The sequence below is a fragment of the Halorubrum sp. LN27 genome (genome assembly GCF_016635065.1).
In the GTDB taxonomy this organism is placed as follows: Archaea; Halobacteriota; Halobacteria; order Halobacteriales; family Haloferacaceae; genus Halorubrum; species Halorubrum salipaludis.
In genome coordinates this window covers 1,224,456-1,279,444 of the sequence record NZ_JAEPET010000001.1, presented here as the reverse complement: position 1 = coordinate 1,279,444, position 54,989 = coordinate 1,224,456, and the positions used below count along the sequence as shown (strand labels likewise).

The following is a 54,989-nucleotide window of genomic DNA, read 5'->3' as shown; positions in this document are numbered from 1 at the left end:
TTCGGGGTCGATCTCCATCGCGTCGAGGCCATCGATCCCGTCGACCGGAGCCGGTTCGTCGCCGAACTGCTGGTCGAAGACGTCCGACACCGAGTGCGCGGGGTCCGTCGAGACGACCAGCGTCCGCACCCCGTCGTTCGCGCAGCGGGACGCGTACGCGCAGGAGACGGTGGTCTTGCCGACCCCGCCCTTCCCGCCGAAGAAGACGAATCGCTCCATCACCGGCCCCCGGAGGTCGGTCCCGTCATCAGAAGTGGTACTGCTGTCCCTTCCGCTCGATCAGGGTCTCGCGGTCCCACAGCCGCCGCTCCCACGCCTCGAACTCGTCTTCGAGGTACGGGAGGAGCTCCGCGGTGTAGTACGAGATCGGCGAGGGGATCCCGAAGGCGTCGGGGAAACACGCGAGCATGAACTCGTCTTCCGCGTCCTCCGCCTCCTTCTCGATCTTCTCGTAGGCCGGGTGCGTGATCATCCCGTGGTACAGCCCACGGAGCCACTCGTCGAGCGCGGCCCGAAAGGCGGCGATCCGGTCTGCGATCGTCATGATCCATCGTGATACCCCGGCGCGGTAAAAGCTGTCGCGGGCGGTCGAGACGGCTGGGACGGATGAAAAAGCGAGAGCGGGCGAGACGAATGAGGCGGACGGGAAAGCGAGAGCGGGCGAGACGAATGAGGCGGACGGGAAAGCGAGAGCGGGCGAGACGGTCAGGCCGAGTTGCCGTCGGCGGCGAGTTCGCCCTGCGGCTCGTCGGCGTCGTCGCCCTCGCCGAGCTCCGGCTTGTCGTTGTCGCCGGGACTGGGGGAATGGACGCTGTTACCGATCGCGCCCCAGACGAGGTACAGCATCGCGACGACCATGAGCAGCGTCATGACCGTCGCAGCGATCCCCACCGCGGACACGTACTGGAACATGGTGCGCGGTCCGCGGGCGCGACGTATCAACGTATCGGCTTTCGACGGCGGGACGGCGCTCGCCGTCTCGGGAGACGCCTCCCCGCGGAGTTGAAGGGAGTCGCCGACCGAGGGGCCCCATGGACGACCGGATCCCGGTGACCGTGCTCTCGGGGAGCCTCGGCGCGGGCAAGACGACGCTGCTGAACCACCTCTTGCGGAACGCCGGCGACCGCGACGTCGCGGTGCTCGTCAACGACATGGGCGACGTGAACGTCGACGCCGAGCTGATCGCCGAGGAGTCGGAGGTCGGCGTCGAGGGCGTCACCGAGCTCTCGAACGGCTGCATCTGCTGCGAGCTGCAGGACGACCTGGAGACGGCCGTGGTGCGGCTCGCCAACGAGCGCTCCTTCGACGCCCTGGTCGTCGAGTCCTCGGGGATCTCGGAGCCCGCGCCGGTCGCTCGGCTGTTCACGACCGAGTCGCGCGCGGCGGCCCGGTATCGGGTCGACGCGCTGGTGACCGTGATCGACACGCGGCAGTTCCTCGACGCGTTCGCGGGCGACGAGGTCCCGGAGCGGCGGGTCAACCCGGACGCGGAGGGGGAAAGCGGGAGCGTCGAAGGCGGCGACGGAGGGGGAGACAGCGACAGAGGCGGCGACGGCGACGAGGGCGACGCCGAGCGCCCCCTCTCGGACCTCCTCGTCGAACAGATCGAGGTGTCGAACCTCGTCGTCTGTAACAAGGCCGACCTCTGTACCGACGCGGAGATCGACGAGGCGGTCGAGCTCGTGGGCGCGCTCCAGCCCGACGCGGAGACGGTCGTCACGGAGTTCTCCGCGGTCGATCCGGACCGGATCCTCGGCGTCGGCCTGTTCGACGAGCGCGCGGTCGGCGACCTGCCGGGGTGGAAGCGGGCGCTGGCCGAGGGGGAGGGAAGTCACGGCAACGGGAGTGACGGGGACGACCACGACCACCGCCACCCCGACGAGGTGTACGGCGTCACCTCCTTCACCTATCGCCGCCGCCGGCCGTTCCACCCCGACCGGATCGCCGCCGTCCTCCGCGACCTCCCGGACGACGTGGTCCGCTCGAAGGGGACGCTGTGGGTCGCGGGCACCGACCAGCGGCAGCAGGTCGGGCAGGCGGCACGGTCGGTCCGCGTCACCGCGCTCGGCCCGTGGATCGCGGGCCTCCCGTCGGTCGAGCGCGACATGCTGCGCTCGAACCGCCCGGACCTCGACTGGGACGACGAGCGCGGCGACCGCCGGACCGAGTTCGTCGTCATCGGGACCGGCGTCGACGAGGCCGCGCTGGTCGACCGGCTCGACGACGCCCTCCTCACGGACGCGGAGCTGGCCGACCTCGGCGGCGGCGCGATCGGCGACGACCCCGCCGCCGTCGACCCCGCGCCGTTCCCGACAGAACAGGGCGCCGAGGTCGCGCTCCGCGAGCCCTGAGCGCGGGGCGTCGCTCCGGGCACAGCTCGTCGCTCCGGGCGCAGCTCGTCAGTCGGGATCCGGCCCGCTGACGCGAGTCGCGTTCAGCAGGCGCAGCCGGACCCGCTCGCGCGCTCGAAGCGCATCGAGTCGCCGCAGTCGGGACACCGGGGGACCCCGTCGTCGTCGCGGTCGATCCCCCGGTCGTCGACCTCGACGTCGCGGACGCGGACGGTGCAGTCGTCGCACCAGTACGAGCCCTCGGAGCCGTCGCCGCCGGTGTCTCCGGGCGCGCGCTGGGTCGAGGCCGCCAGCGCGTCGGTGACTGTGTCAATTAGACCCATGAATGAAGTTCGCACGCCGATCCACCTCAGCGTCCCGCTGGCGTGCGATCCGATCGCACGACCGTTTTCGCCCCACGCGTCCGGCTCGCGGCGAACTCCCAGCGGGTCGACCGCGGCCCCCCGCGGGAACTCAAAGCAGCGGCACCGTGAGTCCGATCAGGAGGCCGCCGAGCGCGAGCGCGGCGTACACCAGGCGTTCGAACCGCGGCCCCGCCGGCAGGGGCCCGGCGTCGACCGCGGGCGCCTGCCGGACGAGCTGCCGGTACGCGACCCATCCCGCCCCGGCGAACGCGGCCGCGGCGGCCGCCAGCGACGCGCCGAGCGACAGCCCGTAGGCCGTCCCGAAGATCGGCCCGAACGAGAAGGCGAACATGAACGCCAGCCCCGCGGCCACCAGGAAGGGTACGGGGTCGACGGGGTCGCCGCGGCGGTTGCGGAGGCGTGGCGGCCGGACCATGGCCGCGGTACGGCGCCGACGGACAAGAGCTAAGTGGCGCACACGCGCCAGTCGGCGTATGAGCGAGGAAGACGGAGCGCCGGGCGACGACGAGGGGATCCGAGCCGGCGTCGAGGAGTCGACGGGCGACCCGCGGGTGGTGCTCGCGATGAACGCCGTGCTCTCGGCGTGGTTCGCGTGGGTCGTCGTCTGGGGGCTCGACTTCCTCGGGTTCATCACGCTCACCCTCCAGAACGTCGCGACGCTGGCGCTGATCCTCTTCGCGCTGACGTACGTGGCGGTGTTGCGGTAGCCGCCCCGGCGGCCCGCAGTCGGGGCCTCTCGCGGAACACGGCGGGGAACCGCGTCCGGAGACCGCGTTTGCGAGCCGACGAACCGGCGAGTTTCGCCATCCTTTAACTCGAACGGGGCTCTGTTCCCGACAATGACGATCGAAGATCGCGACGACGCGCACCTCATCACGCACGCGCTGGCGAAGGACACCCTCTCGCGGCTCCGCGACGTCGAGACCGAGCAGGTCGCCTTCCGGAAGGGGCTCGTGAAGCTCGGCCGGATCTGCGGCTACGAGATCATCGACGGCGCGATGGAGACCGAGTACGTCCCGGTGGAGACCCCCCTGGAGGAGACGACCGGCGAGCGCGTGAAAGGGCTCGACGACGTGGTCATCATCAACGTGCTCCGGGCCGCGACGCCGTTCGTCGAGGGGCTCCTCAAGGCGTTCCCGCGCGCGAAGCAGGGCGTCATCTCGGCCGGCCGCGACGAGGAGGCCGGGATGACCGACGACGGCGAGTTCCCGATCACCATCGACTACGTGAAGCTCCCCGAGATCCGACCCCAGGACACCGTGATCGTCGCGGACCCGATGCTCGCCACGGGCTCGACGATGTGCGCCGTCCTCGACCACGTCCTCAACGAGGCCGACGACTTCGAGGACCTGTTCGTCCTCTCGGCGGTCTCCGCGCCCGACGGGCTCGTCCGCGTGAGCGAGTCGGTACCCGAGGCCGACCTGCTGACGGTCGCCATCGACGACCGCCTCGACGACGACGGGTTCATCCTCCCCGGGCTCGGCGACGCCGGGGACCGGGCGTTCCGGACCGTCTGAGGCGACCGTTCGCGCGATTCTCGCGTATCACCGAGAGTTCCGTAATGATGTTCATTAGCGGGTGGTTCTGGACGTTCATTCTGCTATTTCCCGTTTAGTTTTGACATCGCCAACGTCTTTATATATTCCCGCGGAGATAGCCGGAGCCGATGACGACCACGTACGGAGCGCTGTCGCTGGCGCCGCCGCTCGTCGCGATCGCGTTGGCGATGTACACCCGCCGGACGCTCGTCTCGCTTTTCGCCGGGGTCTGGATCGGGGCGCTGCTCGTCGCCGACTGGAATCCGATCGCCGCGACCGCGCTGGCGAACGACTGGCTCGTCGAGGTGGTGTTGAGCCCGTTCAACGCGAAGTTCCTCCTGTTGATCCTCTTTATGGGCGCCGGCGCGGCGTTCATCTACCGGTCCGGCGGCGTGCTCGCGCTCGAGCGGTGGGTCGCCGACCACGTGAACACGGCGCGCGACTCCCAGCTCCTGACCTGGGCGCTCGGCGTGTTCCTCTTTTTCGACTCCTACACGAGCACGATCGTGACCGGGAACGCGACCCGCGACCTCGCGCGGCGCAACGAGACGTCGACGGAGATGCACTCGTACGTGCTCGACTCGACGACGTCCCCGGTGACGACGTTCGGACCGATATCGAACTGGATCGGCTTTCAGGTGTCGATGATCGTCGTCGGCTTCGAGGCGATCGACGCGACCGCCGGAGACTACGGGGTCACGCCGTTCGAGCTGTTCATCCGGTCGATCCCGTGGAACGTCTACTGTTTCATGGCGTTTTTCATGGTCGGGCTGATCGCGTTCACGCAGCGGTTCTACGGGCCGATGCTGAACGCCGAGTGGCGCTCGCGCGCCGAGGGCAAGCCGCTCCGGGACGACGCGACGCCGCTTTCTGACGTGAGTTCCGACGTGGGCGAGCCCAGCGAGGCGAATCCGCGCCTCGCGAACTTCTTCCTCCCGCTCGTGGCGCTGATCGTCGTCGGAATCGTCTCGCTGTGGTGGCTCGGCGGCGGCGCGGACCCCGGCGTGAGCCTCGCCGAGTCCTTCGAGGAGACCGACGTCGCGCTCGGGCTGTTGTACGGCGCCTTCGCGTTCATGGTGACCGGCTTCGCCGGCGCCGTCGGCTTCCGGACGATGGACGTCGAGGAGGCCAGCGAGACGATGGTCGACGGCTTCGAGACGATGGTGATCGCCGCGGCGATCATCGTCCTCGCGTGGGGGATCGGTCACGCCGCGGAGCAGGTCGGCACCGCCGACTACGTCGTCGACCTGCTCGTCAGCGGCGGGGTGCCGGCGGGCGTCCTCCCGATTCTGATCTTCCTCGCGGCGATGCTGGTCTCGTTCACGACCGGAACGTCGTGGGGGACGATGTCGATCCTCACGCCACTCGCCATTCCCCTCGGACTCGAGCTCGGCGGGATCGAACTCCTCCCGGTCCTGCTCGGCGTGCTGTTCGGCGGGGCGATCTGGGGCGACCACTGCTCGCCGATCAGCGACACGACGGTGATGTCGTCGATCTTCGCCGGGGCGGATCACATCGATCACGTGAACACGCAGGTGCCGTTCGCGCTCACCGCCGCCGGAGTCACCCTCGGCGTCCTCGGGCTGTACGCGGCGGGCGTCCGGCAGATAGCCCTGCTCTTCCCCCTCGCGGTCGCGCTCACCGTCGTCGCCGTCTTCGCGCTGAACCGGATTGACGCCCGCCGGAAGGGACTCCCCGAGGTGATGCCGACGGCGGCGGAGATCGACGCCGCCGACGCCGTGGGTGACGGGACGGAGACGAAAGGCGGCGCGGGCGTCGAGGGGAGCTACGCCCTCGTGTCGCCGGTGGCCGCCGGCGCGCTCGTCGTCGTCGTCGCGTACCTGATCTTCCTGGCCGGCTTCTTCGCGCTCGGCGGCGGCGCCTGACCCCGCCGACGTACTTTTAAGAGCCGCCCGCGCGACCGATCCGTATGAGCGACGCGCCGACGACCGAGCCCTGCGACGGCTGCGGCGAGCCCACCACGGACGCGCTCGCGCGCACCGTCCGGCTGAGCGTCGACCGGGCGAACATCGACACCCAGCGGCTCTGTCCCGACTGCTTCGCCGACTGGATCCAGCGGTATCAGGACCGGCTCGGCTCCGGCCGCGACGACGGCGACAGCGACAGCTCCGAGATCATCGTCGACTGACGGGACCGCGGCGTCGGCGCCCGGTGCCGATCCGTCGCCGACACGCCCGGCAACGTCCGTTCCGACCGCCCGTCTTAAGCCGCGGCGGCACTGACGGCGACGTAATGGACCTCGCCATCGACGCCCCGGCCCCGGCGGCGCCCGACTGCGCCGACGACGGGACGTGGCTCGCCTGCATCGCGTGCGACGAGACGTTCGCCCCCTTCGAGGACATCCGATACACCTGCGACGAGTGCGACGGGCTCCTGGAGGTGCGCTACGCCGACCCGCCGACGTTCGCGGAGTTCGGCGCGGGGGCCCCCTCCGAGGGCCCCGACCGCGGCGTCTGGCGCTACCGCGAGGCGCTCCCCTTCGACCTGGGCGTGACGCTCCCCGAGGGCGACACCCCGCTCCACCGCGTGCCCCGCATCGAGGAGTCCGTGGGGGTGGAGGCGCTCCGGATCAAACACGAGGGGATGAACCCCACCGGCTCGTTCAAGGACCGGGGGATGACGGTCGGGGTCCGGGTCGCCGAGGAGCTCGGCGTCGGCGCGCTCGCGTGCGCCTCGACCGGCAACACCTCCGCCGCGCTCGCGGCCTACGGCGGCCGCGGCGGGATGGAGACGCTCGTCCTCCTCCCGGAGGGGAAGGTCGCCGCCGGGAAGATCGCGCAGGCGAGCCTCCACGGCGCCCGCATCCTCGAAGTGGACGGCAACTTCGACGCCTGCCTCGACATCGTCCAGGAGCTGGCCGCCCGCGGCGAGGCGTACCTGCTCAACTCCCTGAACCCGTTCCGCCTGGAGGGCCAGAAGACGATCGGCTTCGAGATCTTAGAGGAGTTCCGCGACGATTACGGGACGTTCCCGGACCGGATCGTCCTCCCCGTCGGCAACGCGGGCAACACCTCTGCGCTTTATAAAGCGTTCCGCGAGCTGGTCCAGTCGGGCGCGCTCGAAGTCGACGAGGTCCCCAAGCTGACCGGCGTGCAGGCCGAAGGCGCCGCGCCGATGGTCGAGGCGGTCGAAGAGGGGAACGACGAGATTCGACGCTGGGAGGAGGTCGAGACGCGCGCGACCGCGATCCGCATCGGCAACCCGGTCAACGCGCCGAAGGCGCTCCCCGGCATCCGCAACACCGGCGGCACGGCGGTCGCCGTGAGCGACTCGGAGATCACCGACGCGCAGCGCGACCTCGCCGAGGAGGGCGTCGGCGTCGAGCCCGCCTCCGCCGCGAGTCTCGCCGGGCTCCGGAAGCTCCGCCGCGAGGGCGTCGTCGACGACGACGAGCGGGTCGTCTGCCTGACGACGGGGCACCTCTTAAAGGACCCCGACGCCGCCTACGAGGCCGGGGGCGACCCCGAGCCGGTTCCGAACGACGTGGACGCGGTCGTCGAACACCTGCGCGACTGAGTCGGGCGTCCGAACACCTGCGCGACTGCGTCGGATGCCGACGCGGGTTCTCAGACGCGACACACTCGCAGTTTGTATTAAATATCAGAGCCGAATAGGGGAACCAACTTGATCGACATCCCGCTGACGGCGACCCTCTCGGCGGCGGCCGCGGTCGTCGCCGCGGTCGCCGCCGCCGTCGCGTTCGAGTTCCGGGACGAACCGGGGGGTCGCGCGGCGATCGCCTTCATGGCGGCGACCGCGTGGTGGTCGGCGGGGCTGTTCGGCGAGACGCTCGCGGCGACGGAGGCGGGGAAGCTGTTCTGGCTCAACGTCCAATACCCGGCGACCGCCGTCGTTCCGGTCGCGTCCGTCGCGTTCGTCGCGTCGTACCTCGGCTACGACGCGTGGCTCACCCGGCGGCGGATCCTCGCGCTCGCGGCCCCGCTCGTCGCCCTGACGCTCCTGAGCTGGACCAACGACGTTCACGGACTGGTCCGGACGGGGACGGAGCTGGTCGCGTACGGCGAGGGGACGGTGCTCTCTCGAGAGCTCGGGCCGGCGTGGTGGGCCGGCTGGCTCTACTCGCAGGTCCTGCTCGTCGGCGCGGTCGGGGCCCTCGCGTACGGCGTGTACGACTCGGCGCCCGCGTTCCGGGGGTTCGCCGCGCTGCTGTGTCTCGGCGGCGGGGCGCCGTGGGTGGCGCAGTTCGTCGTGATCGGCGGCGGCCCCGCGTTCCGGCCCGAGCTCCTGTTCGTCCTCACGGGCCTCTCCTTCGTGGTCGCCGTCCGCCGAGGACGGAGCCTCGGGGTCGCGCCCGTCGCCCGACGGCTGACCCTGGAGGCGATCCCCGATCCGATCCTCGTCCTCGACGCCGGCGGCCGGGTGGCGGACGCGAACCCGGCGGCGCGGGCGTGGCTCGGCGACGACGCGGTCGTCGGCGCCGCGGTCGCGGACGCGCTGGCCGACTTCCCGGCGATCCGCGGCGCGTATCGCCGGGGAGCGGCCCCCGACGAGCCGCTGCGGATCGCGGTCGGCGGCGAGACGCGCTTCGTCTCCCTCTCGGTCGTTCGCCTGCCGGCGCTCGGCAGGCGTTCGCAGGGGACGGTGCTCCTGTTGCGAGACGTCACGGACTCGGAGCGGAACCGACGCGACCTCGAGGTGGCGAACGACCGGCTCCAGACGCTGACGCACGCGTTGGCACACGACATCAAGAACCCGCTCGCGGTCGCGGAAGGGTTCACGGAACTGGCGGGCGCGGGCGACGAGGCGGCGATCGACCGCGTGGAGACGGCCCACGACCGGATGTTCGAAATCGTCGACGAGACGCTCGCCGCGGTCGATCACCCCGACGCGGGGGGCGCAACCGGTGACGGCGCGTCGTTCTCGTTTGCGGCCGTCGCCGAGGCGGCGTGGCGAACCGCGGAGACCGACGACGCGACGCTGCGGATCGAGGGCGACGAGACGTACGACGCGGACGAGACCGCGGTCCGCAGCGTCTTGGAGAACCTCTTCCGGAACGCCGCGGTCCACGCCGGGGCGGAGCCGAACGTGACCGCGGTCGCGCTCGACGGGGGCTTCGCCGTCACCGACGACGGCCCGGGGATCCCGCCGGCGGAGCGGGAGCGCGTGTTCGACCGGGGCTACACGACCGCGGACGGCGGAACGGGGATCGGCCTGGCGTCGGTCGCGACGCTCGCCGCCGCCCGCGGCTGGACCGTCGGGATCGGCGCCGCCGGGACCGGTGACGACGACCGGGGGGACGAGGGGGTCGGCGGCGCCGCCGTCGTCGTCTCGTTCGGTGACCGTCCCTTGGAGTCGATGGCCGACCCCGTCGTCGCCGACCCCGACGCGGTCGTGGCGGCGTCGCGCGACGGTCGGTCGGGGTCGGCGTGAGGTCGCTCCCGGGGACGACGTAGGCAGCGGGGGGAGGCGGGACGTCGAAGGCGGGTGTCGCGCCAGACTGCACTCGCCGGTCCGCTACTCCCAGTTGTACAGCGCGTTTTGGAACACCTCCTCGACGTCCTCTTTCGTCACGGGTCGCGGATTACACCGGAGGAGTCGCTGTTGGCTCTTGACGGTGCTCTCGGCGAGCGCGCCGGTGTCGTCGACGGTGATCCCCGCCAGCTCGTTGAGCCCGCTCGGGAGCACGTTGAGGTCCTGCTGGAGCCGCACGAACTCCTCGCGGGCCTCGTCGGCGGCCTCGCGGGTGCTCATCCCGGAGGTGTCGGCGCCGAGCATCTCGGCGACCTTCGCGAACCGCGGCGGGTCGCTGGCGACGTTGTAGCCGAGGGTGCTCGCGGGCGTGAGCGCCGCGATCGTCTCCCCGTGGTAGGTGTGATAATTGTTGCCGACGGGATACGCCATCGCGTGCGCGAGGCTCGCGCCCGCGGTGAGCCCGGCGATCGCGCCGAACAGCGCGCCCTTCAGCATCGCGCCGCGGGCCTCGATGTCGTCGCCGTTGTTGACGACGCGGCGCACGTTCGACGAGAGGAGGTCGATCGCCTTCTCGCTGAACATCTCCGTGAAGCCGGTTCGTCCGGCGTACACCGGGCGGTCCGCGGGGTCCTCCGGTCGAAGGAGGTCGTCGTACCGGTGGGTGGTGTACCCCTCGATCGCGTGGCCGAGCGCGTCCATGGCGGTCTTCGCCGTGAGCTCCGGCGGCAGCGTCGTGGTGAGGGTCGGATCGAGCACCGCGGCGTCCGCCCGGACGTGCGTGCTGGAGATCCCCTCCTTGATCCCCTTTTCGGGCACCGAGAGGATCGCCACGGGCGAGATCTCGGAGCCCGTTCCAGCGGTCGTCGGCAACAGGATCAGCGGCGGACCGGACTCGGTGAGGTCCTCGCCCGCACCGGTCGGCGCGGCCACGTAGTCGAGTACGTCGCCGCCGTTGGCGACGATCGCCCGCGTCGCCTTCGCGGTGTCCATGCAGCTGCCGCCGCCGAGTCCCAAGTAGAAGTCGTACCCGTCGTCGCCCATCTCCTCGCGGACGAACGCGATACACTCCTCGACCGCCTCGATGCTGGGCTCGCGTTCGACGCCGTCGTACACGTCGACGTCGAACCCGTCGGGCTCCAGCTCGTCGGCGACGCGGCCGACGTGGCCCAGCGAGGCGAGGTCGGAGTCGGTGACGATCAGCCCGCGACCCTCGCCGGAGAGCCCGATCTGGCCGAGCTGGTAGCCGAGTTCGTCGGCCGCGCCCGCTCCCACGCGGATCGCGGGCATCCGCACCTCCCAGACGGTCTCCGGCGAGAGCTCGTGCGGGTCGGCGGAGACGGAGCGCTCGTAGCTCACATTCCCCACCCCGGCTGGATGGCCTCGAACTGCTCCGGGTCGTGGCCGAACACGACCTCGGCGTCGTGCCGCCGCTCCAGCTCGCGGATGCGATTCATGCTCTCGGCCCACTCCGTCTTCCCCCACACGAGGGGACCGCCGAGGGGCGTCCCCTCCTCGTAGTTCTCGTCCATGTACACCTGATCGCCGGTGAACACCACGGTGCCGTCGGAGTCGAGGTGGATCACCGAGCCGGTGAGCCCGGGCGTGTGCCCGGGGAACCGGACGAACTCCAGGTCGGTGAAGTGCTCCTCTCGGTCGCGGTGAAGGACTCGCCAGTTCAGGTCGTGGTCGAAGTCGTCGAGGACGTACGCGCCGCTCCCCTCGTCCGTCTTCGCGCTGTAGTAGGCGAACTTCAGCTCCTCCTCGTGGACGTAGACCGGGGTGTCCGTGCCCGCGAAGAACTCCAGCCCGCCGGCGTGATCGAGGTGGAGGTGGCTCTGGAACACCGCGTCGATGTCGTCGAGCGAGTAGCCCGCCGCCTCCAGGTCGTCGTCGAGCCGGTGCTCGCTCGCGTCGTGCGGGTAGAAGGCCTGGACGAGCCCCTCCGGCCAGTGACCCTCGGCCGCGTCGTGGTGCGAGCCCGTGTCCCAGAGGATCGTCGCCTCGGGGTGGTCGATGACGAGGTTCCACACCGGGATCTCGTCGTACTCGGCGTCGGGGTTCGGCTCGTCGCGGCTCCCGATCGTGTTCGCCTCCATCATGTAGTTCATGTCGCAGTACAGCCCGCCGCGGTCGATGACGTGGACCTCCGCGTCTACCATACGGTTAGACATCTATCATAAATATTCATAAACATGATCCCGGCGGAGTTCCGGTTCCTCGGCACGCCGATCGACGCGGGATCGCGGCGCCACGGCTCGTCGTTTCCGCCGAATATTGGGTCGAGAACGGTCAGAACGTAGTTCGGGGTTCGGGGTTCGCTACTCCGCCGGCCGCTCGTCGGCGTCGTCCAGCGTGATCTCGGTGACCTCGACGATCCGGCCGTCGTCGAGCAGGGCCTCGATCGCCTCGTCGGGCACGTCCTGATCGAGGTTGTAAACGGTGAGCGCCTCGCCGCCCTGCGTCTCGCGGGCGTTGTACATCCCGGCGATGTTCACGTCGTAGTCGCCGAGCACGGTGCCGATGAGCCCGATGACGCCCGGCTCGTCGGTGTTGCGCGCGACCAGCATGTGACCGTACGGGACCGCGTCGACGCGGAACCCGTCGATCCGGACGATGCGCGGGTCCTCGCCCGCGAACAGCGTCCCCTCGACCGCGATCGAGTCCTCGCCGTTGTGGACGGTGACCCGGACGAGGCTCTGGAAGTCCTCCGTCTGGCGGGTCTTCGACTCGGTCACCTCGATTCCGCGCTCCTCGGCGAGCCGGGGCGCGTTCACCGCGTTCACCTGCCACTCCAGCGGCTCGAAGACGCCCTTCAGCGCGCTCGCGGTGACGAGCTCGACGTCCTCCGCGGCGATGTCGCCCTCGTAGGTCGCCTCGACCTCCGTGATCCGGCCGTCGAGCAGCTGCGCGGCGACCTTGCCGGCGGTCTCCGCCACGGCGATGTACGGCTTGATCCGGGGGAACGCCGTCTCGTCGACGGAGGGCGCGTTGAGCGCCGTGAGGACGGGCTCGTCGGCGAAGGCCGAGAGCACCGCCTCCGCGGTGTCGACGGCGACGTTCTCCTGTGCCGCCTCCGTCGAGGCGCCGAGGTGCGGCGTCACGACGACCTCCTCGACGTCGAGCAGCGGCGAGTCCTCCGAGAGCGGCTCCTCGGCGAAGGAGTCGAGCGCGGCGCCCGCGAGGACGCCGTCGTCGACCGCCTCGGCGAGCGCGTCCTCGTCGACGATGCCGCCGCGGGCGCAGTTGATCAGGTAGCCGCCCTCCAGCTGGGCCAGCTCGTCCTCGCCGATCATCCCCTCGGTCTCGGGGAGCAGCGGGGTGTGGATCGTCGCGAAATCGCCGCGCGCGAGCGCCTCGTGGAGGTCCTCGACGAGCTCGGCGCCGAGCCGGTCGGCGCGCTCCTCGGAGATGTACGGGTCGTAGACGACGAGATCCATCCCGAGCGAGTCGAGGCGCTTGGCGACCTCCTGGCCGACGCGGCCAAGGCCGACGATGGTGAGCGTCTTGTTGTTCACTTCGGTGCCGAGGAACTCGCCTTTCGCCCACTCGCCGTCGACGAGGCGGCCGTGCGCCTGCGGGATCGAGCGCGCGACGGCGAACGTCATCGCGACCGTGTGCTCGGCGGCGGCCCGGACGTTCCCGTCGGGCGCGTTGGCGACGATGACCCCGTGGTCGGTGGCGGCCTCGATGTCGATGTTGTCGACGCCGATGCCGGCGCGCCCGACGATGACGAGGTCGGAGGCGGCCTCGAAGACCGCCTCGTTCACGTCGGTCCCGGAGCGGACGATCAGCGCGTTCGCGTCGCTCACGGCGTCGAGCAGGTCGTCGCCCTCGATCTCGTAGTCCGTCACGACCTCGTGGCCGGCGTCTCGGAGTCGGTCCAACCCCGCGTCCGCGATGGGGTCGGTCACGAGTACCTTCATGGGCGTTTCCACCGGCGGCGGGAGGTTAACCCTTTCCTCATCGCTCCGTTTTGCCGGCCAAACGGATCCGCGTCCGTGGGCATCTACCCCTCCGTTTCGACTGGAGAATACGTATTCATGTATAGACCTCGGTTCGGGTTCGGTTCACATCCCCCAGCTCCGTCGTCGCTCGCTCACGACCGAACCCGAAACCTGCACGATCGCGGGCGCTCGCGAGCGCTCACCGCGACGCGCCGATGCCGCTTTTGGACGCTCCGGTACTGCCTTTTATATCCGCCCGCATGGGCCGACATGGACATCACGATCGCCTTTGCGGGCGTGGCGGCCATCCTCGTGTTGACGGGGATAAGCGCCTTCTTCTCCAGCTCGGAGCTCGCCGTCTTCTCGGTCCCGACCCACCGCGTCGACTCCCTGCTCGCCGCCGACGTGCCCGGCGCGCGGGCGCTGTCGGCGCTCAGAGAGGACTCGCACCGCTTCCTCGTCACTGCCCTGGTGAGCAACAACGTCGCCAACATCGCGGCCGCGTCGGTCGCGACCGCGGTGTTCGTCCGGTTCGGCTTCTCCGGGGGACAGGCCGCGACCGGGTCGACGCTGGTCACCTCGGTGTTCGTCATCGTCTTCGGCGAGATCGCGCCGAAGTCCTACGCGGTGGCGAACGCCGAGAAACACGCCTTGCGGGTGTCCAGACCGGTGGTGGCGATCCAGCGGGTCATCCGCCCGGTGCTGTACGTGTTCGAGGCGCTCTCCGGGATCGTCAACCGGTTCACCGGCGGGGAATCCGCCATCGAGTCGTACCTCACGCGCGAGGAGATCGAGACGCTCGTCCTCTCGGGCGAGGCGGCCGGCGCGCTCGATCCGGACGAGGGCGCGATGATCCGCGGCGTCCTCGACCTGGAGTCGGTCCGCGTGTCGGCGGTGATGGTCCCCCGGACCGACATGGTCGCGCTGCCGGACACCGCCACGCCCGCCGAGGCGGTCTCGACCGCCGCCGCCGAAGGCGTCACGCGCATGCCGGTGTACGGCGAGAACCGGGACGACGTGGTCGGCGTCGTCGACCTGCGCGACGCGGTCGGCGCCGACGAGCGCGGGGAGCCGCTCGCGAGCGCGCTTCGCGAGCCGACCTTCGTCCCGGAGACCCAGCCGGTCGACGAGCTGTTCGCGACGATGCGGGCGAGCGACCTCCGGATGGCGATCGTCGTCGACGAGTTCGGCGCGGTGGTGGGGATCGTAACCTTAGAGGACGTGGTCGAGGAGGTCGTCGGCGAGCTGGTCGGGCGGTGGGAGACCGACCACGTCGACGTGGTCGCGCCCGACGCCGCGGTCGCGCGGGGGTGGACGACCGTCGCCCACCTCAACGAGACGCTCGGGCTGGGCCTCCCGATCGACGGGGGCGCCGAGACCGTCGCGGGGCTGATCACGCAGCACCTCGGGCGGGTCCCGGCCGAGGGCGACCGCGTCGAGATCGGCGACGTGACGCTCTCCGTCACGGGCGCGACCGCGACGAGAGTGACCCGAGTGCGGGTCGAGCACCCGGGGATCGGACCCGGGAGCGACCGCAGCGAATCGGACAGCGTCGAGACAGCCGACGCGAGGGCCGACGAAACCGAATGACCCGGTCACGTCGACGATCTCTCGTAACACAACATACATATTCGTCCGAGGGAATCTGACGGTATACGTTCTCGATCATGATGGCTCGATGGGGGTGTGACCGATGCGGGTTCGCCGCGTGGACGACGGACCGGTCGTCGATGCGCGAGGTCACCGGCACGCACCTGCTGGCGCACCACTCCGAGGCCGTCAGCCGGTCCGACTTCCGGACGACGTGGGACTGTCCGTACTGCGCGACGACGAAGACGGCGTACGACGCGGACGGCGCGGTCGAGGAGTTCAAGGCGCACCTCCACGAGCACGTCGCCGACCGGATCGAGGAGGGGGTCCACGTCGCCGACCGCGTCTCGTGGAACGGGACGGTCCAGGTCGCCGCGCCCGTCGACAGCGCGGACGCCGACGCGCTCCGCGCGCACTTCCACGCGGGCGGCGATCTGGTGATCGCGGTCACCGCGAACCCGGAGCGCACCGTCCGGCTGCTCCACGAGGAGCTGGACGCGTGGCCGCGCCGAACCGTCGTCGTCAGCACGGAGGCGTACCCCTTCGAGGAGGCGCCCGACCTCGACTTCTCCGAGATTCCCATCGAGGTCGTCGAGCTGGACCCGCGGCTCGGACCGGACGAACTCGGGGAGACGGTGTCGCGGATCATCGACGCCAACCGGGTCGCGGGCGACGCGATCTCGCTGGAGGTGAGCGTGTTCCACGAGGTCGTGCGCTCCTTCGACCTCCGGACCGCCTGCGACTTCGTCCGGATGCTCTCGGCCCGGCTGGACGACGACGGCGGCGTCCTGCAGCTGTACGTCGACGCCGACGCGGACCCGAACGTCTCGACGGTGCTGAACTTCCTCGACGACGAGATCGACCTGACGGTCGCGGGCGAGGACGGCCGGTTCGTGCGCCGGGGGTAGCGACCCCGCGACGCCGTGGCGCCGCGGCCTCGACTGTCGGGCGACCGACTACTCGGCGTGCTTCTCCGTGTAGTCTACGGGCCGCCGGACGTAGACGTACTCGATAGACCGGTCCGCGGCCGACGCTGCCGTCCGTCGCTTGAGCCGGCGGAGCACCGACTGCGCGCGCTCCCTCGCGTCCGGATCGGCCTCGGCGTCGCCGGCGAGCCGGCGGACCTCCCGTTCGAGCGCCGGGGCATCGAACCGAGAGAGGTACGCGGCGGCGATGTCGGCGACGTACCGGTCGTCGCTCCCGAGCGCGTCGAGGAGCCGCGAGACGGCGGTTTCGCTCGGTCCCGCGCCGTCGCGCTCGACGAGCTCGCAGCACAGCCACATCGCGTGTCGCCTGGCCGCCGGGGTGACCCGCTCCGGCTTCCCGTCCGACGCGACCTCGGAGAGCAGCCGCGCGACCGCGCCGTCGCCGTCGCTCCGAAACGGTCGGTCGGTCGCGAGCCGGTCGCGCACGTCTCGTCCCCGCACCGCGTCGCCATCCGCGACGAGCCGCGCCAGCGACGCCGCCGCGGCGCGCCGCACCGACGGTGAGGGGTCCCGCATCGCGTCGATCAGGATCGCCGCCGATTCGGGGTGGTCCAAGCCGTGGAGCCGCTCGACGACGGTCTTCCGGAGGCGGTCGCTGCCGTCGTCGGCCGCGGCCGCCAGCAGGTCCGTCGCCTCGGTCGTCCCGATCGACACCAGCGCGTCGACGGCCGCGCGCCGAACGAGCGCGTTGGGCGCGCGCAACAGCGGGCGAACCGAGGCGACCGCCTCGCCGCCGCGGGCGGCGTACGAGCGCACCGCCCGCGCCCGCACCCGGGCGTCGTCGTCGTCGAACGCCGCGCGGAGGCGGTCCGTCGCGTCCGGAGACTTCCCCGCGTCCGGCGACCGCGTCGCGTCCGCGGCGCCGCGCATCTCCGAGGGACCCGCCGCACCCAGCCCGGTCGCGCCGACCATCCGGTAGGCCGCGTGGTCGCTCGTCAGCCACCGAGCGAACACCATCTCGGGGTCGGCGTCGCCGTCTCGACGCCGGACCGCGGCCGCGACGCGCGAGACGAGTTCATCGATGTACCGATCCCCGTGGAAGTACAGCGCGTCGATCGCCTCCGCGCGGACCGTCGCGTCGTCGTCGGTGAGCACGACTCGCAGCAGTCGATCGGCGATCCGGCGCTCGCTGCCCACCATCGAACTCGACGGGTTCCCGAGCGCCTCGACGGCCTCGAGGCGCGTCGCCGCGTCGTTCTCCTCGTCGAGCAGCGCGAACGCTCGCGGGCGCTCGTCGCCGGTCCGGTCCGATCGCGAGTCGTCCTTCATCTGTTGACATGTCAGCCATCGCCGCGATTAAACGTGCCCCCGAGAGAATCATCTGTGAGAATTTCGTCGGGACACCTTCGCGTTCCGGGACTCGTCGTTCTCGCGGGCGTCACGGTCGGGACGGTCGAGGCGATCGACGGTCGGGACGATCGGCGCAATGTTTGGGATCGGCGACACCGACCGCTACAGCCCGAACGACGCGACGGTCTCGTACTCCGGCCCGTCGCTCGTCAGCGCCGATTTCACCAGCCGAACGTCGTCGACCGCGAACCGCCCGATGTCGGGGTCGCGCTCGCGGACGGTCTCGCGTACCAGCTCCTTCCCGCGGGCGTCGTTCATCCGGGCGAGCGTGACGTGCGGGGTGAAGTCGTGCTCCTCTGAATCGACGCCGAGCTGGGTCGTTTCCGCTTCGAGGGCCTCGTGGAGCGCGGTCAGCTCCGCGCTCCCCGCGTCGACGCCGGCCCAGACGACGGAAATGTAGTCGAGGCTCGGGAAGACGCCGAACCCCCGGACGGCACACTCGAAGGGGCCGACGTCGGCCGTCTCGACCGCGCGCTCGCCGGCCGCGATCACGTCGTCGAGGGTGGGTTCGGTGGACGCCTCAGTCTGGTCCTCGCCGATTTCCCCGAGAAACTTCAGCGTCACGTGCGCCTGCTCGGGATCGACGAACCGCAGGCCGTCGGCGCCCTCGAACGCGGCCTGTGCGTCCGCGACGGAATCCGCGAGGTCCGCGGGCAGGTCGGCGGCGAAGAACGCGCGCATGGACGGCCGGGAGTTGGGCGAGATCGGGTATAAGCGTACGGTGAAGGCGGGGTCTGCGGCTCGACGGCGCGGCGATCGGACGACGCCAGTCGGCTCCGGCTCAGAGGCCCCCGTTGAACGCCCAGAAGGCGACGGCGGGCGACAGCGCGAGGAGGGCTCCGAGGGCGACCGTCCCGAGGACGGTTCGCGCGGCGAGTTCGCCCGGGGACGTCTCGTACCGCCACAGCTGGAGGGAAACGAAGATCACGGCGACGAGCGCGCCGCCGAGGTGCAGGAAGGAGGGCCCGAAGACCGCCGGGGTCCCCCCGGGATCGCTCGGTAGACCGATCTGGACGCCCATCCCGACGGCGCCGACCGCGGCGGACGCCAAGACGTACGCGAGACCGGCGGCGGCGTGCCGGAGGGCGGCGGCGGCCGAGAAGGGATGAGGCTCGTCGGACTCCGGCCGCGGGGCCGCGAAGCTCGCGATCCCGGCGTAGGAGAGCGGAAGCGTTCCCAGCGCGACGATCGCCGCGTACGGGAACGCGGAACCGACGGCGAGGATGAGGATCGCGGCGGTGATGGCGTAGGTCCGCGTCGTCGCCTCGCCGAGCACGATCGGGGGCGCGACGAGCACGGCGATCGCCACCGCGAGAAACACGGCCAACGGGACCGAGTGGCGCCTGAGCGACCGGGAGGGAGAGGGCGGAGACATGCCGTGGAGTTCCCGAGTCACCCGTAAGTAGCTTCGGTGGGGGTGAGGCGGTCTCGCACGCGTCGGGAGAGTTCGGTGCCTTACAACCGCTCACGGAGCGTCTCGGCGGTCGCGTCGCCGACCCCCTCGACGTCGGTGAGGTCGTCGGCGGAGGCCTCGCGCACGCTCTCGACCGACCCGAACCGGCGCAGGAGCCGGCGGCGCGTCTGGGGGCCGACACCGGGCACGTCGTCAAGGACCGTCTTGACCTCGTCGCGGACGGTCTGGTGGTAGGAGACGGCGAAGCGGTGCGCCTCGTCGCGGACCCGCTGGAGCAGGTGCAGTTCGGGGGCGTCGTCGTCCCACCGACGGGTCCCGGTGGGGGTCACAACCAGCTCCTCGGCCTTCGCCAGGGCGACGACGGGCACGTCCCAGCCGGTCTCCGCGAGCGCGTCGCGCGCGGCGCCGAGCTGGCCCTCGCCCCCGTCGATCAGGAGGAGGTCCGGGTCGGGGCGGTCGTCTTCGCCGGCGAGCGCGCGCTCGGCGCGCCACCGGACCAGCTCGCGCATGTTCGCGTAGTCGTCGTTGCGGTCGGTGAGCTTCTTCCGGCGGTAGTCGCTCGTCTCCGCGCTCCCGTCGACGAAGCACACGTCGGAGCCGACCACCGCGGTCCCCTGCGCGTGGCTCACGTCGAACCCCTCGATCCGGTCGGGGCGATCGATGCCGAGCCGTTCGCCGAGCGCGCCGACCGGATCCTCGCGGCCGCCGCGCTTGCGGGCGTTCTTCAGGGCGAGCTCGACGAGCTTCGCCTCGCGGCCCGCGCCGGGGACACGGACGGAGACCCCCTCCGCCTCCAGCCAGTCGACCACGTCCGAGTCCGAGGGACGCTCGGCGAGGAGGACCGCGTCCGGGAACTCCCGCTCGGCGTAGTACTGCGCGAGGAACGCCGAGAGGACGGCGGCGGGGGTGTTGGCGTCGGGGTCGGCGGCGTTTTCGCTCGCGTCGCCGCCCTCACCCACCGCCGCCGCGTCCAGCCGGTGCCGGCTGCGGTCGACCAGCTGGCCGCGCTCGCTGTGCAGCCGGGCGACGCGGGCGGTGTCGCCCTCGACCGCGGCCGCGAGCACGTCGACGGTGCGGTCGTCGGTGCGGTCGCTGACGGCCTCGCCGCCCTCGCCGTGGAACGCCTCGACCGCCTCCAGCCGGTCGCGGAGGTTCGCGGCGCGCTCGAACTCCGCGCTCTCGGCGGCGGCCTCCATCCGCCGACGCAGGGGGTCGGCGAGGACGCCAGTCTCGCCCTCGAAGAACCGGCGGGCGGCCGCCACGTCCTCGGCGTAGCCCTCGGGGTCGATCTCGCCGGTGCAGGGGGCCGAGCAGATCCCCATCTCGTAGTCGAGGCAGGGGCGGTCGCGGTTCGCGTACTTGTGGTCGGAGCAGCCGCGGAGGCGGTACTCGTCGCGGATCGCCTTCACCACCGTCTCCACGCGGCCCACGTCCGTGAACGGCCCGTAGGCGACCGCGCCGGCCTCGGGGTCGCGAGTCACCTCGATCCGGGGGACGGGGTGGTCGGAGAAGGCGACCAGCGGGTACGACTTGTCGTCTTTCAGCCGGACGTTGTACCGCGGCCGGAGCCGCTTTATCAGGTTCGCCTCCAGGAGGAGCGCCTGCGTCTCGGTGTCGGTCACCGCGAACTCGATCCGGTCGGCGCGCCCGACCATCCCGCGGATCCGCCCCGAGCGCGGGTCGGCGTACGACCTGACGCGGTCGCGGAGATCGACCGCCTTGCCGACGTACAGCGTCGTCTCCCCGGCCCGGAACTGGTACACGCCGGGCTCGGTCGGGAGGTCCGCGGCCCGCTCGCGCACGGCGTCGGCGTCCATCGAATCTGCGTAGCCGCCGCGCGCGTTTGAACGCTACGGGCGGATATCGGCGCCGCAGGAGGATACCGAGGCCGGGGACGGACATCGAGTCCGTCTCGCCGTCTGACGGGGCGGGAAATTATCAAACGTGAGTAACGGGGGGAACGGTTTATCCGGGTGCTTGGGAGAGTCCCGCGTAGATATGACGGGACTTCGAGGGCTGCTCCGACGGGCGTTCGGTCGGGATCGGGACTCGCGGTCGGTCCCGGACGGCGGCGTCGTCGTGGACGATTCCGACGCCGGGGGGCCGTCGGGCGAGGCGTTCGGGACGGACGCGAGCGAAGGCGAGTCGTACAGCATCGCGGAGGCCGACGGGGCCAACCGGGCCGAGACGCTCGCCGCCGCCGGCTTCGAGCAGGTGTTCAACGCCACCGGCGTCCCGACGTTCATCCTGGACTGCGAGGGGAACGTCGCCGAGTGGAACGAGTCGATCGCGTCGCTCACGGGGAACGATCGCGAGGACGCGATCGGCCACGCGCACGTCTCGGAGCTGTTCTACCCCGACGGGCGACGGGCCGACACCCTCGCCGACAAGGTGCTCGACGCGCCGGAGACCGCCGACGAGAAGTACGGGGTCGAGCGCTGCGGCTCGGCGCAGACCCGCTACCGCGACACCAGCACGATGGTCGACCGCCACGGCGACGAGAAGCACATCGAGTTCACGGCGACCCCGCTCTACGACGGGGACGAGCTCGTCGGCGTCACCGAGGTCGTCATCGACCGGACGGAGAACATCAACCAGCGGGACGCGACGAAGAAGCTGGTCTCCGAGATCCGCGACACGGCCGAGGCGATCGGCGACGGGAACCTCGACGCCCGCGCCGTCTGCCACGAGGAGTGCGAGAGCCTCGACGAGGAGCTGCTGGGCGTCATCGGCGTCGTCAACCAGATGGCGGAGAACCTCCAGGACCTCTCCGAGAGCGTCCACGAGCAGGCCCGCCAGATCGACCAGACGGTCCAGAAGGCCAGCACCGCGGCCGCGGACATCGCCGAGAACGTCGACGAGCAGAACGAGCTGTTAGAGGAGAGCGTCTCCGAGATGCAGTCCTTCTCCGCGGGGATGGAGGAGGTCGCCGCGACGGCCGACCAGGTCGACTCCGCCGCGGTCGCGGCCAGCGAGGCCGCGGACGAGGGGCTCGACGCCAGCGAGGACGCCCGCGAGGCGACCGAGGACGTGGTCGAGATCGGCGACGAGCTCGTCGAGAGCGTCGGCGCGCTCTCGGAGCGCATGGACGACATCGAGGAGGTCATCGAAGTCATCTCCGACGTGGCCGAGCAGACGAACCTGCTCGCGCTGAACGCCAACATCGAGGCGGCCCGCGCCGGGGAGGGCGGGGACGGCTTCGCGGTCGTCGCCGAGGAGGTGAAGAAGCTCGCCGACGAGACCCGCGGCTACACCGAGGAGATCACGGAGAGCCTCGCCGAGCTGCAGGCGCAGTCCGACGAGACGAGCACCGCCGTCGAGCGCTCGCACGACCGCATCGAGGACGCGGGCACCGAGATCGAGACGGTGCTCGACTCGCTCGAGGACATCGCGGACGCGGTCGACGAGGCCGCCGCCGGCGTCGCCGAAGTCGCGCGGACCACCGACGACCAGGCCGCGACCGTCGAGGAGCTCACGTCGTCGCTGGAGGCGGTCCGCGAGCGCTCCGACCGCACCGAGGAGGCGACCGACCGCATCGTCGACGCCACCGACGACCAGGAGCTCGCCGTCGACGAGCTGATCACCCGCGTCGAGCGGCTGGACGCCCGTCAGTAGCGAATCGGCCGGCGCCTCACGCCTCCGCGTTCTCTCTGCCGCCGAACGTTTAACCCCGCCGAGACCCTGCTTCTCGTATGTCCGCCACGCCGCCCGGACCCATCGGCGACCCCCTCGTCGGCAACGGTCGCCAGTACGCCGACGACCCGTTCTCGTTCATGCGCGCCTGCGCCGACAGCTACGGGGACGTCATTCGGTTCGACCTCGGCCCGCGCGAGACGTACCTCCTGACGAACCCCGCCGACATCGAGCGCGTGCTCGTCGCCGACGCCGAGCGGTACCGCAAGCCGCAGTTCGGCGACGGCGCGATGGACCGACTGCTCGGCGACGGCCTCCTGATGAGTGAGGGGGAGACGTGGCAGCGCCAGCGGCGACTCGCGAACCCCTCGTTCCACAGCCGCCGGATCGGCGCGCTTGCGGGGACGATGGTCGATCACACCGAGTCGCAGCTCGCCGACTGGAGCGACGGGGAGGTCGTCGATATTCAGTTGGAGGTCGCTCGCCTCACGGTCAAGATCATCGTCTCGGCGATGTTCGGCGCCGACATCACCGACGAGGAGGTGAAGACGGTCCAGGAGAAGCTGGAGCCGCTCGGCGCCCGGTTCGAGCCGGACCCGCGGCGCTTCCTGATCCCGGACTGGGCCCCGACCCGCGAGAACCGCGAGTTCGCGGCCGCGGTCGACACCCTCGAGTCCGTGATCGACGGCATCGTCGAGCGCCGGCGCGGGACCGAACGCGACCCCGCCGTCGACCCGGCCGGGCCGGAGGGCGTCGCGGTGCGCGGCCCCGCGGGGGACGGCGAGGGCGGGGGCGGGAGCGGGAGCGATGACGGCAGTGGCGACCTCCCGATGGACCTACTCTCGGTCCTGCTGCGCGCCCGCGACCGCGGCGAGCAGACCGACGAGAACCTCCGCGACGAGCTGGTGACGATGTTACTGGCCGGCCACGACACCACCGCGCTCGCGCTCACGTACACCTTCTACCTGCTCTCGAACCACCCCGAGGCCCGGAAGCGCGTGGCGAGCGAGGCCCAAGCGGCAACGGGGGACGGTGCCCCCACCGCCGCCGACGTCCGCGAGATGGAGTTCACGGAGCGCGTGCTCAACGAGTCGATGCGGCTGTACCCGCCCGTTTACACCCTGTTCCGCGAGCCGAAGCTCGACGTGAAACTGGGGGGATACCGGATCCCGGAGGGGTCGGCGCTGATGTGCTCGCAGTGGGTAGTTCACCGCTCGTCGCGCTGGTACGACGACCCGGACTCGTTCGACCCGAGCCGGTGGAAGCCCGAGCGCCGGAGTCAACGTCCGCGGTTCGCCTTCTTCCCGTTCGGCGGCGGCCCGCGCCACTGCATCGGGAAGTCGTTCTCGCTGTTGGAGGCCAAGCTGATCCTCGCGAAAGTCTGCTCGCAGTACGAGTTGGAGTACGAGGGCCCCGACCTCTCGCTGCGCGGCTCGCTGACGATGCATCCCGACCACCCGGTGCCGATGCGGATCCGCGAGCGCTGAGTCGTGGCGAGCGACGGGGCGTCCTACTGCCGTCGCTGCGGCGAGCGCCTCTTCCGGGGCGCCGTCGCGAGTCGGCAGCGCGCCTGCTGTCTCAACGCGACGCCGATCGCCGGTGTCTGCCCGACGCACGGGCCGCTCGGGCCGCATCACGCGGTCGACGATCCGGGAGAGTGCGACGGCGCGGAGAAGGGCGACGGGAAGCGGGACGACATTTGAGAACGACCGCCGACGGCGACGTGGCACTTAAACGGATGGCGGTGGCGCGCGCCTCCGAGTGGCCGCCCTTGGCGGCCACGAGGAGCGCGTGCGAGGGAGTCGGTGGTCCAGAGCGAAGCGAAGGACCACCGACGAGGCTGGGGAGGCGTGAGGTGCGGGGCGGTTGCGGAGGGGCGGGACCCAAAGGGGCAGTCGCGAGGCGGGCGCAGGTGACGCAAGGACCGCAGGGAACGAGCGAAGCGAGTGACCGAGGACCGCAGCGAACGTGCGCCCGCCTCGCGACTGGGGCTTTGGCGGCGTTCGTGTCGATCGACTACTTATAAGTGTCAGCGTACAGCCGAGCGACTGGGGCTTTGGCGGCGTTCGTGTCGATCGACTACTTATAAGTGTCAGCGTACAGCCGAGCGACTGGGGCTTTGGCGGCGTTCGTGTCGATCGACTACTTATAAGTGTCAGCGTACAGCCGAGCGACTGGGGCTTTGGCGGCGTTCGTGTCGATCGACTACTTATAAGTGTCAGCGTACAGCCGAGCGACTGGGGCTTTGGCGGCGTTTACCGCCGATCCGACAACAACCGTTTATAAGCGGGCGGCCGAGGCGCTGAAGCGAACCGCGACCGATCCGAACGCGGCCGCTTACAGCTCGATCGTCGCGGCGACCTCGCGGAACTCGGGGTCGTACAGGTCGAGCGCGTGGACGCGCCACCGGATCGGCTCGAACTCGGCGTCGACCAGCCCCGCGACGACGCCCGGCTCGGGGTTCCCGCCGCGGGCCATGGTAACGTGGGGCGTGTAGTCGTCGCCCTCGATCCCCTCGACCGCGCCGTAGGCGGCGCAGAGCCGGCGGTGAACCCGGATGAGCGGGTCGCTCTCGACGGCCAGATACAACACCGGTCCCGACCCCGACGCGGGCGCGTCGAAGACGTCGATCCCGGTCACGGCGACCGGGAAGGGGTCGGTCCCCGCGAGCAGCGGGTGGAGATCCTGACGCAGGGCGTCGAGCGCGTCGGGTTTGGGCGGCGACGGTCCGGCGGCGGGAGAACCGGGTGACGCGTCCGGTCCGGTCCCGCCGCTTCCGTCGCGGTGGTCGCTCGCGACGCGATCGGGCACGTCCGCGACGCCGAACCGCTTGCAGACGAGCGTGTGGCGATCGCGCACCCGCTCGAACCCTGATAATTTCGACTGGAGGTCCGCCGCGAGCCGATCGACGGCGGGCGCGATCGGGACGTTCAGGCTGAACACGCCTCAGATCCGGTCGGCGAGCCGTAAGGCGATCAGCACGACGATGACGACGACGATCAGCCGCGGGATGGCGTCGACGAGCGCGAACGTCAGATCGAGCACCGTGTCAACGATCTCCAAGAGAAGCCACGCGATCGCGAGCACGAGGATGACCTTCAGGAGGTCGTCGACGTCGACGTCGGCGCGGTTCGCGTCAGTTCGGTCCATACCGAGGGCGACGACCGCGACGGGGAAAAAGCCCACCGGGGACGCGGAACCCTTGCGCGATCAGGTGCTTCAAAACCCCTCCACGCCGAACGGGACCCATGAGTCTCATCGCGTTCGACTTCGACGGCACGCTCTCCGACTCCGAGATGACGGTCCTGCTGGCGGAGCGCGCGGGCGTCGCCGACGAGGTCGCCGAGATCACAGAGCGGGCGATGAACGACGAGCTCAGCTACGCCGAGAGCCTCTACGAGCGCGCGGAGCTGCTCGGCGGGCTCGACGAGGACGAGGTCGCGGGCGCGTTCGACGAGGTGGCGCTCCGGCCGGGCGCCGGCGAGCTGATCGAGCGCCTGCAGGCCGAGGGCCACCACGTCGCCGTGCTCACGGGCGGGTTCGAGCGCGGGGTGGAGCGCGCGCTCGCGAAGCAGGGCGTGGAGGCCGACACGGTCGTCGCCAACCGCCTCCCGATGGCCGGCGGGAAGCTCACGGGCGAGGCCGAGGGGCCGCTCATTGAGGGGACGAAAGACGACGCACTGGAGGCGCTCGCCGACGACCTGGGGATTCCGATGGCCGAGACGGTCGCGGTCGGCGACGGCGCGAACGACCTTCCGATGCTGGAGGTGGCCGGGGTCGCGATCGGGTTCGTCCCCAAGGACGCGGTCCGGCCGGTGTGCGACGCCGTCGTCGCCTCGATGTTCCGGCTCGGGAAGGTGCTGGAGGGGTACGACGTGCTCCCCGCGGAGTAGTCGGCGATCGCCGGGGGGTCCGGGAACTCCCCCGCCCGGACCACACTGTGTGGATGAGTCCTTAATAAGCGGCGGAGCGAACGGAACGGTATGAACGGCGCCGCCGAGGTGAGCAGATGCTGCCGACGCTGACGTATCTCCAGTTCCACCTCGTCTTCAGCCTCCCCGTGGTCGCGGTCCTGTGGTACGTCGCGCCGCGGTACGACCCCGTTCGCCGGCGGCGGGCGACGGCCGGGATCGCGATCCTCGTCGCCATCGCCTACGCGTACACGACCCCGTGGATCAGCTACATGATCCGGCGGGGCGCGTGGTGGTACGCGGACGGCGCGGTGCTCGTTCGGGCGCTGTCGATCCCCCTCGGCGAGTACCTCTTCTTCGCCGTCCAGACCGTCGTCACCGCGTTCGCGCTCCACCTGATCGGGTTCGACCCGACGTTCCGCGAGGGCGACTTCGATCGGCGGCCCCGGGTCGCCGGCGTCGTCGCCGGCGTCGCGATGGTCGGCGCGGGGCTCTGGCTCGTCTCCCTCGACCCCTCGTACCTCTATCTCGGCGGGCTGATCGCGTGGGTCGGCCCGGTCGCCGCGCTCCAGTGGGCGGTCGGCGGCGGCTACCTGGCCCGGACGCCGCGGGTCTGGATCGCGGCGACGCTGATCCCGGCCGCGTACTTCTGGGTCGCGGACCGGATCGCGATCGAGATGGGAACCTGGCGGCTCTCGCCCGATCTCACGACCGGCGTGGCCGTCCTCGGGCTCCCGATCGAGGAGCTGCTCTTCTTCGCCTCGGCCGGCGTGATGACCGTGAACGGGCTGGTGCTGTTCGAGTGGGTGCTCGACTGGAACGACCGGCGCGGACGGGCGGCGGGGTCGCCGACGGGGACCTCCGGGCCGGAACCGGAGGCGGAAGCGAAACCCGAACCGGAGACGGGCGAACCGGAGGCGAGCGAACCCGCCAATGACTGAGCCCGCGAAGGGGTCGACCGCCCGTCGCGACCCGGCGGCGTCGGGCGAGCGCGACGAGCCGGCCCGATCGACGGTCGACCGGTGGTTCGCGCTGTACCCGGCGCTGGCGCTCGCGGCGCTGTTGCCGGTCGGCGCCGCGACCCCCCTGTTTCCGGTCGATCTCGGCGTCGCGACGTTCGCACTCGGCACGCTCGCGGTCGGGATGGCCCACGGCGCGGTCGACCACCTCGTTCCGCTCCGGGCGGCGCCGGGGGTGTCGCTTCGGCGGTCGATCGCGGTCGTCTCCGTCGCCTACGCGGTCCTCGGCGGAGCGGTCGTCGCCGCGTTCTTCCTCGCGCCCGTCGCCGCGTTCGCCGGGTTCGTCGCGCTCACGTGGCTCCACTGGGGACAGGGGGACGCGGCCGCGCTCGCGCTCGCGGGCGTCGAGCACCTCCCCACCTCGGCGGAGCGGTGGCTGAGCCTCGTCGTCCGCGGGGGGCTCCCGATGGGCGTCCCCCTGCTCGCGCACCCGGCGGAGTACCGGCTGGTCGCGGAGTGGGTCGTGGGGTTGTTCGTCGCCGAGCCGGGCGCGGCGGCGGCCGCGGTCGACCCCCTGTTCGTCCCGGAAACGCGGCTGGCGGTCGGCGGGGTCGTGATCGCGGCGACCCTCGCGTCGGTCGGGGCGGGATACGTGCGGGTCCGGGGCGGCGCCTCGCGGCGCGGGTGGCTCCGCGACGCCGGCGAGGTCGCGGTGCTGTGGGCGTGGTTCCTGCTCGCGGCGCCGGTGTTCGCGATCGGGGTGTACTTCGCGCTCTGGCACGCGCTCCGGCACGTGGGGCGATTGACTCTCGTCGATCCGGGCGCCGCCGGAGCACTCGCCGCGGGCGACGTTCGGCGGGCGCTCGCGCGGTTCGCACGGGACGCGGCCCCGCTCACGCTCGGCGGGTTCCTCGTCGTCGGGACGGTCGGGCTCGCGGCCCCCGCCGGCGTCGCCGCGCCGGGCGACCTGCTCGCGGCGTCGCTCGTCGGCATCGCGGCGCTGACGCTCCCGCACGTCGTCGTCACCGCGTGGCTCGACCGGCGACAGGGGATCTGGCGGCCGGGAACCGGTGGGTAGGGAGCAGTGGGCGGTGACGGGTCGGGGCCGACACCGCACCGTTCTTGCACGCGGGGGGCGTACCGCGCGGCGAATGGACGAGATCGCGATCCGCGACCCGCGGCCGAGCGACGCGGACGAGCTGGAGGCGCTCATCACCGCGCACTTCAGCGAGGGGAGCTCGTACGGCGTCGACCTCGGGCTCGACGACCCGACGTACCACGTGCTGGTCGCGGTGGACGCCGACGCCCCCGACGAGCCGCTCGGCGTGATGGCGCTCCGCGAGTTCGCGGACCCGGCCGCGGTCGCCGACGAGATGTACTTCTTCGACGACCCCGACCTGATCCCCGCCGCGGACCGGTACGGCCACCTCGAGATGGGATACGTCAAGGACGGGGCGACCGGGCGGGGGATCGGGAGCCGGCTCCTCGACAGGCTCCACGGGATCGGCGCGGAGCGCGGCGTCGACCTGTACCTCGCGGACTCGTGGTACCACGGCGGCGACGACTCCCCGGAGAAGCTGTTCGACCGCCACGGCTACGAGACGGTCCACCGCGACCCGATCGACCGGCCCGCCTCGGAGTGCCCCAAGTGCGAGACGGAGTGCACCTGCGAGGCCGCGCTCGCCGTGCGGCGGGTCGACGCGGGGGAGTAGTCCGGGATCGCCCGCCTCGGCCGACCTCAGTCCTGCCCCGGCCGACCTCAGTCCTGCCCCGGCCGACCTCAGTCCTGCCCCGGCCGACCTCAGTCCCACCCCGGCGTCTCGGGCGCGCCCAGGTCGTCCTCCAGCTCGCGGACCAGCCGCTCGCGGGCGTCCGCGTCGATCGCGACCGGGTCGCCGTCGCCCGCGGATCGGTCGCTCCACGCCCGGATCGCTCGTCCGGCCCACGAGTCGGCGTCGCGGGCGCGGTCCCGGGCCGCGGCCATCCGGTCCCGGTCGACCGAGAGGGAGCCGGGGCTGGAGCCGACCGCGGCCCCGACGAACCGGGCGCGGTCCTCCGGGGTGAGCCGCGCCGACCGGATCCGGTCGACCACGCCGACGAGGTCGTCGGGGTCGGGGTACGCGAAGACGGTCGTTCCGAGCGCCTGCGGGCCGAACGCGGGCGCCGGGAGGTCGGTCGGCGGCTCGCCGTCGAGGAGGCGGTCGCCGCCCCCCGCGGCCTCGACGCGCTCGCACTCGGTCTCGGCGTCGAGGTCGAGGTTGTGACCGGGGTACGTCGCGCAGGTCCGGGGGTAGCGGTCGTCGCCGTGGATCCGGCACTGGAGCGTGGTCGGGTCGAGGAAGACGCAGGCGTCGAGCCAGCGGTGCTCGTCGGTGCCGATCGGCGCGACCGGTTTGGACGGTTTTCGGAGGCCGACCACGAAGACGGGGCGGTCGCCGGCGGCCGCCACGTCGACGCCGTCGATCTGGACCGCGCCGTCGCTCTCCGCGGGCTCGAACAGCCGGGGGACCAAGGCGTCGCCGAGGCCGTCGTCGAGGAACCCGGCGACCTCGTCGCGCGTGAGCGGGGCGAGGTCGTAGACGTCGTCGAGCGGCGGGCGGCGACCGGTGCGGTCGGAGTCGGCCGCCCCGGGTGCGAGCGGTCGCCAGTCGACGCAGCAGCCGGCGCAGCCCTCGCAGCGAAGGTCCATCGTAACCGATCGTGCGAACGGCTCGCACAGTAAAAAGGGATCGCCGAACGCGAAGAGATTTATAAGTGAACGTGCGGTCGGCGCGTGCCTGCGAGGCCGCCCCGCGGCCGAGTAGCACGCGCGAGGGACGCGGCGAACGCGAGCGGCGAAGCCGCGAGCCGTGAGCCGCGAGGCTGGGGAGGCGTGAGGTGCTGTGCGGGGCGGGACTCAAAGGGGCAGCCGGTGAGGCGGGCGCAGGCGACGCAAGGACCGCAAGGAGGGAGCGTGAGCGACCGACTGAGGACCGCAGCGAGCGTGCGCCCGCCTCACCGCTGGGGCTTTGGAAGTGATAGCCGCCGATCCGCAGTCAGTTATTTATAAGCGTCCGGCACGAGAGCCGAACGCGTTCACCGTCTATCTACCGATAGCGACAGCAGCGACGACGATAGCGACAGCAGCGACATCCGCTTATAAATAACCGTTCGCGTCAGGGAGCGACGCCGACCGTCAGCAGCGTCCCCCACGTCCGGTACCGGTCGACCATCGCCTCGCGGGAGTCCCAGTCGTCGGTGGGGAACGCCTCGGGGTCCGGAATATCGATCTCCCGGTCGGGGATCGCGTCCTGCTCGGCGACGTACAGGCCGGCTTCGCGGAACGCCTCGCGGTACTCGTCGCGGCTCCACAGCGTCATGTCGACCGAGATGTTCTCCTGCCACGCGTGGGTCTCCTCGCTCTCCGCGAAGTAGTTGACCGCGCAGTAGAAGGTGCCGCCGGGCTTCAGCACGCGCCGGACCTCCTCGAGGGTGTGGTGCGGGTCGGCCGCGTAGTAGAACGCCTCCATCGAGAAGACGTGGTCGAGCGAGTCGTCGGCGAAGGGGAGCTCGTCGAAGTCGCCGACGAGGAACCCGACTGCGTCGTCGTCGGTGTAGCTCCGGGCGTTGCGCGCCATCTCGGGGGCGCCGTCGAGGCCGTACGCCCGGCCGATCCCCCGCTCGCGGAGCGCGCGGAGCGCGTAGCCGGAGCCGGTGCCCAGGTCGAGGACGGCGTCGCCGTCCTCGACCGGCATCCGCGCGAGGACGTGCTTTGCGGTGTGCCAGTGTCGGTCCTCCATGCCGCGGTCCTTGCCCGCCGCGGCCCACTCGTCGAACTCCTCGCGAACGCTCATACGCGGGCGGACGGGCGGGCGGGTGAAAAGCGTCGCCGTTCGGGCGATCAAAAGCGTCGCCGTTCGGGCGATCAAAAGCGTCGCCGTTCAGGCGATCAAAAGCGTCGCCGTTTTATCGGTCGCCGTCGCTTCGGGGAGTATGAAACGGCCGCGGAGCCTCCGGCGCCCGAACTTCCGGATCGCGGACTCCGCACAGCAGGCGGTCGGGGGGTTCCTCCTCGCCGGCCCCTTCGTGGTCACCGAGGAGGTGTGGGTGCTCGCGGCCGGGATGAACTGGCTGCAGGGAGCGCTGACCGCCGGGATCGTCGCGCTGATCGGATACGCCGCGCTCTACCGGGCCGACACCGACCGCGACCCGGAGTCCGAGAAGGACATCGCGGGGATCCCCGTCCGGTTCGTGTCGCTGATGATCGTCGCGTTCGGCTCCGTGGCCGTCCTCGCCGTGGTGTTCGACGCCCCGGACACGTTCCTCATCGAGCAGGGCGTGACGGGGGTCGAGCTGTGGGTCACGACGTTCAGGGCGGTCTCCGTCGGCGCGGTGTTCAGCGTGGTCGGCGCCGCGACCGCCGACAGCGTGTTCTGATCGCACCCGATCAGCGAAACGGCGTCAGACGACCGCCGAGACGGCCACCCACCGCCTCACACGACCGCCGAGACGACCGCGAACAGGATGAGCACCCCGGCGACGTCACAGAGGTTGGTGACCACGGGAATGGTCGTGTCGTCGGGGTTGAGTCCGACGCGGTACGACATCTCGACCGCGGCGACGCTGGCGACGACGACGAGGACGGCGAGCAGCAGCCCCGAGACGAGCGAGACGAGGAGCACGCGCCCGAGCCCGAGGGTGCCGCCGAGCGCGACGCCGATCCCCCACGCGGCGACGCCGACCGCGCCGAAGACGGTCCCCGCGAGCGCGAACACGGCGCCGACGTTGGCCCGGAGGTCCGGGTTCGACGCCGACAGCTCGTACGTCCCGAGGTAGAGCTGCGTGGTGAGCCGCGAGCAGGTGATTGACGCGAGGTTCCCCGCCGTCCCGATCTGGACCGGGACCAACACGAGGAGCGCGGGGTTCGCCACGAGCGTCTCCTCGTAGGTTTCGAGGACCGTCCCGGAGACCAGCTGGAGCACCGACAGGGCGGCCAAAAGCGGGATCATGGTCCGAACGATCCGGCGGATAGACCACTCGTCGACGTACTCGCTGTCGCCGGCGGTTCCAGAGTCGGAGTCCCGCTGGTCGGCGGAGTCGCTCGAACTCACAGTACCGCCCCCACGACGTAGATCCCGACGAGCAGGAAGAAGATCCCGAACACGTCGCCGAGGGTCGTCACGACGGGGCCGATCACGTTGTCGGGGTCGAGTCCGCGCCGGTACCCGACGAAGATGACGGCGATCAGCACCGAGATCATGAGCACCGCCGAGAGGAAGCCGGCGACGACCATGATCCCGACCAGTTCGATGAGGTTCCCCTCGTTCCCGAACAGGCGCAGCCAGAGGTACGTGATCGCCGCGATGAACACGGAGACGGTCATCCCGTTGATGAAGGAGGCGAGGATCGCGTTCCTGAGGCGGCGGTCCAACCGGAACCGGGGCTCGATGAGCCCCTGGTGGAGGCCAGTCGAGAGCCGCGCGCCGAGCGAGCCGTAGACGCCCCCGCGGGTGGCGAGGAACGCCGGGAGCAGCAAGAGGAGCCCGGGGACCTCCGAGATCCCGGCCCGCATCGTCTCCGAGCCGAGGATCGTCCCGGAGAACAGCCCCGCGACGAGGCTGATGAGGATCACCGGGAGCGCCTGCCGGTAGACGTCGCGGGCGGTGTCGTGACCGGGCATCGATCGTGTCCATGACGCCGACGGTGAAAAAACCGGACGTGACCAGCCCGAACGGAAGCGGACGGGCCGGGAAACCGAACGACGGGCGACCGCCGCGGCCCGCACCGTTAAGTCGGTCGGGCCGGTTTCAGATCCCATGGACTACTCGCTCGCCATCGAGAACGGGCCGGAAACGATCCCCGGAGGGACCGGGCTCCTCCTCGTTCACCCGAGCATCGGCGAGACCGACCGGATCGACACGGACTTCCTGAAGACCGACACCGACGCCTTCCTCGTCGTCTCCACGCGGACCACCGCGCGCGAGGTCGAGCAGAAGCTGGAGTACTACGACGTCGACGAGACGAAGGCGACCATCCTCGACACGCTCTCCGTGGAGCGGGGGTACTCCCGGCGCTCCTCGGACGACGTGTACTACGTCTCAGCGCCGGACGACCTCGACGGAGTCGTCGACCGAGTGGAGCGGTTCCTCACCGAAAACGAGGGGAAGCGGCGCGTCTCCGTCGACTCGCTCACGGAGATGGCCTACTACGCCGACGACGACGCGGTGTACGAGGCGGCCGCGGACATCCTCGATCTCCTCGAGGAACACGACGCGGTCGGCATCTTCCACCTCTCCGAGGAGGTCCACGAGGTCGCGACGCTGGACCGGTTCCGAGAGCTGTTCGAGGGCGTCATCGAGCTCGACGGGGAGGGGAACGTGACCGTCGACGTGAAGTAGGGGGCTCCGACGGTCCGACGCCTCGGCTACTCGACTACTCCGACGCCTCGACCATCGAGGCCACCGTTTTCTCCGCCCACGTCACCGCGTAGGGAGCGCCGCGGTCGCGGTACGCCGCGGTGTCGAGCGCCGCGAACGGCGCCGGCAGGTCGAGGCCGTGCCGGACCGCCGAGCAGGCGTACTCGGTCGCGCTCGCGAAGTCGGTCTCGCCGCGGGCGACTTCGCGGGAAAGCTCGCCGAGCCGCCCGTCGAGGCTGTCGCCGGCGTCGACCCACGCGTCGAACAGCCGGGAATGGGTCCCCTCCCACGACGCGAAGGCGTCGCGGGTGTACAGCCCGACCCAGGCGTCGAACAACGCGGTCGCGATCTGGAACACGTCGCTTGGGCCCAGCCCGGTCGTGGACGCGCCCGTGTCCGGGTCCGGCCGACGGATCGCGGCGTCGAGGTCGCGGTAGCGCTCGCCGAAGAAGGGGAGGAAGCTCTCGGGGAGGGAACCCTCGGAGAAGCCGGAGCCAGCTGTCTCGTCGGGCAACGATCCCGGTGTCGGCTCGACGCCGATCTGGACCAGTCGGTCCGCGATCAGGAACGCGAGGAAGTCATCTGGAGTCCCTTCTGCTCGGTGTTTGACGAGGACCGCCTGAGGGTCGGTCTGCGTCGTTCGGACGACGGTCCCGTCCCCCGGAAGCCCCACGGTGAAGGTCGGCCCGGCGTACGCGCGGAGCAGGTCCGGCACCTCCTCGGGAAGCCATTCGACCGGAAACGACGCGGGCGAGAGCCCGTCGACGAACAGGCCGAGGTCCTCCGCGGCGGCCGGGGGGAGCGTCTCGAAGTCCGCGTCGACGTCGAGCACCGGCGATCCCGGCGCGTGGGCCTCCCGGACCGCATCGAGGTCGTCGTCGAGCGGACGCGTCGAGAACATTACGCGAAGACGTACGAGAGAATGATGAGGAGCGACAGGGCGGCCGAAACGCCGACCGTTCCGACGACGATCTTGGTGGATTTGCTCATGGGGGTCTCTGGGTCCGCACGTCGTTTAAAGCTATATTTTTCCGCGAGACAGGACCCCGTCTCGTCCGCGAGACGCCACGACATCGCTTTTATACCTGACCGCCGGATACCCGTAGTATGCGAATCCGTGACGCACTCGAATCGGACGCCGAAGCGCTGGCGACGGCGACCGATCGGCCGCGAGGGGTCGTGAAGGACATGATCCACGACCGATCGGTTCGCGTCGCGGTGGCGGGGAGCGGAGACGACGACGGCGCAGCTGTCACGGGATTCGTCGCGTTCGACGCGCGGGGCGAGACCGTACACGTGACCGACTTCGACGGCGACGACGAGGCGATCCGGCGACTGTTCGAGGAGCCCCGTCGGTTCGCTCGACGGGAAGGGATGGGGGTCGAGGCGGTCGTTCCGAACGACGAGCGCACCGGGGAGATCCTCGAAGGGTCGGGATTCGAACGGGGAGGCCCCGGACCGCGATTCGAGGGGCGCCGGACGACCCGATACGTGATCGATCCGGACGACCTGGACGGCTGAGACCGCGCGTCGACGAGGAGGTACCGTCGATCGAATCGGCTCAGCTTCGCGTCAGTCGAATCGAATCAGTCCGCCGCGTCAGCCGACAGTCCGCCGCGTCAGTCGAACCGACCCTGAACGATTTCGAGCGCCTCCTCGCGGTCGTCCCAGTCGACGAACACGGCGACGGAGGTCGCGCTCGTGATCAGGTCGATGATGTTGATCCCGTCCTCGGCGAGGGGCGCGATGATCTCCTGGATGACGCCGGACTGGTTCGGGAGCTCGCCGCCGGTCACCCGGATGACCGCGATCGGATCGGCGACGGTCACGGAGGAGAGCGCCTCGTCGTCGACGACGGCCTCGTGGAGTAGCGCCTCGGCCGTCTCGGCCACGTCAACGTCGACGTAGAAGGTGACCGAGTCCATTCCGGAGGCGACCGCGTCGATGTTGATCTCCTCCTCGCGGAGCGCGTTCGCGAGCTGCGAGAGGATGCCCGCGCGGTTCCGGATCGCGCGGCCGGCGATGGTGAGACACGCGAGCGGCTCCTCGCGCATGTCGATCAGGCTCTCGAACTCCCCTTCGATCCGGGTGCCGCCCCTGAGCAGGTCGCCGTGTTGGTAGTGGACGACCCTGACGGCGAGGTCCTCGTCCTTGTACGAGAGCGCGGACGGCGCCACGACTTCCGCGCCGCGGAACGAGAGATTCCGGAGCTCGTCAACCGTGATCCGGCCGACGTTGCGCGCACCCTCGACCACCCGCGGGTCGCCGGTCATCACGCCCTCGACGTCGGTGACGATCACGACCTCGTCGGCGTCCATGTAGTTACCGAGCATGACCGCGGTGGTGTCGGACCCGCCCCGCCCGAGGGTCGTGACGTTCCCGTCGTGGTCCTCCGCGAGGAAGCCGGTGATGATGGGGACGACGCCGTCCATCTCGGCGGCGATCTTGCGCGCGCGCTTCTTCGTCTCCTCGACGTCGACCTCGCCGAGCTCATTCGTGATGACGGGCCAGTCCGGATGCCCGGGTTCGAGGAAGACCGCGTCGACGTCGCGGACCGAGAGGGCCGCCTTGAGCATCCGAACGCTGGTCCGCTCGCCCATGGAGACGATCTCGGCGCGGTCGGCGTCGTCCGTCTCGAAGGTGATGTCGTCGAGGAGGTCGTCGGTCGTCGACCCCATCGCGCTCGCGACGACCGCGATCTCGTGGCCCGCCGCGACCGCGTTCGCGACCGAGTCGGCCGCGCGCTCGATCCGGTCGCCGCTTCCGAGGCTCGTGCCGCCGAACTTCGCGACTACGCGCATACGGCCACCTCGCTACCGGCCGACCGCGCGCTGTCGCTCAGTCGAGTCCGTCGGGCGAGCCGAACCGTTCGATGCGATCCTTCCGGGAGAGAGAGCGACCGAGACGCTGCACTGAGAGTGTGATCGGTAGACATGGGCGCCCGTAACGGAGGAAGCCGCATAACTGTGTCTTCTTCGACAAGGGTCGCCAGACGATCCGGATCGATCGCGAAACGGGGCGCTGCTCGGCGAATTTCGATCGACTGATCGGTGAGAAGACGGAAAGAAGGACCGAGAGCGTCAGATCACTCGTCTTGGATGCCCCACGCGTCGGGCATTTCGATGACGTACCGACCGTCCTCCTGGAGCGAGATGATGTACTCCTGCCGGTCGTACAGCTCCATCAGGTTGAGCTCGTACTTCCCGGGGCTCACGATCCGGATGCTCTCGAACTGCTCGTTGAGCTCGTCGCGGAGATCGTCGATGTCGGGGCGGGGGCCCTCCGTCTCGGCCGGTGCGTCCGAATCGGGGTCGCCGGAGGCCGGGGCACTCTCGACATCTCGGCTCGCCCGATCGAGCTCGTCCGGCGAGACGACGTCCGAGCGCGCGCTCGCCTGCGCGACGTTCTCTTCGCTTCGTTCGCGAACGTGTTCCGAGTCCGACCCGTTCGGGTCCGAGCCAGATGGGTTCGGGGTCGCGGACTGATCGTCCGGAGTCCCGGAATCGGGTCGAGGGGATTCGGGGGCGGCAGCGTCGCCGGCAGCGGTGGCGTCGTCGTCGGCAGAAGTGGGGTGACTGTCCGCGGCAGGCCGGTTATCCGCGGCGGGCTGGCCGTCCGCGGGAGAAGATTGGTGGTCGGTGGGTGACTGGTGGTCGGTGGGAGACTGGTGGTCGGTGGGAGACTGGCGATCGGTGGGAGACTGGCGATCGGTGGGAGGCGATTGACGGTCGGTAGCCGGCGGTCCGTCCCCGCCGGACGACGGTTGCTCGTCGGCCGTCTCGCTGGCCGGTTTGAACTGGAACTTGTTCCCGCCGCAGTCCGGACAGCCGGAGAGCATCTCCTTGGAGCCGTCGGGGAACGTGCGACCGCAGGTGGTACACTGGTGTGGCATTTACTTGCGGGAGACGAGCGTGCTGATGAGGTTCTCGTCTTTGTGCAGGGTCTCGATCTGGTTGGCCGGACCGATGACGGTGAGCTTCTGGGTCGACTTGCGGCCCATCAGCTTGTCGAGGAAGCTCTGATCGCCCGCCTCCGCCTTCGGGTACGTCTCGATCTCGATGCCGGTGAAGTCGTCGGGACTGATCTCGGTCATCGTCACCTCGATGAGCTTCGACTCCTCGTCCGGCGAGAGCCCCTCTTCGAGGATGACGATGTTGCCGTCGCGGACCCCGTCGAGGATGAGCCGGATCTTCTCCATCCCGGTGAGCCCGTCCATCCGGGCGCCGCTTATCATGTCGATCCGGACCCCGTCGTCGGAGTCGTCCGAGGGAGCGTCGTCGTCGACGTCTGGGGTTGGGCCCGGCATTAGCCGAAGTACTCCGCGATCTTGGTGTACACTTCGTCCATGTTGTCTCCCTCCAGCGCGGACAGCGGGATCGTCTCGTGTTGCGGGAAGGCGTTCGCGATCTGCTGGACGTCCGATCCGGGGAGGTCCGTCTTGTTCGCGAGGATGAGCGCCGGGAGGTCCTGCGACTCGATGATCCCGATGAGCATCGTGTTCACCTGCGTGAACGGATCGGTCGTGGAGTCGAGCACGTAGATGACGCCGTCGACGTCCTCACGGAGCCAGTGCATCGCCTCGGCGACGCCCTCGGTCGCCTCGCGGGACCGACGGACGGCGTCGTCCTTCTCCATGTCGTGGTCGAGGAACTCCTTGTAGTCGACCTTCGTCGTCACGCCGGGCGTGTCGACGATGTCGATGGTGACCTTGCGCCCGTTGCGCTCGATCTCCACGTTCTCCTTCCGGCGCGCCCGCCGGGTTTCGTGTGGAATGTGGCTCTCCGGCCCGACGGCGTCACCCGTCCAGTCGCGTGCGATCCGATTCGCGAGGGTCGTCTTTCCGGCGTTCGGCGGTCCGTAGATCCCGATCCGCTTGGGTTCGTCGGCCGCGAACAGCCCGTCGGTGACCCGTGATATGCTGTCTTTAAGATTCGTGAGCAGTCCCATCCTGACCTCCAGTCCTGTGTTCTCTCCCGGACACTCTGTGCGGTGTGGTAACGCCCGATACCGGGTATCCAGCGTGTGTTCGGGGAATTACGATAGAATCCACGCCCCTCTCACTTAAGAACTGCGTCAGACACAGCCGATTTGGCAGTATTCGGGTCGTGCGGTCGTTGAGGGACGTAATATCGAGTGTTTGTTGACTTGATTTTATTTATATATTTTTACCTATATCGGTGGGAACGTTGGAGATGCCACATATCTGAGTCGAGGGGCGTGATATCGAACGGGCCCACACTCGTTTCTGAGCTGTCGTCCCGAAACTGCCGTCTCGGACGTGCCGTCCCGTCCGTCTCGTCCGGCTGTCTTCCGACCCCGTTCTGTCTGTCTTCCGACCCCGTTCTGTCTGTCTTCCGACCCCGTTCTGTCTGTCTTCCGACCCCGTTCTGTCACGTTGCTTCCCACGCCCTCCCCCACCCCTTCGTTTCGACTGGAGACGGCTGTCGGTGTGGGGTTGGGAACTGTCGGCGGAGGGTTGGATATTCATACCGAGATATATTCTCTTAGTATATACAACATCAACAACAAAATAAACTATGAGGGATTGTCGAGGGCACTGTTCAAATAGTATAGTAATAAAACCACCGATATATAATAACAGCTTCTCTCCCCCCTCCCCCACCAAATTCGGGTTCCACCCGAAACGAAGGGGTGGGGGGGGGTCAAAAGGACAAATGACGAGATACGACGTAGAGAAATAGAATGAGAATCAAAAGGCAACGGGAGATTCAGAGACGCCAGATCGGGTCTTGCTCATTGTTTAACTCAAGAACCGACACCTCCACTTCTCGTCCAACGGTTCCCGGCTATGATTCGATCAGCTACTGTTCCGAGCACTAGCTATCGTCCCGACCAATCAGTTATCGTCCCAATCACCTAACTCATCTACCCCGTCTCTAGCCCGATCGAATACTCCCTACCGTCGTTTCGATCTGGTCACCCGTCATTTCGATCTGGTCTTCGTGATATTGTTAGCGTCCCATCGTTACCGTGATTTCGCCTCCGTAAGTTCGTCACCGATTCCGGCGTCGATATCTCGTTGACCTCTGACAGAATGGTCAGTTTCGGGTCCAGAGGGCAACACTTTTGTCCCCCCTCTTCATCTGGTTCGACTGCATCAACTGGACATATTCGACCGACTTCGTGGTCGAATATCGTCGTTTCAGGCCGACATACGACATCTGTCGTTGTTGCGCAGGCGGTTTCCACCTGAAACAGGGGGGTTCCCATGGACGAAGGAGAGAACACATCCCAGACCGATAAATCAGTGGACGACAGCGGGATCGGCAGAAACCTGTCCGAAACCGATGACCCTGACGACGACACTGACCGGACCGATCCCGATCTCGACGAGCCGCCTTCGGATGACCCGACGGAAACGGATTCGATGAAGTCCGATCCGGTAGATTCGGGCTCGGTAGATTCGGGCTCGGTAGATTCGGGCTCGGTAGATTCGGATCAGATTGAATCAAACCCGTCGGCCGACATCAACGACGTATCGACCGACATCGATGTCGGAAGCGGTGGACGGGACCGGTCTTCGACCGACGTCGACTTCGACGGCGTCGTTCTCGACGACGAAGACGAGAACCAGGGATTGTTCGACGACCTGCTCTCCGGAGAACCGATATTCGAGAACAAAGAGGTCCTGCGTCCGTCCTACACCCCCCACGAACTCCCCCACCGCAACGACCAGATCAACCGGATGGCGACGATCCTCGTCTCCGCACTGCGCGGGGAAACGCCCTCTAACATCCTCATCTACGGGAAGACGGGCACGGGAAAGACGGCCTCCGCGAAGTTCGTCTCCCAGGAGCTCGAGTCCACCTCACAGAAGTACGACGTACCCTGTGAGGTCGAGTACATCAACTGCGAGGTGACGGACACGCAGTACCGCGTCCTCGCGCAGCTCGCGAACACCTTCATCGAGGAGAACCAGGCGGTCATCGCGGATCGACTCGACCGATGTCGCGAGCTCCGATCCGGCGCCGTCGACGATCCGAGCGCCCTCGCCGACACCGAGTTCGCGACTCTCGACGAGCTCGACGCGCGGATCGAGGAGCTCGAAACCGACGCCGACGAGATGGAGGAGGTTCCGATGACCGGCTGGCCCACCGACCGCGTCTACTCGACGTTCTTCGAGGCGGTCGACTACCACGAGCGCGTGGTCGTGATCATGCTCGACGAGATCGACAAGCTCGTCGAGAAGAGCGGGGACGACACCCTCTATAACCTCTCGCGGATGAACTCCGAGCTCGACCGCTCGCGCATCTCGATCATGGGGATCTCGAACGACCTGAAGTTCACCGACTTCCTCGATCCACGCGTCAAGTCCAGCCTCGGCGAGGAGGAGATCGTCTTCCCGCCGTACGACGCGAACCAGCTCCGCGACATCCTCCAGCACCGCGCCGATATCGCGTTCAAACAGGACGCGCTCACCGACGACGTGATCCCCCTCTGTGCGGCGTTCGCCGCGCAGGAACACGGCGACGCCCGCCGTGCGCTCGACCTGCTCCGGACTGCGGGCGAGCTCGCCGAGCGCTCGCAGGCCGAGATCGTCGCCGAAAAACACGTCCGGCAGGCCCAGGACAAGATCGAACTCGACCGCGTCGTCGAGGTCGTCCGAACCCTCCCGACTCAGAGCAAGATCGTCCTGTTCGCGGTGATCCTCTTGGAGAAGAACGGGGTTCACAACATCAACACCGGCGAGGTGTTCAACATCTACAAGCGGCTCTGCGAGGAGATCGACGCCGACGTGCTCACCCAGCGCCGCGTCACCGACCTCATCAGCGAGCTCGACATGCTCGGGATCGTCAACGCCGTCGTCGTCTCGAAGGGACGCTACGGCCGCACGAAGGAGATGGGCCTGTCGGTCCCCGTCGAGGAAACCGAGGCCGTCCTCCTGTCCGACTCCCGGCTCGGCGATATCGAGAACGCACAGCCGTTCGTGCAGGCCCGATTCGACAACTGAGGCGCCTTGACCTTGATCCGGGCCTTCCGCATTCCCTCTCGATTTCGCTTCAGCCGACTGCGCCTCCGGTTACATCTCCACCTGAAACGATGGGCCTCTCATCTGGAGCTGCTTCTCCGTTGACGCCTCCGACGCCGACGCTCCCCACCTGTACCCCTCGCATCGCGACGGTCGTCCCCAGCACGTCGCCCGGATCGGCCTGTCCGGTCGCGATCAGCCGGACGTAGCCGAGGTACGGCACGCGGACGCGCGCGACTCCGGTCACCCAGTCGGCTCTGACCGGCGCCGCGAGGCCGTTCGCCTGATCGTACGCCCCGTTGTTATCGCCGAGTGTGATGAACCCGTCGTGGGGAGCGGGACAGTGGTTGAGATCGCCGCAGTCGGCGGCGCTGTGGTACCGATCGTCGGCCCGGTCGTACCAGTTCTCGCCCTCCTCCACGCGAAACATCGCCCGGTGGATGATCGGCGAGGCCGTCCGGCCGGGCGGCCGATAGATCACCACCGAGCCGTAGGACCCGAACGTTCGATAGTCGGCCTGCTCGCCGACCTCGTGGGTCACAACGCCGATGTCGTTGTCGGCGGCGTCGGGCGCGAGCCGCCCCGGCTCCGTGACGAAGACGAGGTCGCCGACCTCCATGTTCGGCTCCATGCTCCCGGACTCGACCGCGACCATCGGCGGCCACACGCCGCTGACGCCGAACAGGATCAGCCCGATCACGAGCACGATGGCGACGCTGGAAAGCATCTCGCGGATCCACATCAGCGGTCCCTCCCTGTCGTGACGGAACCGGTACAGCACTCCCCCGTCTGAAGCCCTCTGATTCCCTCTCGGTTCGGGCTCCGGCTGGTTCGTTTCTAGTTCCGGGCGTCTCGCTCCGGTCACCTCCCGGTCCGCTTCGGTCGTCGCCCGGTCCGCTTCGGTCGTCGCCCGGTCCGCTTCCGTCCCGTCGTTTCCGCTCCCGTCGCTCTCGGTCTCGTCGTTTCCGCTCCCGTCGCTCTCGGTCTCGTCGCCCGATCCGACAGCCGCAGGATCGTCGGCAGCGCCTTCGCCGCTGTCGCGGTCGGATCCGCCGGTAGAGCCGTCACCGGCAGTGGGACCGTTTCCGGTAGCGGGATCACTCCCGGCGGAATCGTCGCTCTCGACGTCGCTGTCCGCCGACCCGGTCTCCCGGTCGGGTCCGTCGTCCTCGCCCGACCGATCCCCTTCATCCATTACGTTCGGGTTGACGGGTTTCGGTCATAAGCTTCCGGGTCACGTCGCCGCGGTCGGGGCCGATCTCGGGGAACCGACGGGCTCCGGAACCGTTTTGAGCCGCGCTCCCGTTTCGGATGTCGTGCCGCTGGAGTCGAACGCCCGGATCGCCAAGGAGCTCGCTAGACGCGGATACAACGCCGAACGCGAAGCGATCACCCTCCTGGCGAGCGCATCCGACTCCGCCGCCGCCGTCGAATCGGTCGTCGATCACGCCCCGGACGACGCCCTTCGTATCACCGCCGACCACGTTCGCGCCGTCACGGGCGACCGGTCCGCTTCCGGCACCGATCCGACGGCTTCAGGTACCAACCCGACGGCTTCAGGTACCGATTCTGCCGGCTCCACCGACTCCGACTCCGCCGATTCCGGAACCACCCGAACCCATAAATCCACTCCGAACCGAACCGGCGACGAAACGCCGTCTGCGACCTCTACAGCCCAATCTCCAGTCGAAACAGAGGGGTCTTCTTCGGACGCCGGATCCACCACCGACCACGACGCTGTCGACCCCCCCGTCGATCCCCCCCACCACGACCCCGACCTCCGAGAGCTGGAGATCGGCAACGACATGACCGGTCGGAGCACCGGAACGGGCGAATACGGGGACTTCGTCCAGACGTTCCGCGACCGCTACGAGCGGCTCTCGAAGGTGCTCCGCGGCCGCGTCAACCACCGCCCCGCCGAGGCGATCGCGGAGATGCCCGGCGGGAGCGACGCCGCGATGATCGGGCTCGTCAACGACGTCCGATCCACGAAATCCGGCCACTGGCTCGTCGAACTGGAGGACACGACCGGAACGTTCCCCGCGCTGATCATGAAGGACAAGGGGCTCGCCGACCTCGTCGACGAGATATTGATGGACGAGTGTCTCGCGGTCGAGGGAACGCTCGCCGACGACTCCGGCATCCTCTTCGCCGACTCCCTCCACTTCCCCGACGTTCCGCGGACCCACCGGACGGGGGCGGCCGACCGTCACGTGCAGGCCGCGCTGATCTCCGACGTCCACGTCGGCAGCGACGAGTTCATGGCCGACGCGTGGAGCAGCTTCACCGACTGGCTCCACACGCCCGAGGCCGAGCCGGTGGAGTACCTGCTGCTCGCCGGCGACATGGTCGAGGGCGTCGGCGTCTACCCCGACCAGGACGAGGAGCTGGAGATCGTCGACATCTACGACCAGTACGAGGCGTTCGCTGAGTACCTCAAGGAGGTGCCGGCCGACACCGAGATCGTGATGATTCCAGGCAACCACGACGCGGTCCGGCTCGCGGAGCCCCAGCCCGGGTTCAACGACGAGATCCGCTCCATCATGGACGTCCACGACGCGCAGATCGTCTCGAACCCCGCGACCGTCACCGTCGAGGGCGTCGACGTGCTGATGTACCACGGCGTCTCGCTCGACGAGGTGATCGCGGAGCTCCCCGAGGAGAAGGCGAGCTACGACGAGCCGCACAAGGCGATGTACCAGCTCCTCAAGAAGCGGCACGTCGCCCCGCAGTTCGGCGGTCACACCCGCGTCGCGCCGGAGGAGCGCGACTACCTCGTCATCGAGGACGTGCCCGACGTGTTCCACACCGGTCACGTCCACAAGCTCGGGTGGGGGAAGTACCACAACGTCCTCGCCGTCAACTCCGGCTGCTGGCAGGCGCAGACCGACTTCCAGAAGTCCGTCAACATCGACCCCGACGCCGGTTACGCGCCGATCCTCGATCTGGACACCCTCGAGATGACCGTCCGGAAGTTCGCGTAGCGTCTTTGAGCGGTCCGACCTCCAACCAACGCGTCCGACGATTGAAGTACCAACCCGCGGCCACCCCCACCGTGACCTGACCGCCGTCCGCGGCGCACTGGGCGGGAGCGCGACGCACCGCCGTGGACAACCGAACTCAAGCCGCGCGTCGCCTGTTCGCTATCGACGGGCTCGCTACTGACGCCCTCGTCGCCAACTCCCACCACCGATACGACTACCGATCGATCTCGACCCGACCGCTGGTCGCGCTGTTGAGCCGCTCCACGAGCGCCCCCACCTCGGCCACGGGGACCCGAAGCGCGAACCGCACGCGCTCGTCATAGTCGGCGTCGAACTCGACGCCGGACGACTCGATCACGCCCCGCACGGTCCCGGAGTCGTCGTATTCGGTCTCCACGACCAGCCGCCGGTGCGGCCGCTCCTCGATCACGCCGGCCTCGTCGACCCCGTCTTTCACCGCCCGCGAGTAGGCGCGCGCGAGTCCCCCGACGCCGAGGTTCGTCCCGCCGTAGTACCGGGTCACCACCGCGACGACGTTCCGGATCTCGCGCTGCTGGAGCACGTTGAGCGCCGGCTTCCCCGCCGACCCGGTCGGCTCGCCGTCGTCCGAGGAGTACTCCCGAAGCATGACCTCGCTGCCGGGCGTCCGGGCGGAGGCCTCGCCCGCGGGGACCCGGTACGCCGGCACGTTGTGAGTCGCGTCGTCGTACTCGGCGCGGACGCGCTCGACGAACTCCTCGGCCGCCGCCACCGTGTCCGCCGGCGCGACGTGCCCGAGGAACTCCGAGCCCTGCACCTCGAACGTCGCCGTCCCGGACTCCGCGACGGTCAGGTACGTGTCGCTCATGCGCGGGGACTTTGATCTTCTCCGTCGGTCGGTTCCCCGTCAGTCGCTTCTCCGTCGGTCGGTTCTCCGCCGGTCGCTTCGCTCCCGGCCTCCTTCACCCGTTCGACCACGACGCTCGTCGGCGGCGCGAGTCGGTACAGCGCGAGGAACGCGACGACGCCGACGACCTCAGCGCCCTTGCCGACGATCGCAAGCGGGTCGCTCGCGAGCGCCGCGGCGGTCCCGCCACCGTGCCACCACGCGTAGCCGACGAGGAACGCCGCGAGGGTGCCGGCGCCGAGCGCGTACAGCCGCCGATACTCGTCCGCGCGCAGGGTCGCGGCCGCGATCGCGACGGTGAACACGCCGCCGAGGAGGAACACGTAGGGCCGCGCGTCCGCGGGCTCGACGAGCCGCGGCCACGCCCACAGGAGGTGGACGGCCGCGCTCAGCGCCGCGGTCTGTGCCGCCACCGCCCGAAGCAGGCGTTTTCGGGTCGTGTCGCGCCCGGCGAACTCCCGGTCCGAACCGCTCTCGGTCGTGCTCATCGGGTCGCCTCCTCGGCTCGTCCGCTCATTCCCACGGGTGGTTCCCCCGCGCGTCGGGCCACAATGGGTACCAGTAGGACTCGTCGTCTTCGAGCCCGAGCTCCCCGTCGAGGACGGACTGGAGCTTGAACTCGACCTGCTGGTTCCGGTCGCTCGTCCCCTTCGGGGAGAACGGGTAGTACGCGCCGCGCCGGAACGAGTAGATCCAGTAGGCGTCGGTGCCGTCGCGCTCGAAGCCGAAGACGGCCGCGAGCAGGCGGGAGCCGAACCCCTCCTCGATGAACTGGTCGGCCGCGAAGTGGATGCTCGTCACTAGGTCTTCGGGGTCGTCGTCCTCCAGCACGAACCACTGGTAGCCGTGGTCGTCCTCGTGTCGGTGGAACCCGGTCCCGGTGTCGATCTCGCCGGCCTCCAAGATGGCCTCGACGGTCTCGACGGCGTCGTCGAATCGAGTGCTGTCGACGCCGGAGAAACACAGCGCGGCCTCGCCACAGTGGTCGTAGCCGAGGTCGGCCTCCATCGTCATGTACGCGGTCGACATCCCGAAGAGGTCCTCGGGGTCGGCCTCGCGGGTCGCGTCCGTCTCGGCGCTCGTCCCGAGCACGGCGCGGATCGTGTCGAAGATGCCCATCTATGGCCACGGCTAGGCGACGCGGGGTTTAGGAGGTTTCCGTCGGGAGCGGGGACATCCCTCGCAGTCGACGCTACTCCTCAGACTCCTCCTCGACGTAGTCGAGATACGCCAGCACGCCGCGGGAGTTCAGGCTCGCGTCGGCCCTCGCGCGCTCCGGGTTCCAGAACTCCACGTCCCGGCTCGTCTCCACGAAGTGCTCGACAACGGCCTCGTCGTCGCCGAGTTCCTCGCGCTTCTCCCGGACGGCCTCCACCCACTCGACGTACGCCCGCTTCGCCTCGCCGATCAGCGACGGCTCGTACTCGCGCGGCCCGAAGTGGCCGAAACAGAGGTACTCGGGATCGATCTCCTCGATCGCCGAGAGGTCCCTGAGACACTGATCGAGGTCGAACTGCGGCGGCGGCGACGTGGGCCGGACCGTGTCGACCTCCGGGACGTAGATCCCGGCGGCGTCGGCGGTGAAGACGACGTCGTCGTCGGGCTCGTGGTAGAACGCGTGGTGCGGGGCGTGCCCCGGGGCCTCGTGGACGACGAGCTCGCGGTCGCCCAGGTCGATCCGATCCCCCTCGGCGAGCCCCGCGATGCGGTCCTCGGGGACGGGCGCGGGCTCGTCGTAGTACTGCCACTGGTCTTGCACCGCGGACTTCGTGCCGGTGACGAGCGCGCCCGGATCGACGAGGTGCCGGACTCCCTTCTCGGGAACGCGGACCTCGGCGTTCGGATAGCGCTCGGTCAGGTGGCCCGCGCCGCCCGCGTGGTCGAGGTGCGCGTGCGTGGGGAGGATCCACGCCAGCTCCTCGCGTCCGATCCCGATCTCATCGATCGTCTCGAACAGCGACTCGCGGTTCGCCCCCGTTCCGGTGTCGATCACGATCGGCCGATCGGCGTCGTACACGTAGACGGCCCCGTACTCGTCGGTGTCGAACATTCCGGTGTCGTGGACGTACAGGTCCGGCACCCCGCGGACCGCCTCGAACTCGCCTGCGTGCATGCGGGGACGACTCGCGCGCGACGCCTTTTAACGATCGGTCCGTTCGGTGGGAGCCCGTGGCGGACCCTTATGGTCGCTCCGTCCGAGGGATCCGTATGCGCGTGCTCGTCACCGGCGCCACCGGCTTCGTCGGCAGCCGGCTGATCCCGGCGCTCCTCGACCGCGGTCACGATGTGGTCGCCCTGGTCCGCGACGCCGACGGCTACGCCCCGCCCGCGGGCGTTCGCGTCGTCGAGGGCGACCTCCTCGATCCCGACACCCTCCCGCCCGCGTTCGAGATCGGCGGCGACCCGGTCGACGCCGCCTACTACCTCGTCCACTCGATGGACGGCGGTCCGGGCTACGAGGAGCGGGACCGCAACTGCGCCCGGAACTTCGTCGAGGCGGCGTCGGCCGCTGGCGTCGGCCGGATCGTCTACCTCGGCGGGCTCGGCGAGGACCGCGAGGACCTCTCCGAACACCTCCGATCCCGCCGCGAGGTCGAACGAATTCTCGGGACCGGCGACCCGGCGCTCACGACCCTGCGGGCGGCGATCATCGTCGGTGCCGGCAGCGCGAGCTTCGAGGTAATCTACGGCCTCGCGAGCCGGCTCCCGGTGATGACCACGCCGAAGTGGGTCGACACCCTCTGCCAGCCGATCGCGATCGACGACGTGGTCGGCTACCTCGTCGGCGTGGTCGAAGCGCCGGCGACCGCCGGCGACACCTTCGAGATCGGTGGCCCGAACGTGTTGACGTACGCGGAGATCCTCCGACGGACTCGCCGCCAGCTCGGCCACAGGCTGCGGATAATTCGGGTGCCCGTGCTGAGCCCGGAGCTGTCCGCGAAGTGGCTCCGGCTGGTCACCGACGTGAATCCCTACCTCGCCCGGTCGCTCGTCGAGGGGCTCCGCAACACCGTGATCGTCGAGGACGACCGGATCCGGGACCTCATCCCGATCGACCAGACGCCCTTCGAGGTCGCGGTCGCGCGGGCGATCGACGAGATGAGTCGGTCCGAGGGCGCTGGGTCGGACGCGGGTGGGTCAGAGGCGATCCGGTCTGAGGGGTCGCGCTCGTGAGCCGCAACTACGGCGAGACGTGGGTGTACGAGAGCCTCGTCGGCGGGATCCCCGGACTTGGCCTCTCTCGGACCCTCGCGGTCGCGATCCAGTTCGTCCTGTTCGAGGTCGGCGTGGTGGCGCTCGGCTGGTACTACGGGCTGTGGGACGCGGTCGTCGCCGGGTCCGTCGCCGTCGCGGTGGCGGCCGTCGGCAGCGTCGAGATGCACCGGCTCGGCGCGATCAACCGCGGACTCCCGACGCCGCCCTCGCACAAGCGGCTGCTGTTCGGGTCGAGCATCGAGATCGTCCTCGGCGTGCTGGCGTTCATCGCCCTCCTCACGTACATGATCGCGTGGGACGGCGCGCTGATCGACCGGCTGTTCGGTCCGAACCCGCCGATTCCGGTCGTCTACCTCACGCTGTTGATCCTCTGGGACCTCACCTACCGGATCGGCACCTCGTGGTGGAGCGCGGTCGTCGCGCTGTGGCGCGCGGTCCACGTCGATCTCCCTCCGGCGGCGACGTCGCGGGTCAGGCGGCTCGACGCGGAGAACGTCGCCTTCTCGGCGATCCAACTGTCGCTGGTTCCCTTCTTACTCGAAGAGCCGGTCCTGCTCGGGGCGGTCGTCGGGCACGTCCTCGCGGTCGCGATCGTCTGTTCCGCGGCGATCGCGCTGTCTTGAGCGCAGATCGGTCGCGACCTAGCGACGAGTGATGGGCTGAGTCAGGAACCTACCGGAGCAGAGAAAGAGGCCGCGAACCGCTCGTTCACTCGCCTTGCAGCTCTTGGAACTTGTCGAGGAGTGCCTCCGTGGAGTCGCCGGAATCGTACGTGAGCGATCCGGAGTACTCCGGCCGCTCGGCGTCGAAATCGGCGTCGACTTCGCTGGTCTTCTTCTCGCGACGCTCGTGCTCGGCCTCGTCATAGGCACCCATTGACATGGTACACCTTCGCTTAGAAACTATCAGTATTATATGTGTCGGTGAATTGTCTCCTCCGCGAAACGTTCGTCGACCGATCCCCGGCCGAGACTGATCGCCGGACGGGGGCGTTCGCCGAGGAAACTGACCGACGGACGGGATCCGCGGGAGACTCGGGGGGTGGGGTCTCTTCCACCGGAACCGATTAACCCCGCCGTGCGGTAGCACCGGCGTGGCACAACCGCTCCGATTCAGGCGCGCGCCCGGCGGCTGGAGCGCCGACCGCGTGCGCTCGCAGCTCGAACGCCCCCTCGACGACAACCTCGGGGCGACCGCGAGCGACCCGTGGTTCGTTCCGCCGTCCGGCTACGAGGCCCGGCGGTTCGACATGGACGACGGCTCGTTCGCGCTGTTCTGCTGGACGGACGGCGACGCCGACCCGCCGGACGGCGCCGACGGCGGGCCGGTCGGGTACTGGGTCGGCAACACGGAGACGCCGAGCGAGCTCTGGCGGACGGACAAGTACGGGTTCGACGAGGTTCCCTACCCGGTCTCGCGGTGGGTCCAGCGGGAGCTGCTCGCCGCGCTCCACGACGACGAGCCGTGGCTCGCGGCGTACCCGCACGTTTCGTGGTTCTTCCTGCCCGTGTTCTGCTCGAAGGACGGCGCCGAGACGACGCGGGCCTTCTTCCGCGACCACGCGGCCGGGTTCCCCGACGCGACCCGCGAGGAGGGGACCCGATTCCTCGAGGAGACGCTCCGACCGGGGACGCTCGACGAGTACCGCGAGGTGATGGCGGGGAAGCTCGGCACGTCGGCGTCCCTCGATCTGGTCCGGATGAGCGCCGCGATCGCGGAATTCACCGCGGCCCGAATCCTGACCGAGGCCGGCTACGAGGTGACGCCCGAGATCGAGGTGACGACGGGCCACTCGCTCGACTACCGCGCGACGGACCCGGACACGGGGAACGCCTCGCTGGTCGAGGTGACGCGCCCGCAGCCCGTCTCCGGGCGCTCCGCGAGCGACCCGGTCGCGGCGGTCCGCGACACGGCCGAGACGAAGACGAGCGGGCAGCTGGAGGCGCACGGCGGCGGCGTCACCCTCTTCGTCGACTGCACGTCCTTCCCCGCGGACGACTGGGCGGCCGTGCGCGAGGCGCAGCCGGAGGTCCGACACCGCCCGGCGGTCGTCCTCCGCGCGCGCCCGGACGGGTACGTCGAAGGGTACCGAAAGGGATCGGTGCCGGTCGATCTGTCGGCCGCGATCGACTGGGTCTGATCGGTCACTCCCGGCGGACGCGTCACTCCCGGCGGACGCGTCGCTCACGGCGCGAGTCTCGGAAAAACGAAGGGTCGCTTCCGCCGCCCGCTCAGAACGAGACCGGCGTCGGGCCGTCGTCGGCGTCGGTCGTCGGGTCGCGGTCCGAGTAGAACCGCCGACCGACGCCGCGGTGGCAGACGCCCGCGCGGAGCGTGGTGAACACGTCGTCCGCGTCGTCGAACGTCTGCTCCCCGAACCGCTCCAGCACGTCTCCGAGACGCTCGGAGCCGTCGGCGAGCTCTACGGTCGCGTTGCCGTGGGCCGCGATCAGTTCTTCCGAGGTCGTCGGATATTGGTGCCGTTCGAGTCGGTCGTCGACGCCGTTCAAGCGCATCAACTACTGCGAGTCGCCGATGGTTCTTAATGATTGTCCATGCACAACCTTAGTCCGGAGAATCAAATTATATTTCCTTATATTGTCGATCTTTCACATGGGTGGCCGACGAGTAGCCGCTCGACCGCGGACGCTTAGTGCCGCCCCGGCGAACGGCGGGCATGGACACGGACCGGATCGTCGCCGACCTCCACGCGCACACGACGGTCTCCGACGGCACGATGACCGCAGACGAGCTCGTCGACGCCGCCGGCGACGCCGACCTCGACTGGGTCGCGATCACCGACCACGACCGCGTGCATCCGGCCGTGGGGGCGCCGGTCGTCGAACGCGACGGGGTCCGGGTCGTCCGCGGGATCGAGCTCCGCGTCGACGCCGGCTCCGAGCGGCTCGACCTCCTCGGGTACGCGGTCGAGCGCACCGACGCGCTCGACGCCGAGATCGAGCGCCTCCAGACCGACCGCGAGGAGCGGGGGGCCGCGATCCTCGACGCGGTCGAGGACCGGCTCGGCGTCGACCTCGGCGTCGAGCCCCGGCCCGGACTCGGGCGCCCGCACATCGCCCGCGCGATCGACGAGTCGCCGGCGCCGTACGACTACGCGGGGGCCTTCGACGAGCTGATCGGGAACGACGGCCCCTGCTACGTCGCGCGCGAGGTGACGGGGCTGGAGCGCGGCGTCGACCTCCTCCGGGACGCCTGCGCGCTCGTGGGGCTCGCGCACCCCTTCCGGTACGACGACGTGGACGCCGCGCTCGACGTGGCCCGCGAGCTGGACGCGGTGGAGCGGTTCTACCCCTACGGGCGCGCGGTCGACGACGCGCGGGTCGAGCGGGTCGCCGCCGAGAGCGACCTCCTGCTGACGGGCGGCACCGACGCACACGAGCGCACCCTCGCCGAGGCGGGGCTGACGGCGGAGGCGTTCGCGCCGGTCCGCGAACGGCTGCCGGAGCCGGTCTCAGACCCCGACACGGTCTGACTCTCCGCCACGACGCGAGGTGACTGTCCGGGCGTCGGACCTTCCCGATCGACGAACAACGTTAAGCCCGACGCCGACAGAGTGTCGCGTATGCGGTGTCACTACTGCGAGCGGGAGGCCACCTACGAGGCCGAGCAGAGCGGCGTGGTCGTCGGGCTCTGCGAGGAGCACTTCAAGGCGCGCGTCGAGGAGCTCGCTGAATCCGACGAGCTCGCCGACCTCCGCGATCGAATCGACATCGAATCGTCCGAGTAGCCCTCGGCCGGATCGGATCGTCGACCTCTCGCCCTTTTTCGCCGTCCGTTTTCTCCCCGCCGTCCGCTCTCTCCTCGCCGTCCCCTCTCTCCCCACCGTCCCCTCTCTCCTCACCACCTCCCACTCAGCAGCCGGCTCGCCGCGGACGGATCATAAAAGGCGCCGCGGGGTCAACGCTCGGGCATGCACCCAACGGACCGGCCGCGGCGGCTCCGCACCGACGGCGTCCGCCCGCTCGTCAGCGAGACCTCGCTGGCGGCGTCGGACCTCGTCGCGCCCGTCTTCGTCGACGCGACGACAGACGAGCGCGTGCCGATCGAGACGATGCCCGGGCACGAGCGCGTCCCCGTCGACGAGGCGGTCGCCCGCGTCGAGGAGGTCCGCGAGACCGGCGTCGAGGCCGTGATCGTCTTCGGGATCCCCGAGTCGAAGGATCCGGAGGGAACCCGCGCGTACGCGGAAGACGGGGTCGTCCAGCGCGCGATCCGCCGAATTGCCGCCGAGACCGACGCGTACGTGATCGGCGACGTCTGCCTCTGTGAGTACACCGACCACGGCCACTGCGGCGTGATCGAGGCGTCGGCGGAGTCGGACCCGACGCTCACCGTGAAGAACGACGAGACGCTCGACCTCCTCGCCGAGACCGCCGTCTCGCAGGCGGACGCGGGTGCGGATATGGTCGCGCCCTCGGCGATGACCGACGGGCAGGTCCGGGCGATCCGCGAGGCGCTCGACGACGCGGGCCACGAGGAGGTGGCGCTGATGAGCTACGCCGTCAAGTACGAGTCCGCGTTTTACGGGCCCTTCCGCGACGCGGCTGACGGCGCGCCCGCGTTCGGCGACCGCCGGCACTACCAGATGGACCCCGCGAACCGCCGCGAGGCGCTCCGCGAAGCCCGGATCGACGCCGAGGAGGGCGCGGACGTGCTGATGGTGAAGCCCGGCCTCCCCTACCTCGACATCGTCGGGGACCTCCGGCGGGAGTTCGACCACCCGATCGCCGCGTACAACGTCTCCGGCGAGTACGCGATGCTGCACGCGGCCGCGGAGAAGGGCTGGCTCGACTTAGAGGAAACCGCCCACGAGTCGCTGCTGTCGCTCAAGCGCGCGGGAGCGGACCTGATCATCACGTACTTCGCCGAGGACCTGGCCGAGCACTTATAAGTCGAAGCGGACGCGAGCGACGCTTTCGCTACCCATCCACTTCGGCGCGCGCCTCCGAGCGCCCTTTTAGGGGCGCGAGTAGTGAGAGACCGAAGGTCTCTCTGACAGCCGGCGGCGACGCCGCCGGCGAGAGCGCGTTCGAGGGACGCGGTGAGCGACGTAGGCGACCGAAGGGAGCCTCGAGCGAACCGCGAGGCTGGGGAGGTGTGAGGTGCGGGTGCTGTGCGGGGCGGGATTCAAAGGGGCAGCCGCGCGAGCCGTCGCGGCTGGGGCTTTGGAGGAGGTCGTGTCGATCGGCCGTTTATAAGTATCAACGTATGGCCGAGCGGCTGGGGCTTTGGGGATCAGTCCGTCAGTACCGATTTATAAGCGCCCGAAACCCCAAGGCGATCTACACCACCTGCTCGCCGTCGTCGTCGTACACCTCGATGGCGTCGACGGGGCAGACCCGCGCCGCGAACTTCGCGTCGAACTCCTCGCCGTCCGGGACCTCGACGACGAACAGGTCCTCTTCCTCCTCGGTGCTGCCCGCGAGGTCCGCCTTCCCGTCGTTCAGGTCCTTCTCGAAGGCGTCCCACTCGGCGACGCACTGGAACATCCCGACGCAGGTGTCGCGGTCGAACTCGACGTGCATGGGCCACGGTTCGGCGAGGCGGTACAAAGCGCTGGCGACGCGGTACGCGGAACGGGCCGTCTTCGATCGTCGAGATCAATACGTCGTGTGGAGATCCGCCGGCCTCGCCCTCGAAATCTCGCTCGCTCGACCGTCCGACGCCGTTCCCGGTTATAACTCCCCGACCGATACGGACACCACCGAAGCCCCGGCCAGGAGACGGGCGCACGCTCGCCGCGCTCCTCGCTCGCGTCGCTCGCTGCGGTGCTCGCGTCGCCTGCGCCCGTCTCCTGGCCGCCCCTTCGAGCCCCGCCCCGCACGGCACCCGCACCTCACGTCTCCCCAACCTCGCCGCTCGCTCGTGGCTCCCTTCGGTCGCCAACGTCGCTCGCGGCGTCCCTCGCACGCGCTGTTCGCGCCCTAACGGGCGCTCACAGGCGCGCGCCGACCGCAGATCATCGGGATCGAACCAATCGCCGGGCCGGTCCTCCGCCGCGA

General features: G+C 69.6%; 58 protein-coding genes (1 of these 58 only partly in view). 27 read left to right on the top strand and 31 right to left on the bottom strand.

The window, feature by feature from the left end:
- The 3 genes from JIN95_RS06355 to JIN95_RS06345 all read right to left on the bottom strand — a co-directional run.
- Window positions 1–219, bottom strand: partial view of a TRC40/GET3/ArsA family transport-energizing ATPase gene (locus JIN95_RS06355; protein ID WP_095636997.1) — the 5' portion only. Its footprint begins 789 nt before the window's first position; only the first 219 of its 1,008 coding nucleotides appear in the window; its start codon is at window positions 217–219; the stop codon falls past the left edge of the window.
- 28 nt (window positions 220–247) lie between these two features.
- Complete coding sequence (locus tag JIN95_RS06350; RefSeq protein ID WP_095636998.1) at window positions 248–544, bottom strand: hypothetical protein; 297 nt, start codon at window positions 542–544, stop codon at window positions 248–250.
- Window positions 545–705: 161 nt separating this feature from the next.
- Window positions 706–912, bottom strand: a complete 207-nt coding sequence (locus JIN95_RS06345; RefSeq protein WP_095636999.1) for a hypothetical protein — start codon at window positions 910–912, stop codon at window positions 706–708.
- A 119-nt stretch (window positions 913–1,031) separates the two neighbouring features.
- On the opposite strand from JIN95_RS06345, the gene JIN95_RS06340 reads away from it, so the two are divergent.
- Window positions 1,032–2,351: a GTP-binding protein gene (locus JIN95_RS06340; RefSeq protein ID WP_200530827.1), complete on the top strand. Its 1,320-nt coding sequence runs from the start codon at window positions 1,032–1,034 to the stop codon at window positions 2,349–2,351.
- 83 nt (window positions 2,352–2,434) lie between these two features.
- On the opposite strand, the gene JIN95_RS06335 is transcribed toward JIN95_RS06340, so the two are convergent.
- Window positions 2,435–2,674 (bottom strand): hypothetical protein, encoded by a 240-nt coding sequence (locus tag JIN95_RS06335; protein ID WP_200530826.1) that lies wholly within the window; start codon window positions 2,672–2,674, stop codon window positions 2,435–2,437.
- A 130-nt stretch (window positions 2,675–2,804) separates the two neighbouring features.
- Window positions 2,805–3,131, bottom strand: a complete 327-nt coding sequence (locus JIN95_RS06330) for a hypothetical protein (RefSeq protein ID WP_200530825.1) — start codon at window positions 3,129–3,131, stop codon at window positions 2,805–2,807.
- Window positions 3,132–3,189: 58 nt separating this feature from the next.
- Between JIN95_RS06330 and JIN95_RS06325 the strand changes: the two genes are divergently transcribed.
- The 6 genes from JIN95_RS06325 (at window position 3,190) to JIN95_RS06300 (ending at window position 9,666) form a co-directional block, all read left to right on the top strand.
- Complete coding sequence (locus JIN95_RS06325; protein ID WP_095637003.1) at window positions 3,190–3,423, top strand: hypothetical protein; 234 nt, start codon at window positions 3,190–3,192, stop codon at window positions 3,421–3,423.
- Between the two features lie 132 nt (window positions 3,424–3,555).
- Window positions 3,556–4,233, top strand: a complete 678-nt coding sequence (upp, locus tag JIN95_RS06320; RefSeq protein WP_095637004.1) for a uracil phosphoribosyltransferase — start codon at window positions 3,556–3,558, stop codon at window positions 4,231–4,233.
- 149 nt (window positions 4,234–4,382) lie between these two features.
- Entirely contained in the window at window positions 4,383–6,140 is a 1,758-nt protein-coding gene (locus tag JIN95_RS06315) for a Na+/H+ antiporter NhaC family protein (protein WP_234699167.1), read from the top strand.
- A gap of 44 nt (window positions 6,141–6,184) precedes the next feature.
- Window positions 6,185–6,403: a hypothetical protein gene (locus JIN95_RS06310; protein ID WP_095637005.1), complete on the top strand. Its 219-nt coding sequence runs from the start codon at window positions 6,185–6,187 to the stop codon at window positions 6,401–6,403.
- A 104-nt stretch (window positions 6,404–6,507) separates the two neighbouring features.
- Window positions 6,508–7,791 (top strand): threonine synthase, encoded by a 1,284-nt coding sequence (gene thrC, locus JIN95_RS06305; RefSeq protein WP_095637006.1) that lies wholly within the window; start codon window positions 6,508–6,510, stop codon window positions 7,789–7,791.
- 108 nt (window positions 7,792–7,899) lie between these two features.
- Complete coding sequence (locus JIN95_RS06300) at window positions 7,900–9,666, top strand: histidine kinase N-terminal 7TM domain-containing protein (RefSeq protein ID WP_200530824.1); 1,767 nt, start codon at window positions 7,900–7,902, stop codon at window positions 9,664–9,666.
- Between the two features lie 84 nt (window positions 9,667–9,750).
- On the opposite strand, the gene JIN95_RS06295 is transcribed toward JIN95_RS06300, so the two are convergent.
- The 3 genes from JIN95_RS06295 to serA all read right to left on the bottom strand — a co-directional run bounded on the left by JIN95_RS06295 (window position 9,751) and on the right by serA (window position 13,631).
- Window positions 9,751–11,064: a hydroxyacid-oxoacid transhydrogenase gene (locus tag JIN95_RS06295; RefSeq protein WP_200530823.1), complete on the bottom strand. Its 1,314-nt coding sequence runs from the start codon at window positions 11,062–11,064 to the stop codon at window positions 9,751–9,753.
- A complete protein-coding gene (locus JIN95_RS06290) occupies window positions 11,061–11,867 on the bottom strand; it encodes an N-acyl homoserine lactonase family protein (protein WP_200530822.1) in 807 nt (268 codons plus the stop codon). Before JIN95_RS06290 ends, JIN95_RS06295 begins: the two co-directional genes overlap by 4 nt.
- Before the next feature lie 159 nt (window positions 11,868–12,026).
- Window positions 12,027–13,631, bottom strand: a complete 1,605-nt coding sequence (gene serA, locus JIN95_RS06285; protein ID WP_095637010.1) for a phosphoglycerate dehydrogenase — start codon at window positions 13,629–13,631, stop codon at window positions 12,027–12,029.
- 291 nt (window positions 13,632–13,922) lie between these two features.
- On the opposite strand from serA, the gene JIN95_RS06280 reads away from it, so the two are divergent.
- Complete coding sequence (locus JIN95_RS06280) at window positions 13,923–15,242, top strand: hemolysin family protein (RefSeq protein ID WP_200530821.1); 1,320 nt, start codon at window positions 13,923–13,925, stop codon at window positions 15,240–15,242.
- Between the two features lie 77 nt (window positions 15,243–15,319).
- Window positions 15,320–16,150 carry a hypothetical protein gene (locus tag JIN95_RS06275; RefSeq protein ID WP_095637012.1) on the top strand — a complete coding sequence of 277 codons (831 nt, stop codon included), beginning with the start codon at window positions 15,320–15,322 and terminating at the stop codon, window positions 16,148–16,150.
- A 48-nt stretch (window positions 16,151–16,198) separates the two neighbouring features.
- Here JIN95_RS06275 and JIN95_RS06270 read toward each other — a convergent pair whose 3' ends face one another.
- The 4 genes from JIN95_RS06270 to JIN95_RS06255 form a co-directional block, all read right to left on the bottom strand.
- The gene (locus tag JIN95_RS06270; RefSeq protein ID WP_200530820.1) at window positions 16,199–17,497 is read right to left on the bottom strand and encodes a HEAT repeat domain-containing protein; all 1,299 of its coding nucleotides are present in this window, start codon (window positions 17,495–17,497) and stop codon (window positions 16,199–16,201) included.
- Window positions 17,498–17,680: 183 nt separating this feature from the next.
- Entirely contained in the window at window positions 17,681–18,259 is a 579-nt protein-coding gene (thpR, locus tag JIN95_RS06265; protein ID WP_095637014.1) for an RNA 2',3'-cyclic phosphodiesterase, read from the bottom strand.
- Between the two features lie 100 nt (window positions 18,260–18,359).
- Window positions 18,360–18,953, bottom strand: a complete 594-nt coding sequence (locus JIN95_RS06260; RefSeq protein ID WP_198951539.1) for a hypothetical protein — start codon at window positions 18,951–18,953, stop codon at window positions 18,360–18,362.
- An 80-nt stretch (window positions 18,954–19,033) separates the two neighbouring features.
- Entirely contained in the window at window positions 19,034–20,809 is a 1,776-nt protein-coding gene (locus JIN95_RS06255; RefSeq protein ID WP_095637016.1) for an excinuclease ABC subunit C, read from the bottom strand.
- 181 nt (window positions 20,810–20,990) lie between these two features.
- Between JIN95_RS06255 and JIN95_RS06250 the strand changes: the two genes are divergently transcribed.
- The 3 genes from JIN95_RS06250 to JIN95_RS06240 all read left to right on the top strand — a co-directional run bounded on the left by JIN95_RS06250 (window position 20,991) and on the right by JIN95_RS06240 (window position 24,328).
- Window positions 20,991–22,607, top strand: coding sequence for a methyl-accepting chemotaxis protein (locus tag JIN95_RS06250; protein ID WP_095637017.1), 1,617 nt, complete (start codon window positions 20,991–20,993; stop codon window positions 22,605–22,607).
- Between the two features lie 77 nt (window positions 22,608–22,684).
- Window positions 22,685–24,112: a cytochrome P450 gene (locus tag JIN95_RS06245; RefSeq protein WP_200530819.1), complete on the top strand. Its 1,428-nt coding sequence runs from the start codon at window positions 22,685–22,687 to the stop codon at window positions 24,110–24,112.
- A 3-nt stretch (window positions 24,113–24,115) separates the two neighbouring features.
- Entirely contained in the window at window positions 24,116–24,328 is a 213-nt protein-coding gene (locus tag JIN95_RS06240; protein ID WP_095637019.1) for a hypothetical protein, read from the top strand.
- A gap of 634 nt (window positions 24,329–24,962) precedes the next feature.
- Here JIN95_RS06240 and JIN95_RS06235 read toward each other — a convergent pair.
- Window positions 24,963–25,568 carry a 2'-5' RNA ligase family protein gene (locus JIN95_RS06235; protein WP_200530818.1) on the bottom strand — a complete coding sequence of 202 codons (606 nt, stop codon included), beginning with the start codon at window positions 25,566–25,568 and terminating at the stop codon, window positions 24,963–24,965.
- 3 nt (window positions 25,569–25,571) lie between these two features.
- On the bottom strand, window positions 25,572–25,775 hold the full coding sequence (locus tag JIN95_RS06230) for a hypothetical protein (protein ID WP_200530817.1): 204 nt from the start codon (window positions 25,773–25,775) through the stop codon (window positions 25,572–25,574).
- Between the two features lie 98 nt (window positions 25,776–25,873).
- Here JIN95_RS06230 and serB point away from each other — a divergent pair, with 98 nt between their 5' ends.
- The 4 genes from serB to JIN95_RS06210 all read left to right on the top strand — a co-directional run bounded on the left by serB (window position 25,874) and on the right by JIN95_RS06210 (window position 29,207).
- On the top strand, window positions 25,874–26,518 hold the full coding sequence (serB, locus tag JIN95_RS06225) for a phosphoserine phosphatase SerB (protein WP_200530816.1): 645 nt from the start codon (window positions 25,874–25,876) through the stop codon (window positions 26,516–26,518).
- Window positions 26,519–26,634: 116 nt separating this feature from the next.
- Complete coding sequence (locus JIN95_RS06220) at window positions 26,635–27,477, top strand: lycopene cyclase domain-containing protein (RefSeq protein WP_095637023.1); 843 nt, start codon at window positions 26,635–26,637, stop codon at window positions 27,475–27,477.
- A complete protein-coding gene (locus tag JIN95_RS06215) occupies window positions 27,470–28,573 on the top strand; it encodes a Brp/Blh family beta-carotene 15,15'-dioxygenase (RefSeq protein ID WP_200530815.1) in 1,104 nt (367 codons plus the stop codon). Before JIN95_RS06220 ends, JIN95_RS06215 begins: the two co-directional genes overlap by 8 nt.
- Window positions 28,574–28,646: 73 nt before the next feature.
- Window positions 28,647–29,207, top strand: coding sequence for a GNAT family N-acetyltransferase (locus tag JIN95_RS06210; protein WP_095637025.1), 561 nt, complete (start codon window positions 28,647–28,649; stop codon window positions 29,205–29,207).
- A gap of 89 nt (window positions 29,208–29,296) precedes the next feature.
- Here JIN95_RS06210 and JIN95_RS06205 read toward each other — a convergent pair whose 3' ends face one another.
- Both JIN95_RS06205 and JIN95_RS06200 read right to left on the bottom strand, forming a co-directional pair.
- On the bottom strand, window positions 29,297–30,184 hold the full coding sequence (locus tag JIN95_RS06205) for a YkgJ family cysteine cluster protein (RefSeq protein ID WP_200530814.1): 888 nt from the start codon (window positions 30,182–30,184) through the stop codon (window positions 29,297–29,299).
- Between the two features lie 466 nt (window positions 30,185–30,650).
- A complete protein-coding gene (locus JIN95_RS06200) occupies window positions 30,651–31,328 on the bottom strand; it encodes a methyltransferase domain-containing protein (RefSeq protein ID WP_200530813.1) in 678 nt (225 codons plus the stop codon).
- Between the two features lie 139 nt (window positions 31,329–31,467).
- Here JIN95_RS06200 and JIN95_RS06195 point away from each other — a divergent pair, with 139 nt between their 5' ends.
- A complete protein-coding gene (locus tag JIN95_RS06195) occupies window positions 31,468–31,911 on the top strand; it encodes a DUF2391 domain-containing protein (RefSeq protein WP_200530812.1) in 444 nt (147 codons plus the stop codon).
- Window positions 31,912–31,967: 56 nt separating this feature from the next.
- Here JIN95_RS06195 and JIN95_RS06190 read toward each other — a convergent pair whose 3' ends face one another.
- Together JIN95_RS06190 and JIN95_RS06185 are read right to left on the bottom strand one after the other, a co-directional pair.
- Window positions 31,968–32,483: a magnesium transporter gene (locus JIN95_RS06190; RefSeq protein ID WP_200532112.1), complete on the bottom strand. Its 516-nt coding sequence runs from the start codon at window positions 32,481–32,483 to the stop codon at window positions 31,968–31,970.
- 98 nt (window positions 32,484–32,581) lie between these two features.
- Window positions 32,582–33,154, bottom strand: a complete 573-nt coding sequence (locus JIN95_RS06185) for a magnesium transporter (protein WP_200530811.1) — start codon at window positions 33,152–33,154, stop codon at window positions 32,582–32,584.
- Window positions 33,155–33,290: 136 nt separating this feature from the next.
- Between JIN95_RS06185 and JIN95_RS06180 the strand changes: the two genes are divergently transcribed.
- Entirely contained in the window at window positions 33,291–33,872 is a 582-nt protein-coding gene (locus JIN95_RS06180; RefSeq protein ID WP_095637030.1) for a hypothetical protein, read from the top strand.
- A gap of 34 nt (window positions 33,873–33,906) precedes the next feature.
- On the opposite strand, the gene JIN95_RS06175 is transcribed toward JIN95_RS06180, so the two are convergent.
- Window positions 33,907–34,791 (bottom strand): hypothetical protein, encoded by an 885-nt coding sequence (locus tag JIN95_RS06175; protein ID WP_200530810.1) that lies wholly within the window; start codon window positions 34,789–34,791, stop codon window positions 33,907–33,909.
- A 206-nt stretch (window positions 34,792–34,997) separates the two neighbouring features.
- Here JIN95_RS06175 and JIN95_RS06170 point away from each other — a divergent pair, with 206 nt between their 5' ends.
- Window positions 34,998–35,411, top strand: coding sequence for a hypothetical protein (locus JIN95_RS06170; protein WP_095637032.1), 414 nt, complete (start codon window positions 34,998–35,000; stop codon window positions 35,409–35,411).
- Between the two features lie 98 nt (window positions 35,412–35,509).
- Here JIN95_RS06170 and JIN95_RS06165 read toward each other — a convergent pair whose 3' ends face one another.
- The 4 genes from JIN95_RS06165 to JIN95_RS06150 all read right to left on the bottom strand — a co-directional run bounded on the left by JIN95_RS06165 (window position 35,510) and on the right by JIN95_RS06150 (window position 38,837).
- Window positions 35,510–36,691, bottom strand: a complete 1,182-nt coding sequence (locus JIN95_RS06165; protein ID WP_095637033.1) for an aspartate kinase — start codon at window positions 36,689–36,691, stop codon at window positions 35,510–35,512.
- A gap of 284 nt (window positions 36,692–36,975) precedes the next feature.
- A complete protein-coding gene (locus JIN95_RS06160; protein WP_200530809.1) occupies window positions 36,976–37,782 on the bottom strand; it encodes a Zn-ribbon containing protein in 807 nt (268 codons plus the stop codon).
- Window positions 37,783–38,196: a DUF2073 domain-containing protein gene (locus JIN95_RS06155; protein WP_095637035.1), complete on the bottom strand. Its 414-nt coding sequence runs from the start codon at window positions 38,194–38,196 to the stop codon at window positions 37,783–37,785.
- Window positions 38,196–38,837, bottom strand: a complete 642-nt coding sequence (locus JIN95_RS06150; protein WP_095637036.1) for an Era-like GTP-binding protein — start codon at window positions 38,835–38,837, stop codon at window positions 38,196–38,198. The genes JIN95_RS06155 and JIN95_RS06150 overlap by 1 nt, the downstream gene beginning before the upstream one ends.
- A gap of 1,282 nt (window positions 38,838–40,119) precedes the next feature.
- Here JIN95_RS06150 and JIN95_RS06145 point away from each other — a divergent pair.
- Window positions 40,120–41,862, top strand: a complete 1,743-nt coding sequence (locus tag JIN95_RS06145) for an orc1/cdc6 family replication initiation protein (protein WP_200530808.1) — start codon at window positions 40,120–40,122, stop codon at window positions 41,860–41,862.
- Between the two features lie 49 nt (window positions 41,863–41,911).
- Here JIN95_RS06145 and JIN95_RS06140 read toward each other — a convergent pair whose 3' ends face one another.
- Window positions 41,912–43,075, bottom strand: a complete 1,164-nt coding sequence (locus JIN95_RS06140) for a S26 family signal peptidase (protein WP_200530807.1) — start codon at window positions 43,073–43,075, stop codon at window positions 41,912–41,914.
- Between the two features lie 121 nt (window positions 43,076–43,196).
- On the opposite strand from JIN95_RS06140, the gene JIN95_RS06135 reads away from it, so the two are divergent.
- Window positions 43,197–44,864 carry a DNA-directed DNA polymerase II small subunit gene (locus JIN95_RS06135; RefSeq protein ID WP_200530806.1) on the top strand — a complete coding sequence of 556 codons (1,668 nt, stop codon included), beginning with the start codon at window positions 43,197–43,199 and terminating at the stop codon, window positions 44,862–44,864.
- 214 nt (window positions 44,865–45,078) lie between these two features.
- Here the strand turns inward: JIN95_RS06135 and JIN95_RS06130 are convergent, their stop codons facing one another.
- The 4 genes from JIN95_RS06130 to JIN95_RS06115 form a co-directional block, all read right to left on the bottom strand.
- Window positions 45,079–45,711 (bottom strand): YigZ family protein, encoded by a 633-nt coding sequence (locus JIN95_RS06130; RefSeq protein ID WP_200530805.1) that lies wholly within the window; start codon window positions 45,709–45,711, stop codon window positions 45,079–45,081.
- Complete coding sequence (locus JIN95_RS06125) at window positions 45,708–46,238, bottom strand: hypothetical protein (RefSeq protein ID WP_200530804.1); 531 nt, start codon at window positions 46,236–46,238, stop codon at window positions 45,708–45,710. The genes JIN95_RS06130 and JIN95_RS06125 overlap by 4 nt, the downstream gene beginning before the upstream one ends.
- Before the next feature lie 25 nt (window positions 46,239–46,263).
- Complete coding sequence (locus JIN95_RS06120; protein ID WP_095637041.1) at window positions 46,264–46,869, bottom strand: hypothetical protein; 606 nt, start codon at window positions 46,867–46,869, stop codon at window positions 46,264–46,266.
- A 73-nt stretch (window positions 46,870–46,942) separates the two neighbouring features.
- Window positions 46,943–47,863 (bottom strand): MBL fold metallo-hydrolase, encoded by a 921-nt coding sequence (locus JIN95_RS06115; protein WP_095637042.1) that lies wholly within the window; start codon window positions 47,861–47,863, stop codon window positions 46,943–46,945.
- A gap of 95 nt (window positions 47,864–47,958) precedes the next feature.
- On the opposite strand from JIN95_RS06115, the gene JIN95_RS06110 reads away from it, so the two are divergent.
- Window positions 47,959–48,924, top strand: a complete 966-nt coding sequence (locus tag JIN95_RS06110; protein WP_200530803.1) for an NAD(P)H-binding protein — start codon at window positions 47,959–47,961, stop codon at window positions 48,922–48,924.
- Window positions 48,921–49,589 carry a hypothetical protein gene (locus tag JIN95_RS06105; protein ID WP_095637044.1) on the top strand — a complete coding sequence of 223 codons (669 nt, stop codon included), beginning with the start codon at window positions 48,921–48,923 and terminating at the stop codon, window positions 49,587–49,589. The genes JIN95_RS06110 and JIN95_RS06105 overlap by 4 nt, the downstream gene beginning before the upstream one ends.
- An 85-nt stretch (window positions 49,590–49,674) precedes the next feature.
- Here JIN95_RS06105 and JIN95_RS06100 read toward each other — a convergent pair whose 3' ends face one another.
- Window positions 49,675–49,842: a DUF5786 family protein gene (locus tag JIN95_RS06100; protein WP_008005688.1), complete on the bottom strand. Its 168-nt coding sequence runs from the start codon at window positions 49,840–49,842 to the stop codon at window positions 49,675–49,677.
- A gap of 217 nt (window positions 49,843–50,059) precedes the next feature.
- On the opposite strand from JIN95_RS06100, the gene JIN95_RS06095 reads away from it, so the two are divergent.
- Entirely contained in the window at window positions 50,060–51,106 is a 1,047-nt protein-coding gene (locus JIN95_RS06095; RefSeq protein ID WP_200530802.1) for a DUF5784 family protein, read from the top strand.
- Between the two features lie 91 nt (window positions 51,107–51,197).
- Here the strand turns inward: JIN95_RS06095 and JIN95_RS06090 are convergent, their stop codons facing one another.
- Complete coding sequence (locus JIN95_RS06090) at window positions 51,198–51,482, bottom strand: DUF2795 domain-containing protein (protein WP_095637046.1); 285 nt, start codon at window positions 51,480–51,482, stop codon at window positions 51,198–51,200.
- A gap of 161 nt (window positions 51,483–51,643) precedes the next feature.
- Between JIN95_RS06090 and JIN95_RS06085 the strand changes: the two genes are divergently transcribed.
- The 3 genes from JIN95_RS06085 (at window position 51,644) to hemB (ending at window position 53,878) form a co-directional block, all read left to right on the top strand.
- On the top strand, window positions 51,644–52,459 hold the full coding sequence (locus tag JIN95_RS06085) for a PHP domain-containing protein (protein ID WP_095637047.1): 816 nt from the start codon (window positions 51,644–51,646) through the stop codon (window positions 52,457–52,459).
- 90 nt (window positions 52,460–52,549) lie between these two features.
- Window positions 52,550–52,714: a DUF6757 family protein gene (locus JIN95_RS06080; RefSeq protein ID WP_198951541.1), complete on the top strand. Its 165-nt coding sequence runs from the start codon at window positions 52,550–52,552 to the stop codon at window positions 52,712–52,714.
- Window positions 52,715–52,897: 183 nt separating this feature from the next.
- Window positions 52,898–53,878, top strand: a complete 981-nt coding sequence (hemB, locus tag JIN95_RS06075) for a porphobilinogen synthase (protein WP_200530801.1) — start codon at window positions 52,898–52,900, stop codon at window positions 53,876–53,878.
- 391 nt (window positions 53,879–54,269) lie between these two features.
- On the opposite strand, the gene JIN95_RS06070 is transcribed toward hemB, so the two are convergent.
- Complete coding sequence (locus tag JIN95_RS06070; RefSeq protein WP_095637050.1) at window positions 54,270–54,512, bottom strand: ferredoxin; 243 nt, start codon at window positions 54,510–54,512, stop codon at window positions 54,270–54,272.
- Between the last annotated feature and the right edge of the window lie 477 nt (window positions 54,513–54,989).

Coding starts and splice junctions, on each gene's coding strand:
- serA (WP_095637010.1), bottom strand. CDS start 13,631: ATGAAGGTACTCGTGACCGACCCCATCGCGGACGCGGGGTTGGACCGA.
- JIN95_RS06260 (WP_198951539.1), bottom strand. CDS start 18,953: ATGTCTCCGCCCTCTCCCTCCCGGTCGCTCAGGCGCCACTCGGTCCCG.
- JIN95_RS06175 (WP_200530810.1), bottom strand. CDS start 34,791: ATGTTCTCGACGCGTCCGCTCGACGACGACCTCGATGCGGTCCGGGAG.
- JIN95_RS06130 (WP_200530805.1), bottom strand. CDS start 45,711: ATGAGCGACACGTACCTGACCGTCGCGGAGTCCGGGACGGCGACGTTC.
- JIN95_RS06190 (WP_200532112.1), bottom strand. CDS start 32,483: ATGATCCCGCTTTTGGCCGCCCTGTCGGTGCTCCAGCTGGTCTCCGGG.
- JIN95_RS06080 (WP_198951541.1), top strand. CDS start 52,550: ATGCGGTGTCACTACTGCGAGCGGGAGGCCACCTACGAGGCCGAGCAG.
- JIN95_RS06340 (WP_200530827.1), top strand. CDS start 1,032: ATGGACGACCGGATCCCGGTGACCGTGCTCTCGGGGAGCCTCGGCGCG.
- JIN95_RS06215 (WP_200530815.1), top strand. CDS start 27,470: ATGACTGAGCCCGCGAAGGGGTCGACCGCCCGTCGCGACCCGGCGGCG.
- JIN95_RS06140 (WP_200530807.1), bottom strand. CDS start 43,075: ATGGATGAAGGGGATCGGTCGGGCGAGGACGACGGACCCGACCGGGAG.
- JIN95_RS06325 (WP_095637003.1), top strand. CDS start 3,190: ATGAGCGAGGAAGACGGAGCGCCGGGCGACGACGAGGGGATCCGAGCC.
- thpR (WP_095637014.1), bottom strand. CDS start 18,259: ATGCGCGCGTTCTTCGCCGCCGACCTGCCCGCGGACCTCGCGGATTCC.
- JIN95_RS06280 (WP_200530821.1), top strand. CDS start 13,923: ATGGACATCACGATCGCCTTTGCGGGCGTGGCGGCCATCCTCGTGTTG.
- JIN95_RS06210 (WP_095637025.1), top strand. CDS start 28,647: ATGGACGAGATCGCGATCCGCGACCCGCGGCCGAGCGACGCGGACGAG.
- JIN95_RS06315 (WP_234699167.1), top strand. CDS start 4,383: ATGACGACCACGTACGGAGCGCTGTCGCTGGCGCCGCCGCTCGTCGCG.
- JIN95_RS06145 (WP_200530808.1), top strand. CDS start 40,120: ATGGACGAAGGAGAGAACACATCCCAGACCGATAAATCAGTGGACGAC.
- JIN95_RS06170 (WP_095637032.1), top strand. CDS start 34,998: ATGCGAATCCGTGACGCACTCGAATCGGACGCCGAAGCGCTGGCGACG.
- JIN95_RS06310 (WP_095637005.1), top strand. CDS start 6,185: ATGAGCGACGCGCCGACGACCGAGCCCTGCGACGGCTGCGGCGAGCCC.
- JIN95_RS06220 (WP_095637023.1), top strand. CDS start 26,635: ATGCTGCCGACGCTGACGTATCTCCAGTTCCACCTCGTCTTCAGCCTC.
- thrC (WP_095637006.1), top strand. CDS start 6,508: ATGGACCTCGCCATCGACGCCCCGGCCCCGGCGGCGCCCGACTGCGCC.
- JIN95_RS06270 (WP_200530820.1), bottom strand. CDS start 17,497: ATGAAGGACGACTCGCGATCGGACCGGACCGGCGACGAGCGCCCGCGA.
- JIN95_RS06275 (WP_095637012.1), top strand. CDS start 15,320: ATGATGGCTCGATGGGGGTGTGACCGATGCGGGTTCGCCGCGTGGACG.
- JIN95_RS06180 (WP_095637030.1), top strand. CDS start 33,291: ATGGACTACTCGCTCGCCATCGAGAACGGGCCGGAAACGATCCCCGGA.
- JIN95_RS06115 (WP_095637042.1), bottom strand. CDS start 47,863: ATGCACGCAGGCGAGTTCGAGGCGGTCCGCGGGGTGCCGGACCTGTAC.
- JIN95_RS06100 (WP_008005688.1), bottom strand. CDS start 49,842: ATGGGTGCCTATGACGAGGCCGAGCACGAGCGTCGCGAGAAGAAGACC.
- JIN95_RS06205 (WP_200530814.1), bottom strand. CDS start 30,184: ATGGACCTTCGCTGCGAGGGCTGCGCCGGCTGCTGCGTCGACTGGCGA.
- JIN95_RS06345 (WP_095636999.1), bottom strand. CDS start 912: ATGTTCCAGTACGTGTCCGCGGTGGGGATCGCTGCGACGGTCATGACG.
- upp (WP_095637004.1), top strand. CDS start 3,556: ATGACGATCGAAGATCGCGACGACGCGCACCTCATCACGCACGCGCTG.
- JIN95_RS06335 (WP_200530826.1), bottom strand. CDS start 2,674: ATGGGTCTAATTGACACAGTCACCGACGCGCTGGCGGCCTCGACCCAG.
- JIN95_RS06230 (WP_200530817.1), bottom strand. CDS start 25,775: ATGGACCGAACTGACGCGAACCGCGCCGACGTCGACGTCGACGACCTC.
- JIN95_RS06330 (WP_200530825.1), bottom strand. CDS start 3,131: ATGGTCCGGCCGCCACGCCTCCGCAACCGCCGCGGCGACCCCGTCGAC.
- JIN95_RS06120 (WP_095637041.1), bottom strand. CDS start 46,869: ATGGGCATCTTCGACACGATCCGCGCCGTGCTCGGGACGAGCGCCGAG.
- JIN95_RS06150 (WP_095637036.1), bottom strand. CDS start 38,837: ATGGGACTGCTCACGAATCTTAAAGACAGCATATCACGGGTCACCGAC.
- JIN95_RS06155 (WP_095637035.1), bottom strand. CDS start 38,196: ATGCCGGGCCCAACCCCAGACGTCGACGACGACGCTCCCTCGGACGAC.
- JIN95_RS06160 (WP_200530809.1), bottom strand. CDS start 37,782: ATGCCACACCAGTGTACCACCTGCGGTCGCACGTTCCCCGACGGCTCC.
- serB (WP_200530816.1), top strand. CDS start 25,874: ATGAGTCTCATCGCGTTCGACTTCGACGGCACGCTCTCCGACTCCGAG.
- JIN95_RS06070 (WP_095637050.1), bottom strand. CDS start 54,512: ATGCACGTCGAGTTCGACCGCGACACCTGCGTCGGGATGTTCCAGTGC.
- JIN95_RS06195 (WP_200530812.1), top strand. CDS start 31,468: ATGAAACGGCCGCGGAGCCTCCGGCGCCCGAACTTCCGGATCGCGGAC.
- JIN95_RS06200 (WP_200530813.1), bottom strand. CDS start 31,328: ATGAGCGTTCGCGAGGAGTTCGACGAGTGGGCCGCGGCGGGCAAGGAC.
- JIN95_RS06290 (WP_200530822.1), bottom strand. CDS start 11,867: ATGGTAGACGCGGAGGTCCACGTCATCGACCGCGGCGGGCTGTACTGC.
- JIN95_RS06350 (WP_095636998.1), bottom strand. CDS start 544: ATGACGATCGCAGACCGGATCGCCGCCTTTCGGGCCGCGCTCGACGAG.
- JIN95_RS06185 (WP_200530811.1), bottom strand. CDS start 33,154: ATGCCCGGTCACGACACCGCCCGCGACGTCTACCGGCAGGCGCTCCCG.
- JIN95_RS06250 (WP_095637017.1), top strand. CDS start 20,991: ATGACGGGACTTCGAGGGCTGCTCCGACGGGCGTTCGGTCGGGATCGG.
- hemB (WP_200530801.1), top strand. CDS start 52,898: ATGCACCCAACGGACCGGCCGCGGCGGCTCCGCACCGACGGCGTCCGC.
- JIN95_RS06125 (WP_200530804.1), bottom strand. CDS start 46,238: ATGAGCACGACCGAGAGCGGTTCGGACCGGGAGTTCGCCGGGCGCGAC.
- JIN95_RS06165 (WP_095637033.1), bottom strand. CDS start 36,691: ATGCGCGTAGTCGCGAAGTTCGGCGGCACGAGCCTCGGAAGCGGCGAC.
- JIN95_RS06085 (WP_095637047.1), top strand. CDS start 51,644: ATGGACACGGACCGGATCGTCGCCGACCTCCACGCGCACACGACGGTC.
- JIN95_RS06245 (WP_200530819.1), top strand. CDS start 22,685: ATGTCCGCCACGCCGCCCGGACCCATCGGCGACCCCCTCGTCGGCAAC.
- JIN95_RS06090 (WP_095637046.1), bottom strand. CDS start 51,482: ATGCGCTTGAACGGCGTCGACGACCGACTCGAACGGCACCAATATCCG.
- JIN95_RS06255 (WP_095637016.1), bottom strand. CDS start 20,809: ATGGACGCCGACGCCGTGCGCGAGCGGGCCGCGGACCTCCCGACCGAG.
- JIN95_RS06110 (WP_200530803.1), top strand. CDS start 47,959: ATGCGCGTGCTCGTCACCGGCGCCACCGGCTTCGTCGGCAGCCGGCTG.